General features: G+C 71.5%; 50 protein-coding genes and 1 pseudogene (1 of these 51 running past the window's edge). 31 read left to right on the forward strand and 20 right to left on the reverse strand.

Translation table 11 applies throughout. The features are described from left to right. A partial coding sequence (locus AB0M59_RS20515; RefSeq protein ID WP_364617146.1) for an aspartate/glutamate racemase family protein occupies positions 1 to 293 on the reverse strand: 293 nt, incomplete at its 3' end. Beyond that, entirely contained in the window at positions 290 to 1,711 is a 1,422-nt protein-coding gene (locus AB0M59_RS20520) for an NCS1 family nucleobase:cation symporter-1 (RefSeq protein ID WP_364617148.1), read from the reverse strand. The genes AB0M59_RS20520 and AB0M59_RS20515, both read right to left, overlap by 4 nt. Positions 1,712 to 1,860: 149 nt before the next feature. Between AB0M59_RS20520 and AB0M59_RS20525 the strand changes: the two genes are divergently transcribed. Further along, a complete protein-coding gene (locus AB0M59_RS20525) occupies positions 1,861 to 2,544 on the forward strand; it encodes a GntR family transcriptional regulator (protein WP_364617150.1) in 684 nt (227 codons plus the stop codon). Here AB0M59_RS20525 and AB0M59_RS20530 read toward each other — a convergent pair. After that, positions 2,514 to 3,134 carry a DJ-1/PfpI family protein gene (locus AB0M59_RS20530; RefSeq protein ID WP_364617152.1) on the reverse strand — a complete coding sequence of 207 codons (621 nt, stop codon included), beginning with the start codon at positions 3,132 to 3,134 and terminating at the stop codon, positions 2,514 to 2,516. The genes AB0M59_RS20525 and AB0M59_RS20530 overlap by 31 nt on opposite strands. Before the next feature lie 137 nt (positions 3,135 to 3,271). Between AB0M59_RS20530 and AB0M59_RS20535 the strand changes: the two are divergent. The 5 genes and pseudogenes from AB0M59_RS20535 to AB0M59_RS20555 all read left to right on the forward strand — a co-directional run. Next, positions 3,272 to 3,340 (forward strand): annotated as a pseudogene (locus AB0M59_RS20535) (hypothetical protein); the annotation flags it as partial. 352 nt (positions 3,341 to 3,692) lie between these two features. Then, positions 3,693 to 4,529, forward strand: a complete 837-nt coding sequence (locus AB0M59_RS20540) for a PLP-dependent aminotransferase family protein (protein WP_364617154.1) — start codon at positions 3,693 to 3,695, stop codon at positions 4,527 to 4,529. Between the two features lie 216 nt (positions 4,530 to 4,745). Further along, a complete protein-coding gene (locus tag AB0M59_RS20545) occupies positions 4,746 to 5,906 on the forward strand; it encodes an acyltransferase (protein ID WP_364617156.1) in 1,161 nt (386 codons plus the stop codon). Positions 5,907 to 5,995: 89 nt separating this feature from the next. Then, the gene (locus AB0M59_RS20550) at positions 5,996 to 7,696 is read left to right on the forward strand and encodes a CTP synthase (protein ID WP_364617158.1); all 1,701 of its coding nucleotides are present in this window, start codon (positions 5,996 to 5,998) and stop codon (positions 7,694 to 7,696) included. Next, positions 7,693 to 8,322 carry an NUDIX hydrolase gene (locus AB0M59_RS20555; RefSeq protein WP_364617159.1) on the forward strand — a complete coding sequence of 210 codons (630 nt, stop codon included), beginning with the start codon at positions 7,693 to 7,695 and terminating at the stop codon, positions 8,320 to 8,322. Before AB0M59_RS20550 ends, AB0M59_RS20555 begins: the two co-directional genes overlap by 4 nt. 95 nt (positions 8,323 to 8,417) lie before the next feature. Here the strand turns inward: AB0M59_RS20555 and AB0M59_RS20560 are convergent, their stop codons facing one another. Continuing rightward, positions 8,418 to 8,939, reverse strand: a complete 522-nt coding sequence (locus AB0M59_RS20560) for a DUF1707 domain-containing protein (RefSeq protein WP_364617161.1) — start codon at positions 8,937 to 8,939, stop codon at positions 8,418 to 8,420. 109 nt (positions 8,940 to 9,048) lie between these two features. Between AB0M59_RS20560 and xerD the strand changes: the two genes are divergently transcribed. The 6 genes from xerD to AB0M59_RS20590 all read left to right on the forward strand — a co-directional run bounded on the left by xerD (position 9,049) and on the right by AB0M59_RS20590 (position 14,022). Continuing rightward, positions 9,049 to 9,951, forward strand: a complete 903-nt coding sequence (gene xerD, locus AB0M59_RS20565; RefSeq protein ID WP_364617481.1) for a site-specific tyrosine recombinase XerD — start codon at positions 9,049 to 9,051, stop codon at positions 9,949 to 9,951. Between the two features lie 146 nt (positions 9,952 to 10,097). Then, a complete protein-coding gene (locus AB0M59_RS20570) occupies positions 10,098 to 11,069 on the forward strand; it encodes a ParA family protein (RefSeq protein ID WP_364525143.1) in 972 nt (323 codons plus the stop codon). Then, positions 11,066 to 11,476, forward strand: a complete 411-nt coding sequence (locus AB0M59_RS20575) for a cobyrinic acid a,c-diamide synthase (protein ID WP_364617163.1) — start codon at positions 11,066 to 11,068, stop codon at positions 11,474 to 11,476. Before AB0M59_RS20570 ends, AB0M59_RS20575 begins: the two co-directional genes overlap by 4 nt. Next, positions 11,476 to 12,390 (forward strand): segregation/condensation protein A, encoded by a 915-nt coding sequence (locus tag AB0M59_RS20580; protein ID WP_364617165.1) that lies wholly within the window; start codon positions 11,476 to 11,478, stop codon positions 12,388 to 12,390. The genes AB0M59_RS20575 and AB0M59_RS20580 overlap by 1 nt, the downstream gene beginning before the upstream one ends. Continuing rightward, on the forward strand, positions 12,387 to 13,283 hold the full coding sequence (gene scpB / locus AB0M59_RS20585; protein ID WP_364617167.1) for an SMC-Scp complex subunit ScpB: 897 nt from the start codon (positions 12,387 to 12,389) through the stop codon (positions 13,281 to 13,283). Before AB0M59_RS20580 ends, scpB begins: the two co-directional genes overlap by 4 nt. Beyond that, complete coding sequence (locus AB0M59_RS20590; RefSeq protein WP_364617169.1) at positions 13,270 to 14,022, forward strand: pseudouridine synthase; 753 nt, start codon at positions 13,270 to 13,272, stop codon at positions 14,020 to 14,022. The genes scpB and AB0M59_RS20590 overlap by 14 nt, the downstream gene beginning before the upstream one ends. Here the strand turns inward: AB0M59_RS20590 and AB0M59_RS20595 are convergent. Beyond that, complete coding sequence (locus tag AB0M59_RS20595) at positions 14,001 to 14,816, reverse strand: SAM-dependent methyltransferase (protein WP_364617171.1); 816 nt, start codon at positions 14,814 to 14,816, stop codon at positions 14,001 to 14,003. The two genes, AB0M59_RS20590 and AB0M59_RS20595, sit on opposite strands and share 22 nt — an antisense overlap. An 89-nt stretch (positions 14,817 to 14,905) precedes the next feature. Here AB0M59_RS20595 and AB0M59_RS20600 point away from each other — a divergent pair, with 89 nt between their 5' ends. Further along, entirely contained in the window at positions 14,906 to 16,747 is a 1,842-nt protein-coding gene (locus tag AB0M59_RS20600) for a Xaa-Pro dipeptidyl-peptidase (protein WP_364617173.1), read from the forward strand. A 101-nt stretch (positions 16,748 to 16,848) separates the two neighbouring features. Here the strand turns inward: AB0M59_RS20600 and AB0M59_RS20605 are convergent, their stop codons facing one another. The 3 genes from AB0M59_RS20605 to AB0M59_RS20615 are packed head-to-tail and all read right to left on the reverse strand — an operon-like array spanning position 16,849 to position 18,937. Beyond that, positions 16,849 to 18,042, reverse strand: coding sequence for a cation:proton antiporter (locus AB0M59_RS20605; RefSeq protein ID WP_364617175.1), 1,194 nt, complete (start codon positions 18,040 to 18,042; stop codon positions 16,849 to 16,851). A 7-nt stretch (positions 18,043 to 18,049) separates the two neighbouring features. Then, positions 18,050 to 18,532, reverse strand: coding sequence for a TrkA C-terminal domain-containing protein (locus AB0M59_RS20610; RefSeq protein WP_364525129.1), 483 nt, complete (start codon positions 18,530 to 18,532; stop codon positions 18,050 to 18,052). A gap of 36 nt (positions 18,533 to 18,568) precedes the next feature. Then, entirely contained in the window at positions 18,569 to 18,937 is a 369-nt protein-coding gene (locus tag AB0M59_RS20615) for a DUF4267 domain-containing protein (protein ID WP_364617177.1), read from the reverse strand. A gap of 114 nt (positions 18,938 to 19,051) precedes the next feature. Between AB0M59_RS20615 and AB0M59_RS20620 the strand changes: the two genes are divergently transcribed. The 6 genes from AB0M59_RS20620 to AB0M59_RS20645 all read left to right on the forward strand — a co-directional run bounded on the left by AB0M59_RS20620 (position 19,052) and on the right by AB0M59_RS20645 (position 28,351). Then, complete coding sequence (locus AB0M59_RS20620; protein WP_364617483.1) at positions 19,052 to 19,594, forward strand: TetR/AcrR family transcriptional regulator; 543 nt, start codon at positions 19,052 to 19,054, stop codon at positions 19,592 to 19,594. Positions 19,595 to 19,777: 183 nt separating this feature from the next. Beyond that, positions 19,778 to 20,482, forward strand: coding sequence for a (d)CMP kinase (cmk, locus tag AB0M59_RS20625; RefSeq protein ID WP_364617485.1), 705 nt, complete (start codon positions 19,778 to 19,780; stop codon positions 20,480 to 20,482). Next, positions 20,479 to 21,147, forward strand: coding sequence for a lysophospholipid acyltransferase family protein (locus tag AB0M59_RS20630; protein ID WP_364617178.1), 669 nt, complete (start codon positions 20,479 to 20,481; stop codon positions 21,145 to 21,147). The genes cmk and AB0M59_RS20630 overlap by 4 nt, the downstream gene beginning before the upstream one ends. Before the next feature lie 16 nt (positions 21,148 to 21,163). Further along, positions 21,164 to 22,633 (forward strand): ribosome biogenesis GTPase Der, encoded by a 1,470-nt coding sequence (der, locus tag AB0M59_RS20635; protein ID WP_364617180.1) that lies wholly within the window; start codon positions 21,164 to 21,166, stop codon positions 22,631 to 22,633. A 266-nt stretch (positions 22,634 to 22,899) separates the two neighbouring features. Next, on the forward strand, positions 22,900 to 26,841 hold the full coding sequence (locus AB0M59_RS20640; RefSeq protein WP_364617182.1) for a Pls/PosA family non-ribosomal peptide synthetase: 3,942 nt from the start codon (positions 22,900 to 22,902) through the stop codon (positions 26,839 to 26,841). 88 nt (positions 26,842 to 26,929) lie between these two features. Next, positions 26,930 to 28,351 carry a M1 family metallopeptidase gene (locus tag AB0M59_RS20645; RefSeq protein ID WP_364617184.1) on the forward strand — a complete coding sequence of 474 codons (1,422 nt, stop codon included), beginning with the start codon at positions 26,930 to 26,932 and terminating at the stop codon, positions 28,349 to 28,351. On the opposite strand, the gene AB0M59_RS20650 is transcribed toward AB0M59_RS20645, so the two are convergent. Then, positions 28,348 to 29,187, reverse strand: coding sequence for a class I SAM-dependent methyltransferase (locus AB0M59_RS20650; protein WP_364617186.1), 840 nt, complete (start codon positions 29,185 to 29,187; stop codon positions 28,348 to 28,350). The two genes, AB0M59_RS20645 and AB0M59_RS20650, sit on opposite strands and share 4 nt — an antisense overlap. A 46-nt stretch (positions 29,188 to 29,233) precedes the next feature. Between AB0M59_RS20650 and AB0M59_RS20655 the strand changes: the two genes are divergently transcribed. The 4 genes from AB0M59_RS20655 to AB0M59_RS20670 all read left to right on the forward strand — a co-directional run bounded on the left by AB0M59_RS20655 (position 29,234) and on the right by AB0M59_RS20670 (position 35,634). After that, entirely contained in the window at positions 29,234 to 29,860 is a 627-nt protein-coding gene (locus AB0M59_RS20655; protein ID WP_364617188.1) for a helix-turn-helix domain-containing protein, read from the forward strand. Between the two features lie 141 nt (positions 29,861 to 30,001). Next, positions 30,002 to 32,296: a glycoside hydrolase family 95-like protein gene (locus AB0M59_RS20660; protein ID WP_364617190.1), complete on the forward strand. Its 2,295-nt coding sequence runs from the start codon at positions 30,002 to 30,004 to the stop codon at positions 32,294 to 32,296. 25 nt (positions 32,297 to 32,321) lie between these two features. Further along, positions 32,322 to 34,598 (forward strand): Tat pathway signal sequence domain protein, encoded by a 2,277-nt coding sequence (locus tag AB0M59_RS20665; protein WP_364617192.1) that lies wholly within the window; start codon positions 32,322 to 32,324, stop codon positions 34,596 to 34,598. 85 nt (positions 34,599 to 34,683) lie between these two features. Further along, a complete protein-coding gene (locus AB0M59_RS20670; RefSeq protein ID WP_364617194.1) occupies positions 34,684 to 35,634 on the forward strand; it encodes a peptidylprolyl isomerase in 951 nt (316 codons plus the stop codon). Positions 35,635 to 35,734: 100 nt separating this feature from the next. Here the strand turns inward: AB0M59_RS20670 and AB0M59_RS20675 are convergent, their stop codons facing one another. The 6 genes from AB0M59_RS20675 to AB0M59_RS20700 all read right to left on the reverse strand — a co-directional run bounded on the left by AB0M59_RS20675 (position 35,735) and on the right by AB0M59_RS20700 (position 42,742). Beyond that, positions 35,735 to 37,477: an FAD-dependent monooxygenase gene (locus AB0M59_RS20675; RefSeq protein ID WP_364617196.1), complete on the reverse strand. Its 1,743-nt coding sequence runs from the start codon at positions 37,475 to 37,477 to the stop codon at positions 35,735 to 35,737. After that, positions 37,474 to 39,249: a maleylacetate reductase and hydroxyquinol 1,2-dioxygenase domain-containing protein gene (locus AB0M59_RS20680; protein ID WP_364617198.1), complete on the reverse strand. Its 1,776-nt coding sequence runs from the start codon at positions 39,247 to 39,249 to the stop codon at positions 37,474 to 37,476. Before AB0M59_RS20680 ends, AB0M59_RS20675 begins: the two co-directional genes overlap by 4 nt. A 217-nt stretch (positions 39,250 to 39,466) precedes the next feature. After that, positions 39,467 to 40,342: an AraC family transcriptional regulator gene (locus AB0M59_RS20685; protein ID WP_364617200.1), complete on the reverse strand. Its 876-nt coding sequence runs from the start codon at positions 40,340 to 40,342 to the stop codon at positions 39,467 to 39,469. Between the two features lie 80 nt (positions 40,343 to 40,422). Next, positions 40,423 to 41,217: a siderophore-interacting protein gene (locus tag AB0M59_RS20690; RefSeq protein WP_364617202.1), complete on the reverse strand. Its 795-nt coding sequence runs from the start codon at positions 41,215 to 41,217 to the stop codon at positions 40,423 to 40,425. After that, positions 41,217 to 42,101, reverse strand: a complete 885-nt coding sequence (locus AB0M59_RS20695) for a PDR/VanB family oxidoreductase (RefSeq protein ID WP_364617204.1) — start codon at positions 42,099 to 42,101, stop codon at positions 41,217 to 41,219. The genes AB0M59_RS20690 and AB0M59_RS20695 overlap by 1 nt, the downstream gene beginning before the upstream one ends. Positions 42,102 to 42,103: 2 nt before the next feature. Then, positions 42,104 to 42,742, reverse strand: a complete 639-nt coding sequence (locus AB0M59_RS20700; RefSeq protein WP_364617206.1) for a pyridoxamine 5'-phosphate oxidase family protein — start codon at positions 42,740 to 42,742, stop codon at positions 42,104 to 42,106. Positions 42,743 to 42,810: 68 nt separating this feature from the next. On the opposite strand from AB0M59_RS20700, the gene AB0M59_RS20705 reads away from it, so the two are divergent. After that, a complete protein-coding gene (locus AB0M59_RS20705; protein WP_364617207.1) occupies positions 42,811 to 43,428 on the forward strand; it encodes a TetR/AcrR family transcriptional regulator in 618 nt (205 codons plus the stop codon). A 7-nt stretch (positions 43,429 to 43,435) separates the two neighbouring features. On the opposite strand, the gene AB0M59_RS20710 is transcribed toward AB0M59_RS20705, so the two are convergent. Both AB0M59_RS20710 and AB0M59_RS20715 read right to left on the reverse strand, forming a co-directional pair. Further along, positions 43,436 to 44,335 carry a hypothetical protein gene (locus tag AB0M59_RS20710; RefSeq protein ID WP_364617209.1) on the reverse strand — a complete coding sequence of 300 codons (900 nt, stop codon included), beginning with the start codon at positions 44,333 to 44,335 and terminating at the stop codon, positions 43,436 to 43,438. Then, positions 44,332 to 44,910 (reverse strand): response regulator transcription factor, encoded by a 579-nt coding sequence (locus tag AB0M59_RS20715; RefSeq protein ID WP_364617211.1) that lies wholly within the window; start codon positions 44,908 to 44,910, stop codon positions 44,332 to 44,334. The genes AB0M59_RS20710 and AB0M59_RS20715 overlap by 4 nt, the downstream gene beginning before the upstream one ends. Positions 44,911 to 44,933: 23 nt before the next feature. On the opposite strand from AB0M59_RS20715, the gene AB0M59_RS20720 reads away from it, so the two are divergent. Then, on the forward strand, positions 44,934 to 45,923 hold the full coding sequence (locus AB0M59_RS20720) for a histidine kinase (RefSeq protein ID WP_364617213.1): 990 nt from the start codon (positions 44,934 to 44,936) through the stop codon (positions 45,921 to 45,923). Here the strand turns inward: AB0M59_RS20720 and AB0M59_RS20725 are convergent. The 3 genes from AB0M59_RS20725 to AB0M59_RS20735 all read right to left on the reverse strand — a co-directional run bounded on the left by AB0M59_RS20725 (position 45,865) and on the right by AB0M59_RS20735 (position 48,318). After that, on the reverse strand, positions 45,865 to 46,596 hold the full coding sequence (locus AB0M59_RS20725; protein WP_364617215.1) for a polysaccharide deacetylase family protein: 732 nt from the start codon (positions 46,594 to 46,596) through the stop codon (positions 45,865 to 45,867). The two genes, AB0M59_RS20720 and AB0M59_RS20725, sit on opposite strands and share 59 nt — an antisense overlap. 76 nt (positions 46,597 to 46,672) lie before the next feature. After that, complete coding sequence (locus AB0M59_RS20730; protein WP_364617217.1) at positions 46,673 to 47,479, reverse strand: NAD(P)-dependent oxidoreductase; 807 nt, start codon at positions 47,477 to 47,479, stop codon at positions 46,673 to 46,675. Between the two features lie 26 nt (positions 47,480 to 47,505). Further along, complete coding sequence (locus tag AB0M59_RS20735) at positions 47,506 to 48,318, reverse strand: IclR family transcriptional regulator (protein ID WP_364617219.1); 813 nt, start codon at positions 48,316 to 48,318, stop codon at positions 47,506 to 47,508. 159 nt (positions 48,319 to 48,477) lie between these two features. Between AB0M59_RS20735 and AB0M59_RS20740 the strand changes: the two genes are divergently transcribed. From AB0M59_RS20740 to AB0M59_RS20765, 6 genes are all read left to right on the forward strand, one after another. Beyond that, positions 48,478 to 49,983, forward strand: a complete 1,506-nt coding sequence (locus tag AB0M59_RS20740; RefSeq protein ID WP_364617221.1) for a sodium:solute symporter family protein — start codon at positions 48,478 to 48,480, stop codon at positions 49,981 to 49,983. A 50-nt stretch (positions 49,984 to 50,033) separates the two neighbouring features. Further along, positions 50,034 to 50,969, forward strand: coding sequence for a 5-dehydro-4-deoxyglucarate dehydratase (locus AB0M59_RS20745; protein ID WP_364617223.1), 936 nt, complete (start codon positions 50,034 to 50,036; stop codon positions 50,967 to 50,969). Continuing rightward, positions 50,969 to 52,225, forward strand: a complete 1,257-nt coding sequence (locus AB0M59_RS20750; protein ID WP_364617225.1) for a glucarate dehydratase family protein — start codon at positions 50,969 to 50,971, stop codon at positions 52,223 to 52,225. The genes AB0M59_RS20745 and AB0M59_RS20750 overlap by 1 nt, the downstream gene beginning before the upstream one ends. Positions 52,226 to 52,229: 4 nt before the next feature. Next, entirely contained in the window at positions 52,230 to 53,369 is a 1,140-nt protein-coding gene (locus AB0M59_RS20755; protein ID WP_364617227.1) for a hypothetical protein, read from the forward strand. Between the two features lie 14 nt (positions 53,370 to 53,383). After that, a complete protein-coding gene (locus tag AB0M59_RS20760) occupies positions 53,384 to 54,838 on the forward strand; it encodes an aldehyde dehydrogenase (NADP(+)) (protein WP_364617229.1) in 1,455 nt (484 codons plus the stop codon). 106 nt (positions 54,839 to 54,944) lie between these two features. After that, positions 54,945 to 57,128 carry the 5' portion of a polysaccharide lyase 8 family protein gene (locus AB0M59_RS20765; protein ID WP_364617231.1) on the forward strand. It continues 192 nt past the right edge of the window, so only the first 2,184 of its 2,376 coding nucleotides appear in the window; its start codon is at positions 54,945 to 54,947; its stop codon lies off the right edge, out of view.

The raw sequence follows: 57,128 nt of genomic DNA on the forward strand, positions 1-57,128 counted from the left end.
TCTTGGGTGTGTCCGCCCCCCGCTCCCCCCACCCGCGCGGGGCCCCCCCCCCGGCCCCCCCCCCCCCCCCCCCCCCCCACGACCGCGTCGAACGGTTCTTCCAGGCCCCGCAACAGGTCCAGCACGGCCGCGGCGGACAGGAAGCTGTCCAGCCAGCCCTCGGCCGACTCCGGTCCCCAGCGCGGCGTCCGGGCGAGGATCTCGGTGCCGGGGCTCGCGGCGGCGCGCGCCCCGGCTTCGATCTCCTTCGTCATCGCCTCGGTGGTGTTGCAGTTGGTGACGACGATCCTCATCGGTGCTTCCTCGAAACCACGAAGTACAGCAAGGCCGACGACGCCGTGCCGATGAACCACGAGTAGGGCGCGGCCGGCGCGAAGAACGGCACCAGCGCGATCACCGCGGCCAGCGCGGCGGTCGGGAAGAACGTCACGAGCGCGCGCGGGTTCACCCGGGGGTAGATCCCGCCGTCGACGAACAGCTGCGCGACGTCGACCTTGCCGCGCCGGATCAGGTAGTAGTCGACGATCATGATCCCGAACAACGGCCCGAGGAACGCGCCGAGCCCGCCGAGGAAGTAGTTGACCACCGTGGGCGAGGAGTACAGCTTCCACGGCAGCACGCACAGCGCGGCGACGGCGCTGATCAGTCCGCCGATGGTGAACGAGATCCGTTTCGGCCAGATGTTGGCCAGGTCGTAGGCGGGGGAGACGAAGTTCGCGACGATGTTGACGCCCATGGTGGCGACGGCGAACGTCAGCGCGCCGACGATCAGCACCGGCGTGTTGTGCACCTTCGCCAGCAGCTCGGCCGGGTCGGTGATCGCCTCGCCGAACACCTGCATGCTGCCCGCGGTCACGATCACCGACAGCAGCGCGAACGCCGTCGAGTTGATCGGCAGGCCCCAGAAGTTGCCGCGCCGCACCGTTTTCTGGTCCGGGGCGTTGCGGGAGAAGTCGCAGAAGTTCAGCATCAGCGTGCCGTAGGTGGCCAGGATCAGCCCGGCCGCGCCGAACCACTGGCGGATCTGCTCGCCGGTGGACAGCTGCTTCGGGCTGCTGGTCAGCGAAATGTGCCAGTGCCCGGCGGCGAGGATCCAGACGGCGAGGGCGATCATCACGACCCAGATCGCCGGGCCGCACCAGTCCTGGAACTTGCGGATCGACTCCATGCCGCGGGTGAGGATCAGCGCCTGGACCGCCCACAGCGCGACGAAGCAGATCCAGCCCAGCGCGTGCAGGCCGAGGAAACCGTGTTCGGTCAACGGTTTCAGGCCCGGGTCGATGGTGAGCACGAGCAGCGTGATGGCCACGCTCGCGAGGTAGGTCTGGATGCCGTACCAGAAGATCGCGATGACCGCGCGGATCAGCGCGGGCAGGTTGGCGCCGAACGTGCCGAAGCTGATCCGCGCCACGACCGGGAACGGGACGCCGGTGCGCTGCCCGATCCGGCCCATCAGGTTCATGCCCACGTAGATGATCACGAAGCCGAACAGCAGGGCGGTGAACACCTGCCAGGCCGAGAGTCCGAGCACGAACAGCCCGGCCGCGAAGGTGTAGTTGCCGAGGTTGTGCACGTCGGACATCCACAGCGCGAAGATGTCGTAGACCTTCCAGCGGCGGTCTTTCGCCGGGGCGAGGTCTTCGTTCCAGAGCCGGGGGTCCGGCGGCGGGCTCGTCTCTTGCTGGGTATCGGTGAGCGGGGCGGCGGTCATGCGGGCCTCCGATCGACGTGCAGCGACGGCGATTTGGGATACCAAAATTTGGCATCCCAAATATCACCCCGATGTCCGCCCCCGTCAACCCTCCGGCCGATAAACTCGCGTTACGTCCGGTTACGGGCGTGTTGAGCGAGAGGGGACCCGTGACGTCGGCGAACGAGCGGCAACCCCTCGCGGCCACCCGGCAGCGGGTGCGCGACGAGCTGCGCGAACGGATCTTGACCGGCCGCCTGCGCCCGGGCGACCGGCTGGTCGAGCGCGAGCTGGCCGAGGACCTCGGCGTGTCCAGGGTGCCCGTGCGCGAGGCCATCCGCAGCCTCGAAGCCGAGGGCTTCCTGGTCGAGCAGTCGGCGCGCCGGATCGTCGTCCGGCAGCTCGCGCGCGTCGACGTCGAGGAGCTGTTCGACGTCCGCGAGGCCCTGGAAGGACTCGCCGCGGGGCGCGCTGCCGAACGGGCGGGGGCGCCGGAGCTGAAGCGGCTCGAGCGGACGCTTGCCGACGCCGCCCGCGCGACGGCCCGTGACGACGCGGCCCGGATCACCGTGCTCAACTCGCGCTTCCACGACGAGATCGTGGCCATCGCGGGCAACACCCTGCTCACGACGATGCTGCAGCCCCTGCAGGGCAGGCTCCGGTGGCTCACGAGCCAGAACGAGCACTGGGCCGAGCTGCTCGACGAGCACCGCCGGCTCTACGAGGCGATCGCGTCGGGGGACACGGACCGTGCGCACGCTGAAGCCGTCGAGCACGTGCGGGTCAACCGCGAGGTGACCTTGAAGTCCCTCTTCGGCACCGATCAGGCGGAGATCGTCGCCGGTTCGAGGTAGGGCGTCACGTTCCGCAGCGCCCGCTCGACGTACTCGTCCTTCTCGCCGACCGGAGCGACGTAGTGCATGGCGTGCTCGGCGGCTTCGAGACCGTGCAGACGGGCGAGGACCCAGGTGGCGAGGTACGTCGAGGCCAGGCAGCCGCCGGCGGTGGCGAGTGAGCCACGGGCGAAGAACGGCTGGTTCAGCACCTCGACGCCGGCCGCGAGCACCCACGGCTTCGTCGTCAGGTCGGTGCAGGCGGGCACGTCGGCGAGCAGCCCGAGCTTCGCGAGCACGAGCGTGCCCGAGCACTGCGCGGCGAGCAGTTGCCGGGCGGGGTCGAGCCGGGCCAACGTGTTCATGATCGCCGGGTCCTCGACGACTTCGCGGGTCTTCGAACCGCTGCCGACGATCACGGCGTCGGCCGTGCACGCCTCCTCCAGGTCGATCGTCGCGTCGATCGTCACGCCGTTCATCGAGGTCACCCGCGGCGTCGGGCTCGCGATCGACACGCGCCAACCGGGCTCCCTCACCCGGTTGAGGACGCCGAGCGCGATGAGCGAGTCGAGTTCGTTGTAGCCGTCGAAGGTCAGGATCGCGGTGTGCATGACCGCACGGTAGGACCGCCGATCCAGGACAGTCCACAAATTGTCCTGCCTACAATCGCGGCGTGCGGGTGTCGAAGTACAAGGTCGTCGTGGACGCGTTCGCGGCGAAGATCCGGGCCGGGGAGTGGCCGGCCGGGATGCGGCTGCCCACCCATCGACGGCTCGCGGCCGACGAGGGCATCGCCGTCGTGACGGCGTCCCGGGTGTACGCCGAGCTCGAGGCGATGGGGCTGGTCAGCTCCGAACAAGGGCGCGGCACGTTCGTCCGTGACCTGGCCGTCGGTGACGGCGTCGACGAACGGGCGGTCGCGGCCGACGCCGTCGACCTCAGCTTCAACTCGCCGTCGGTCCCCGGCCAAGCCGACCTGCTGCGCCAGGCGCTGCGGGACCTCGCGACGGCCGGGGACCTCGACGCGCTGCTGCGCTACCAGCCGCACCGCGGACGCGCGGAGGACCGGGCGGCCGTCGCCCGGCACCTGCTGAGCCGGGGGCTGGAGGTCGGCCGCGAACGCGTGCTGATCGTCGACGGTGCGCAGCACGGCTTTGGCGGTGACGGCGATGGCGCTGCTGCGCCCCGGCGACGTCGTCGCGGTGGACGCCCTCACCTACCCGGGCTGCCGGGTGCTCGCGCGCACACTCGGGCTCGACCTCGCGCCGCTGCCGGTGACCGCCGACGGCCCCGACCTCGACGCGCTCGACCGGCTGTGCCGCCGGCGCCGGGTACGCGCGGTGTACGCGATGCCGACCCTGCACAACCCGCTGGGCTGGGTGCTCCCCGTCGAGCGGCGCAGGCGGCTCGTGGAGATCGCCCGGCAGCACGGGCTGACGATCATCGAAGACGCGTCGTACGCCTACCTCGCCGAGGACGCGCCGCCGCCGCTGGCGATGCTCGCTCCGGAGGCCACCGTCTACGTCTCGGGGCTGTCGAAAAGCGTCGCCACCGGGTTGCGCGTCGGGTTCGTCGCCGCGTCGCCTGCACTGGTGCCGGCGCTCGAGAGCGCGATCCGGTCCACGACGTGGAACACACCCGCCCTGACCGCGGCCATCGCGCGCCGGTGGCTCGACGACGGTACCGTCGAGAGCTTGGAAGTCCGGAAGCGCGAAGACGCGCGACAGCGCCAGGCACTCGCTTCGGAGGTGCTGGCCGGGCTTCCGTGGATCGGGCACCCGTCGTCGTACTTCCGGTGGCTGCCGCTCGCCCCCGACTCCCGGCCGGACCGCATCGTCGCGGCGCTGGCCCGGCGGCGCGTCGCAGTCGCCACGGCCGAGCCGTTCGCGACGACGCCGGCCGTGCCGCAGGCGCTCCGGCTGGCGCTGGGTTCGGTGGGACACGCCGAGCTCCGCGACGGGCTCACGGCGGTTCGGCAGGAGGTCGAGCGGGATGTTTTCCGCTGATCACGGCGGGATGACGAAGGTCACGCTCGGTACCGGAGAGCTTACGTATTAACATGATCGGCGGGTCCTCGCTCCGTGAGCGGACGTGGCATATCCAACAGCCCGGGGGACCTCCGCCAACAGGCGCTTCCCAGTGCCTTCATGGGAAATTCACAGAATGGGTGGCAAGTCTGACAACGTGAACCACGCCGACGACGGTGCCGGAACGGCGGCACGATGACGACTGCCCAGGCCACTCTCGAAGCTCCCTCCCGGATCGCGAGACCGGGTGGGAAAGCGCCGTACCTGCACCAGATCGACCTGTTCCGGTTGGTCACGTTCGCCTGCGTGATCCTCATCCACGTGGTCGGCGCGACGAACTTCGCGCAGGACGTCGGCGCCAACGCCGTCGAGACGCCGCTGCACTTCACGCGGGAGGCGTTCTTCGCGCTGACCGGGTTCGTGCTGGTGTTCCAGAACCGCGGCCGCGAGATCACGCCGTCCGACTTCTGGCGCCGGCGGCTTCCGCTGGTCGCGACCCCGTACCTGGCGTGGTCGATGTTCTTCTGGGCGTTTTCCCTGGTCACCGGCACGCAGCAACCCGGCTCGCTCGAGGCGTCGATGCGGCTGCTGCTCAAGGACCTCGTCACCGGCGGCGCCTGGTACCACCTGTACTTCCTGCTCGTGACGATGCAGGTGTACCTGCTGTTCCCGTGGATCATGAAGCTGCTGCGGGCGACCGAGGGCAAGCACAAGTGGCTGCTGCTGGGCAGTGGGGTGCTGCAGGTCGGCGTGACGCTGTTCATGACCTACCAGCCGTTCGGCGTGAGCTACGAGACCATCACCCACCTGTACGCCACGCTGCTGCCGTACCAGTTCTACACACTGTTCGGCGCCGTGGTGGCCATGCACTTCGAGACCGTGCACGCCTGGGTCGGCCGGCACCGGCTGCTGCTCGGCGGCGCCCTCGTGGCCGTGCTGGCCGGGACCGAGTGGGTCTACCTGCACACCGTCCACAGTGGAACGTTCCCGCAGGTGGCCAGCGACCCGTTCCAGCCCTACCTGATCCCGTGGTGCGTGACCGTCATCGCGGCGATCTACGCGTTCGCCACCTGGTGGTCGGGCCGCCGCGTCGACGGCGGCCGCGGGGCCCGGCTGGTCTCGTGGGCGGCGAACCGGTCGTTCAGCATCTTCCTGGTGCACCCGCTCGCGCTGGCGTTCCTCGGCCCGGTGATCCCGCACGTGGCCGAGCGCTTCGGGGCGCCCTGGCTGAGTGTGATCATCTACTTCGCCACGATCGCGCTGACGATCGTGATCGTCGAGGCGTTGCGCCGCCTGCCGGGGAGTCGCGCGCTCACCGGCCGCCCGCGCCTGCGGCTCGCCAAAGCCGCCGCCTGACTCACCCCGCCGGGTGGTCAAGAGCACAAAAGACACTTCGGGCATGTCCCGGCGAGCGCATCGGCGGACTTGGGATATGCTGGCGGCCCGTGGGACTTCAGTCGCGGGCTACCAAGTACGTATTTGTCACCGGAGGCGTCGCCTCCTCTCTGGGTAAGGGACTCACGGCTTCCAGCCTGGGACAACTCCTTACCGCGCGCGGGCTTCGCGTCACGATGCAGAAGCTCGATCCGTACCTCAACGTCGACCCCGGGACGATGAACCCGTTCCAGCACGGTGAGGTGTTCGTCACCGACGACGGCGCCGAGACCGACCTCGACATCGGGCACTACGAGCGCTTCCTCGACCGCGATCTCGACGGCAAGGCCAACGTCACGACCGGCCAGGTCTACTCCGAGGTGATCGCCAAGGAGCGCCGCGGCGAATACCTCGGCGACACCGTCCAGGTCATTCCGCACATCACCGACGAGATCAAGTCCCGGATCACCGCGGCCGCCGAGCCCGACGAGGCCGGCCAGACGCCGGACGTCGTCATCACCGAGGTCGGCGGCACGGTCGGCGACATCGAGTCGCTGCCGTTCCTGGAGGCCTGCCGCCAGGTCCGCCACGACGTCGGCCGCGACCACTGCTTCTTCCTGCACGTCTCGCTGGTGCCGTACCTGGCGCCGTCGGGCGAGCTCAAGACGAAGCCGACCCAGCACTCGGTCGCCGCGCTGCGCAACATCGGCATCCAGCCCGACGCGCTGGTCTGCCGGGCCGACCGCGAGATCCCCGAGGACCTCAAGCGCAAGATCGGCCTGATGTGCGACGTCGACAACGAGGCCGTCATCGCCTGCCCCGACGCGCGGTCGATCTACGACATCCCGAAGGTGCTGCACCGCGAGGCGCTCGACGCCTACGTGGTCCGCCGCCTCGGGCTGCCGTTCCGCGACGTCGACTGGACGGTGTGGGGCGACCTGCTCGACCGGGTGCACAACCCGAACGAGGTCGTGCGGATCGCCGTCGTCGGCAAGTACATCGACCTGCCGGACGCCTACCTGTCGGTCACCGAGGCCCTGCGTGCGGGCGGGTTCGCCCACCGCGCCAAGGTCGAGATCGTCTGGGTCGCCTCCGACGACGCGCAGACCGCGTCCGGCGCGGCGTCGGTGCTGTCCGATGTGGACGGTGTGCTGATCCCGGGCGGGTTCGGCATCCGCGGCATCGAGGGCAAGGTCGGCGCGATCGAGTACGCCCGCACCCGCGGCGTGCCGCTGCTCGGCCTGTGCCTCGGCCTGCAGTGCATGGTCATCGAGGGTGCCCGGCACCTGGCGGGCATCAAGGACGCCGGTTCGTCGGAGTTCGACGAGAACACCGAGCACCCGGTGATCTCGACGATGGCCGACCAGCGCGACGTCGTCGCGGGGGAGCGGGACATGGGCGGCACCATGCGCCTCGGCGCGTACCCGGCGAAGCTCAAGCCGGGTTCGCAGGTCGCGAAGGCGTACGGCACCACCGAGGTGTCCGAGCGCCACCGCCACCGCTACGAGGTGAACAACGCCTACCGCAAGCAGCTCTCGGACGCCGGCCTGGTGTTCTCCGGCACGTCGCCGGACGACCGCTTGGTCGAGTTCGTCGAGTTGCCGGCCGACCAGCACCCGTTCTTCGTCGGCACCCAGGCGCACCCCGAGCTCAAGAGCCGCCCGACCCGGCCGCACCCGCTGTTCAGCGCGTTCGTCAAGGCCGTCGTGGACCGCAAGGTCGCCGAGCGGCTGCCGGTCGAGCTGCCCGAAGCCCCCGTGGCCGCCCGATGACCGCGCCGGGCGAGCACGAGTTCAGCGTCGCCTCCAGCCGGGACGTCCACATCGGACGCGTCGTCGGCCTGCGGATCGACGACGTCGTGATGCCGGGCGGGGACACCGCGGTCCGCGAGGTGATCGAGCACCTCGGCGCGGTCGCGATCGTCGCGCTGGACGACGAGCAGCAGGTCACGCTGATCCACCAGTACCGGCACCCGATCGGGCACCGGCTGTGGGAGCTGCCGGCGGGGCTGATCGACCACCTCGGTGAGGACCCGGTCGGCACGGCGAAGCGTGAGCTCGTCGAAGAGGCCGGCCTGGCCGCCGCGGACTGGGTGACGCTGGTCGACGTCGCGGCGTCGCCCGGCTTCACCGACGAGGTCGTGCGGGTCTTCCTGGCCCGCGGGCTGTCCGATGTGGACCGTGACGTGCTCGGCGAGGAGGAGGCGGACCTCGTCATCGGCAAGTTCCCGCTCGCCGAGGCCGTGCGGATGGCCCTGGCGGGCGAGCTGATCAACGGCGCCACGGTGTCGGGCGTGCTCGCCGCGCACGCGGTGGTCACCGGCGGGGCCCCGGCCCGCCCCGCGGACGCCCCGTGGGAGGACCGCCCCACGGCGTTCGCCAAGCGCAAGCAAGCCTGACCCGAAGCGCCCCAATGTGGCCTTGGTTGCGTTGAACGCACCCAAGGGGCCCTTCGGTGCGTTGAACGCACCGAAGGCCACATTGGGGCGCTTGATCAGGGACGCAGCGGGCGGCCTTCGGCGTCCAGGCCGCCGTTGGCCAGCAGGAGGATGCCGTCGATGATCGGCCAGACCGCGCCGATCCCGGCGGTGACCAGGCAGACGAACAGCTGCAGCAGGCCCAGCCCGACCTGGCCGGTGTAGAACCGCCCCACCCCGAACGGCAGCACGATCTGGAGCACCCCGGCCACGGTCTTGGACCGATAGGAGTAGGGGACCGGCGTCCGCGGCGCGTACGGCACCGGGGCCGGCGGCGCGTACGGGTCCGGCTGCCCGTACATCGGCAGCTGCGCCGTGGGCTGCGAGTACATCGGGGGCGGTGCGAAGAAACCCGGGTGCGGCTGCGGCAGGTCGCCGAACAGGGGCCGCAGGTCACCCAGCGTCGCCGCCGCGTAGGCGGCCGTCACCCGTGTCTCGTACTCGTCCGGCGTGATGCGGCCCATGCCGAAGTGGTCGGCGAGCAGCCTCGCCGCTTCCTCCCGCTCGGCCGTGCCGATGCGGAGCGCCTCCGACTCCATGCACTCCAAGGTAACCGCGTGGAGCTGAGAACGGGGTTTCTGCCGGGTCACGGACCCCGGGCGGCCTAAGGTGTCCCGCGTGGCCTCCAGCCCGCACAGCACGGCCGACGTGATCGCCGCGTACCTCGACCACCTGGTCGTCGAACGCGGGACCGCGCGCAACACCCTGGACAGCTACGCCCGTGACCTGCGCCGGTACGCCGCGCACCTCGACAGCGTGGGCATCGCGAAGATCGCCGACGTCACCTCCGCGCACGTCACGTCCTTCGGCGCCGCCCTCCGCGAAGGCGACGGCGAGCACCAGCCGCTGGCCGCGTCGTCGGCCGCGCGGGCGCTGGTCGCCGCACGGGGCCTGCACAAGTTCGCCCACGCCGAGGGGCTCACCGAGCACAACCCGGCCCGCGAGGTCCGGCCGCCGACCCCGGCGAAGCGGCTGCCCAAGGCGTTGCCGGTCGACGACGTCCTGCGGTTGCTCGAGACCCCGCCGCCGGACGGCGAACGCCCGCTGCGAGACCGGGCGCTGCTGGAGGTGCTCTACTCCACCGGCGCCCGGATCTCCGAAGCCGTCGGGCTGGACATCGACGACGTCGACGACACCGAGCGCACCGTCCTGCTCGACGGCAAGGGCGGCAAGCAGCGGCTCGTCCCGATCGGGCGGCCCGCGCTCGCCGCGCTGCACGCCTACACCGTCCGCGCCCGGCCGGCGCTCGCCGCCCACGGCCGCGGCACCGCGGCGCTGTTCCTCAACGCCCGCGGCAGCAGGCTTTCGCGGCAGAGCGCGTGGCAGGTCCTCAAGGACACCGCCGGGCGGGCGGGAATCAGCGCCGCGGTCTCGCCGCACACGCTCCGCCACTCCTTCGCCACGCACCTGCTCGAGGGCGGCGCGGACGTCCGGGTCGTCCAGGAACTGCTCGGCCACGCCTCGGTGACGACGACGCAGGTCTACACGCTGGTCACGGTCAACACCCTGCGCGAGGTGTACGCCACGGCGCACCCGCGGGCACTGGGCTAGACGGCCGTACGGACCGCCGACAGCCTTCCCAACCTGGACCGACGGTCGAGTGACATTGCCCCCTCGGGTCCGGCGCGTTGCTTTGCCGGGGCTCCGGCAACGCGCATAGGCTGCGGCGGACTCGACGAACAAGGAGCTTTCCCGCCATGTCGACACCGAACCAGCCGGCCCACCCGGCCGAGTCCGCCGGGTCGGCGGCGGCGAACCTCAACGACGTCAAGATCGCGACCCCGGCGGTCCACGACGGCGACGAACCGCAGGAGCGCAACGGGAAGAAGGTCAAGCTCGAGGGCATCGGGCCGACCGGCCGCCCGATCCGCGAGCACGCCGATCCCGCGCCGCTGGACCACCACGGCCCGGCCAAGATCATGGCGATGTGCAACCAGAAGGGCGGCGTCGGCAAGACGACGTCGACCATCAACCTGGGCGCGGCCCTCGCCGAGTACGGCCGCAAGGTGCTGCTCGTCGACTTCGACCCGCAGGGCGCGCTCGCCGTCGGTCTGGGCATCCAGCCGCACGAACTGGACCAGACGGTCTACAACGCCATCATGGAGCGGTCGGTCAGCGCCACCGACGTGCTGATGAAAACCCGCGTCGACGGCGTTGACCTGCTGCCGAGCAACATCGACCTGTCCGCGGCGGAGGTCCAGCTCGTCGCTGAGGTAGGGCGCGAGCACACGTTGTTACGGGTCCTTCGTCCGGTCATGAACGACTACGACTATGTTCTTGTCGACTGCCAGCCCTCGCTCGGCTTGCTCACGGTGAACGCGCTGACCGCTGCGGACGGCGTGATCATCCCGCTCGAGTGCGAGTTCTTCAGTCTCCGAGGCGTCGCGCTCCTGATCGACACGATCGAGAAGGTGCAGGAACGGCTCAACCCCAAACTGGACATAGTCGGGATTCTCGCCACCATGTACGACCCGAGAACCCTGCACTCGAAGGAGGTCATGGCTCGCGTGGTGGAGGCATTCGGCGAGACCGTGTTCGACACGGTCATCAACCGCACGGTGCGGTTCCCCGAGACGACGGTCGCGGGTGAGCCGATCACGACCTGGGCGCCCAAGTCGGCCGGCGCCGCGGCGTACCGCCAGCTTGCTCGCGAGGTGATCGCTCGGTGAGCAGGCGCGCCTCCCTGCCCGGAGCGTCGGAGCTCTTCCGCCTCACCTCCAGCCCTGCCCTCGATCGCCCGCCCCAGGCGCCGCCCGCGCCCGTCGAGCCCGCGGAGCCGAAGCCCTCGGGCAACGGCCGGACGGAACAGCTCACCCGCAGCGCGGCCCCGCACGGGTCCGGCCGGACCAAGCACGACGCGAAGATCACCGTGTACGTCTCCGGCGACGAGCTCGTGGCCATGGAGCAGGCCCGGCTGACGCTGCGTGCCAAGCACGAGCTGGTCGTCGACCGCGGCCGGCTGGTCCGCGAGGCCGTCGCGGTGCTGCTGGCGGACTTCGACCAGAACGGCGAAGAGTCGGTGCTGGTGCAGCGGCTGCGGGTGGTCGGCTCAGACGGCGGCGAAACCGAGGGCTGATGGACGAGCCGGCACCGGTCCCGGCATCGGCTCCGGAGGACCAGGCCCCCGAACCGCACCAGACGGTGCACGGCGGGATGATTCCCGAGGGTGTCAACACCGAGGAACTGAGCACGTCGAAGTTCAAGGTGCGGCTGGCCAACTTCGAGGGACCGTTCGACCTGCTGCTGCAGCTGATCTCGCAGCACCAGCTCGACGTCACCGAGGTGGCGCTGCACCGGGTCACCGACGACTTCATCGCGTACACGCGGGCGCTGGGCACCGACTGGAACCTCGACGAGACGACCGAGTTCCTGGTCATCGCGGCGACCCTGCTCGACCTCAAGGCCGCGCGGCTGCTGCCGTCGGCCGAGGTCGAGAACGAGGACGACCTCGCCCTGCTCGAGGCTCGTGACCTGCTGTTCGCGCGGATCCTGCAGTACCGCGCGTACAAGCAGGTGGCGGCGCTGTTCGGCGAGCTGGAGCAGGGCGCGCTGCGGCGCTACCCGCGGTCGGTGGCGCTGGAGGAGCGGTTCGTCGGGCTGCTGCCCGAGGTGATGCTGGGCGTGACGCCGGAGAAGTTCGCCGACATCGCGGTGACGGTGTTCAAGCCGAAGCCGCCGCCGACGGTGTCGATCGCCCACATCCACATGGGCCGCGTGTCGGTGCGCGAGCACGCGGCGCTGCTGCGGGTGAAACTGGCCGCGGCCGGCCAGGCGACGTTCAGCGAGCTGGTGGACGACTGCGAGCACACGGTCGAGATCGTGGCGCGCTTCCTGGCGCTGCTGGAGCTCTACCGCGAGGCGACGGTCCAGTTCGAGCAGACGGAGGCGCTGGCGGAGCTGCACGTCCGCTGGACGGGCGGCTCCCAGGCCGACGCCTCCGTGGCGGCCGAGCTGGACCGGTCCGCCGGAGACGAAGAGGAGTACGGGTGAGCCCCGAAGACAACGAGCCGGTCGAGGCTCTCCCGCCGGAACCCCCGGTGGGTGAACCTGCCGAGGCGGCGGTGGAGCTGGCGCTGGACGAGGCGCTGTCCGGCGAGCCGGTCACCGAGGACGGTTCGCCGGTGGAGCCGCTGGTCGAAGAGAAGGCTGCCGAGGAACCTGCTGCCGAAGCCGCCGTTTCCGAGCCCGACCCGGCACTTTCACGTGAAAGTGCCGCGCTTGGGGAGCCCGAAGCTGCGGAGCCGGCCGAGCCTGAGCCCGATGTGGCCGCCGAGGGCGACCCGGCCGATCCCGAGTCCGACCTCGTCGCCGCCGGTGACGCCGACTCCCTGCCCGATGTCACCTCCGACGAGACCCTCGAAGCCGCGCTCGAAGCCCTTCTCCTCGTCGTGGACTCGCCCGCCAGCGAGGAATCGCTCGCCGACACCGTCGGTCAGCCGAAGGCCCGGATCGTCGTCGCGCTGCGGACGATGGCGCAGAAGTTCACCGATCGGGCCAGCGGGATCGACCTGCGGCGCGTCGGTGAAGGGTGGCGGTTCTACACTAGGGACATCTATGCCCCGTTCGTGGAGAAGCTCCTGCTGGACGGCCAGCGGTCGAAGCTGACCCGGGCCGCACTGGAGAGCCTCGCCGTGATCGCGTACCGGCAGCCGGTGACCCGTGCCAGGGTCGCCGCGGTGCGCGGCGTGAACGTGGACGGCGTGATCCGGACGCTCCTCGCGCGCGGCCTCATCGAAGAGATGGGGACCGACCCCGAGACGACCGGCACGCTGTACGTGACGACCGAGCTGTTCCTGGAGCGACTGGGGCTGTCGTCACTGAACGACCTGCCGGCCATCGCTCCGTTGCTACCCGAAGTGGACACCATCGATGACATCCAGTGAACACCCCGACGGCATCCGCCTGCAGAAGGTGCTGTCGCAAGCCGGGGTCGCCTCCCGGCGTGCGGCGGAAGACCTGATCGCGGCCGGCCGGGTCGAGGTGGACGGCGAGATCGTCACCGAGCTCGGCCGCCGGGTGCACCCGGATGCGGCCGTCATCCACGTCGACGGCACCCGCGTGAACCTGCGCGACGACCTGATCTACCTCGCCCTGAACAAGCCCAAGGGCGTGCACTCGACGATGTCGGACGACCGCGGCCGCCCGTGCGTCGGCGACTACCTCGCCGGGCGCTACGAGGAGACCCCCGGGGTCGTGCACGTCGGCCGGCTCGACGAGAACACCGAGGGCCTGCTGCTGCTCACCAACGACGGCGACCTCGGGCACCGGCTGATGCACCCGTCCTACCAGGTGCTCAAGACCTACCTCGCCGAGGTCGACGGCCTCGTGCCGCGCGGGCTCGGCAAGGAGCTGCGCAACGGCTGGGAGCTGCCGGACGGCATCGTCAAGGTCGACCAGTTCCGGGTCAAGGACATGCACTCCGGCAAGTCGCTCGTCGAGCTCGTCATCCACGAGGGCAAGAAGCACATCGTGCGGCGCCTGCTCAAGGACACCGGGCACCCGGTGCTCAAGCTGGTCCGCACCGCGGTCGGCGACGTGCAGCTCGGCAACCAGCGCGTCGGCTCGATCCGGCGGCTGACCAAGGGCGAGATCGGCGCGCTCTACCGGAACGTCGAGCTCTGACGCACGGCGGTGACGAACCCGTCGGCGGTCGCGTTGTCGTCCGAGGGGCGGCCGAACGCGGCGGCGGCCTCGGCGCGCGTGACCGTCGTCGGCCGCCAGCCGTGGGCGGCCAGCCAGTCCGGCGCGGTGGCACCCAGGCCGCCGCGCCAGAGGCCGGTGACGGGCTCGCCGCCTTCGGCCGCGCGGGCGCGCGCGACCAGGCCGTCCGGCGCGTCGCCCGTCCGTAGCTCGAACGACACCCGGCTGCCCGGCGCCGACAGCTCCCCGACGGTGGTCAGCAGCCGTTCGGCGTCCTCGTAGGACAGGTAGATCAGCAGCCCTTCGACCAGCCAGGCGGTCGGCACCGCCGGGTCGAACCCGGCGTCGCGCAACGCGGCCGCCCAGTCCTCGCGCAGGTCCGCGCGCACGACGACCCGTCGGCACGCCGGTTCGGCGCCCTGCGCGGCGAGGACATCGTCCTTGAACGCCAGGACTTCCGGCAGGTCCAGCTCGAACAGGCGGGTCCCGGCCGGCCAGGCCAGCCGGAACGCCCGCGCGTCGAGCCCGGCGGCGAGCAGCACCACCTGCGCGCAGGCCGCCTCGAGGAGGTAGTCGTCGAAGAACCGGGTGCGGATCACGATCTGCGGGTACATCAGCGCGCCCAGCCCGGACCGGACCGGGTCGCCCGCGGTGCCGGGCAGCACCGACCGGCCTGCCTCATGGAACGCGGCCGCGTACGGGTCGTGGAACAGGCGGTCCGGCCGGCTGCTCTCGCGGGCGCGCAGCGCGGCGACGCCGACGGCGGTCCGGCTCACGGCAGGCAATGATTCGGTCACGGTCGCTCACCGTACCCCCGACTTTCCGCCGTGGCGCGCGTGTTCCCGGGCTCGCTAGCGTGACCGTCATGCGACTCGGAGTGGTGTGCGGAGTCCTCGCGGCGCTCCTGGCCGGCACGGTGGCTCCGGCCGCCGCGGCGCCCCGGGCGAGCGAACCGGTCTACGACTACGCGACGGCGATCCGCGAAACCGTCTGGGTCGACATCGGCCACGACGGCGACGGCGACGGCAAGCCCGACCGCGTCGCCGCCGACATCGTGCGGCCGAGCGAGGCGACGTCGCGTGTGCCGGTGATCATGGACGCCAGCCCGTACTACTCGTGCTGTGGGCGCGGCAACGAAAGCGAGCTCAAGACCTACGACAGCGCCGGGAAGCCGGTGGAGTTCCCGCTGTTCTACGACAACTACTTCGTGCCGCGCGGGTACGCCGTGGTGCTCGTCGACCTGGCCGGGACGAACCGCTCGGCCGGCTGCGCGGACGTCGGCGGCGCTTCGGACGTCGACTCGGCGCGCAAGGTCGTCGACTGGCTGAACGGGCGCGCCACCGGCTACAGCGCGAAGACCGGCGGCAGCGCGGTGACGGCGGGCTGGAGCACCGGGAACGTCGGGATGATCGGGAAGTCCTACGACGGCACGATCGCCAACGGCGTCGCGGCGACCGGCGTCGCGGGCCTGAAGACCATCGTGCCGATCTCGGCGATCAGCTCCTGGTACGACTACTACCGGTCCGACGGTGCGACCTTCGGCTTCAACCCGGCGGGGCTCGCGCAGACCGTCGAGGCGCGCAACAGCGGCCAGAACTGCTCGGCGCAGAACCAGGTCCTGACCCAGGGCGCCACGGCCAACGGCGACTACGGGCCGCTGTGGGCGGACCGGGACTACGTCAAGAACGCGGGCAACGTGCGGGCCAGCGTGCTGCTTTCCCACGGCGTCAACGACCTGAACGTCAAGACGATCCACTTCGGACAGTGGTGGAGCGGGCTGAACGTCGAGAAGAAGATCTGGCTGTCGCAGACCGGGCACGTCGACCCGTTCGACTACCGGCGCGCGGACTGGGTGGACCTGCTGCACCGCTGGTTCGACCACTACCTGCTGGGCCTCGACAACGGTGTCCAGAACGGGCCGATGGCCAGCGTCGAGCGGCAGCCGGACCAGTGGGCGTCCCAGAGTGCCTATCCGGCTGCCGGCGCGGTGGCGACGACGTTGCGGCCGCACGCGTCCGGCTCGCTCGGCACTTCGGCGGCCTCGGGGACGGCGGCGTTCACCGACAACCCGAACCTCGGCGAGGACACCTGGGTGACGAACCCGGGCACCGCGGCGCTGACGTACTCGACCGGGACGCTCATATCGGATCTGCAGGTGTCGGGGACCACGTCGATCACCGTGACGGCGACACCGAGCACGGCCTCGGCCCGGCTTTCGGCGCTGCTGGTGGACCTCGGCCCAGCGACGATCCGCAACTTCGCCGGCAGCGGCGAGGGCATCAAGACGGGGACGACCGAGAACTGCTGGGGATCGTCGACGTCCGGGGACGACGCCTGCTACCGGATCGCATCGGCGGACGTGAAGAAGGTCAACTACACGATCCTCAGCCGCGGCTGGGCGGACCTCGCGAACTACGCGTCGCTTTCGCAGGAACGGCCGTTGACGCCGGGGACGGCGTACACGATGACGTTCCGGCTGGCGTCGACCGACCACATCGTGCCGAAGGGGCACGCGCTGGCGTTGATCATCGGCGGCACGGACGGGAGCTTCATCCGCGGGCCTGCCCAGCCGGGGCGGGTGACGCTGGACCTGGCGCGCACGTCGGCGTCGGTCCCGCTGGCCGGAGTCGTCCCGGCAGCGACCACGCACCCGGCCCTCGACGGCGGTGCGCACGTGCCGTCGGAGGGCCGGGCGAACCTGCGCTGACCCCAGCGCCCCAATGTGGCCTTGGTTGCGCTCAACGCACCGAAGGCCGCCTTGGGTGCGTTGAACGCACCGAAGGCCACATTGGGGCGCTCGGGACCGGGCTAACTCGCCTCGACCGGCGCGGTGCGCGTGGCCGACTTCCGTTGCAGTGCGCGGGCGATCGGCTCCACGACCCGCGCCGCCGTCGGGCCCAGGATCGCCATCAGCAACACGTACGCCGTCGCCAGCGCGGCCAGTTCGCCGTCCACCGCGCCCGCCGTCACCGCCAAGCCCGCGATGACGATCGAGAACTCGCCCCGGGCCACCAATGCCGCTCCGGCGCGGGCCCGGCCCATCTTCCCGATGCCCTGGCGGCGCGCGGCCCACCAGCCGGTGCCGACCTTCGTCAGCGTCGTCACCACCGCCAGCACGATCGCCCAGCCGAGCACCGGCGGGATCGACGCCGGGTTCGTGTTGAGCCCGAACACCACGAAGAACACCGCGGCGAACAGGTCCCGCAGCGGTTCCAGCAGGTGCGTCGCGTTCTCCGCCGTCGAACCGGAAATCGCGATGCCGAGAAGGAACGCGCCGACCGCGGCCGACACCTGCATCGCCGACGCGAGCCCGGCCACCAGCAGCGCCGCGCCGAGGACCTTGAGCAGGAACACCTCGCGGTCCGGGCTGTCGACGGCGGCCGAGACGTACCGGCCGAACTTCAGCGCGATCACCAGCACCACGGTGATCACCAGCAGCGAGATCCCGACGGCCTCCATGCCGCCGAGGAAGCTGACGCCGCCCAACACCGCGGTGAGGATCGGCAGGTAGAGCGCCATCACGAGGTCCTCGAACACGAGGATCGACAGCACCACCGGCGTCTCGCGGTTGCCGAGCCGGCCGAGGTCGCCGAGGACCTTCGCGACGATCCCGGACGACGAGATGTACGTGACGCCCGCCATCACCATCGCGCCGACCGGGCCCCAGCCCAGCAGCAGCGCGACGGCCGCGCCGGGGGCGGCGTTGAGGACGATGTCGAGCAGGCCCGCCGTCCACGAGCGGCGCAGCCCGGTGAACAGCTCGGCCGCGGAGTACTCGAGCCCCAGCAGCAGGAGCAGCAGCACGACGCCGATCTCGCTGGCCAGGTGCGTGAAGCCGCCGATGTCGGTCAGCGGGATCAGCCCGCCGGAGCCGAAGCAGAGGCCGCCGAGCAGGTAGAGCGGGATGGGGGAAAGGCCGATCTTGCCGGCCAGGCGCCCGAGTGCGCCCAGCACGAAGAAGACCGCCCCCAGTTCGATCAGGGACAGCGCGGTGTGGTCCATCAGCCGCTCAGCCGTACTTCAAGATCTTGGCGGCGGCTTCGAGGCCCTCGCTCGTGCCGACCGCGACCAGCAGATCGCCCCCGGTAAGGGTGAAGTCGGGCGTGGGCGAGGGGTGCACCTGGCCCGCCCGCGCCACCGCGACCACCGAGACGCCGGTGCGGGTGCGCATCGCCGTGTCGCCGAGCGTCCGGCCGTCGAACGGGCCGGACGGCTTGATCGGCAGCTGCCGCGTGCTGATCCCCGGCAGGTCCCGGTGTTCCTCGGTGAGCTGGGCGACCAGCTGCGGCGCGCCGAGCAGGTTGGCCAGCGTGCCCGCCTCGTCCGCGGTCAGCGGGATGGACGCCGCGCAGGCGTCGGCGTCGTCCGTTTTCGACACGATGAGCTCGGTGTGGCCGTCTCGCTGGGTGACGACGCCGATGCGGCGGCCGGTACGGGTGCTGAAGTCCTTGCGGACCCCGATGCCGGGCAGGGGAGTTACTTCGACGTTCACCCAACCACCGTAACCCACGTGTCCGATTCGCGACGTTCAGCCGAGCAGGAGCAGGCCCGCCGCGACGACCATGACGAGGGCGGTGAGGCCGTGGACGCTGTACGCGATGACTTTCTTCCCACGGTGACGCAGGACGATCAGCATGTCGAAGACGGGCCAGGCGGCTGCGGCGAGGATGACCCAGCCCAGCGCGTGCGGGTCGCCGTAGATCATCAGGGTCAGCGGGACGAGACCGGCCCCGATGTCGCGGCCGCCCTTGACGTTCAAGAAGCTCTCGGCGTTTTCGGGGACGTCGGTGAAGCCGAAGCCCGCGGCGATCTTCGCCGGCGCGAAGAGGTAGTTGAGCCCGACGTAGATGATCCCGAGCGAGACGATCGCGACGAGGATGTAGCCGGCGACAAGCATGGTGTGTTCCCTCCAGTGTTTCTAGCATCGCTAGGATTGCTAGCAACGCTAACTTAGCGGCGCTAGTTTGTCTAGCGGTGCTAGCATCGCCGCATGACCCAGCGACAACGGCGTGTGCGCGACCGGACCGAGCGCGGGCAGCGGATCGTGTCCGCGGCCAGGGAGCTCGCCGAAGCGGAGGGCTGGGACGCGGTCACGACCCGCCGGCTGGCGGCGCTGATCGAGTACAGCCAGCCGGTGCTGTACAGCCACTTCCCGGGCGGCAAGGACGCGATCATGGCGGCGGCCGCGCTGGAGGGCTTCGCCGAGCTGGCCGCGGCGCTCACGGCTGCCCGGGACGGCGGTGTCGCGGGGGTCGCGGGGGCGTACGTCGAGTTCGCCGGCGCCAAGCCCGCTCTGTACGACGCGATGTTCACGCTCGCCTCGGAGCTGCCGTTCGCCCAGGACGACACGCCGGAGGTGATGCAGGAGGCCTACGGCGGGCTCGTGGCCGTGATCGAGCCGGTGGCGGGCACCCAGGACGCGGGCGTATTGACCGAAGTCTTCTGGAGCGCGCTGCACGGCCTCATCACCCTCGACCGCGGGCATCGCCTGTCGCCAGCGCACCGTGCCGAGCGCCTCGACTTGGTGGTCGCCCGCTTCGGGGCGCGCACCTGACCTCCGCTTGTCCATGAGGGGCCCCTCACGGACTCGAGCGCCGTGAAGGTGCCCCTCATGGCGTTGCCCGGGGGCGACGAAAGCGTCCCGACTGATCTCGTCCGGGGCCCGACCGGCAGAATGGACCCAAAGCCGAACGACGAGAACGCGAGGAGAGTGCCGGTGACGGGAGCCCTACGAGGTGTGGTCGCGCTGGACGGCCCGTCGGGGACCGGGAAGACCACCGTCGCGCGCAAGCTCGCCCAGCGTCTCGGCGCCGGCTACCTCGACACCGGCGCCATGTACCGGATGGTCACCCTCGCCGTGCTGCGCGCGGGCGTCGACCCGGCCGACGCGGCCGCCGTCGCCGCCCTGGCCGACAAGACCGACTTCGGCATCGGCACCAGCCCCGACCGGCTCGAGATCCGGCTGGCCGGCGAGGACGTCGCCGCCGACATCCGCGGTCCCGAGGTCACGAAGGCCGTTTCGCCCGTCTCCGCCGTGCCGCACGTGCGTGAGCTGCTCGTCGCCCGGCAGCGCCAGATCATCGACGGGGTGCTCGAGCACCGGGGCGGGGTCGTCGTCGAGGGCCGCGACATCGGCACCGTCGTCGCGCCGGACTCGCCGCTCAAGGTCTACCTGACCGCCTCGGCCGACGTCCGCGCCTCGCGCCGCAGCACCCAGGACAGCGCCGCCGGGCGGAAGTCGTCGGTCGCCGACGCCCTCGCCTCCGTCGAGCGCCGCGACCACCTCGACTCCACCCGCACCGCCTCGCCGCTGCGCGCGGCCGACGACGCCGTGCACGTCGACACCTCGGAACTGTCGATCGACCAGGTCATCGTCGCCCTCAGCGAGCTCGCCAGCCACCGCGGACTGCTGGCGGGGTGCAACGCCGAGGTAGCTCGATGAAAGCTGACGGGTTGCCGGAAGGCTCCGTCGGCTGGCTCCACGAGGCCGGCCGGATCTTCGGCCGGTATCATCTGCGTTCGGCCTTCCGCATCCGCGTGCACGGCCGTGAGCGCATGCCCGCCACCGGGCCGGTGGTGGTAGTCGCCAACCACAGTTCCATGATCGAGCCGCAGCTGATCTTCGGAATGCTGCCGCGGCGTTCGGCGTTCCTGGTCAAGGCCGAGATGTTCGACCTGCTGGGCGGGCTCGCCGGGAAGTTCCTGGTGGCCATCGGGCAGATCCCGGTCAAACGCGGCGAGATCGACCGCAAACCGCTGATGACGGCGGTCGGCGTGCTCAAGGACGGCGGCGTTGTCGGGATCTTTCCCGAAGGCACCCGCGGTGCCGGGGACGTCGGTGCGGCCGAGCGCGGCGCGGCCTGGCTGGTCCGGGCCTCCGGCGCGACCGTGCTCCCGGTCGCGACGCGGGGCACGCTCAAGCCGGCGAACGGCCGACGGCGGTTCCGCCCGCGAGTGGACATCCTCGTGGGGGAGCCGTTCACGCCGAAGGTAGGGCCCGGTAAGACCGGGCTCGACCAGGGCACCGAGGAGCTCCGCGGCGAGCTCGCGGCGCTCGTCAAGACTTTGGACGATTGGCGTACCGAAAACGGATTCGTTACGCCATAAGGGAAATTGGGTAGTAATGGAAGAGCTGGACAGCGTCGGCGAGATCGACGGCACCTGGTCCGACGAGACCGAGTTCGCCAGGCTCGACGCGCAGATCGACGCGGCGGAAGCGGCCGAGGAGGCCGCGCTCGCGCAGCCGGTGCTCGCCGTGGTCGGCCGGCCGAACGTGGGCAAGTCCACGCTGGTCAACCGCATCATCGGCCGCCGCGAAGCCGTGGTCCAGGACGTGCCGGGCGTCACCCGCGACCGCGTCGCCTACGACGCCTACTGGGGCGGGCGCAAGTTCACCCTGGTCGACACGGGCGGCTGGGAGCCGGACGCGACCGGCCTGCAGGCGTCCGTCGCCGCCCAGGCCGAGCTGGCCATGCAGACCGCGGACGCCGTGCTGCTGGTGATCGACGCCTCGGTCGGCGCCACCGCCACCGACGAAGCCGCCTCCAAGGTGCTGCGCCGCTCGAAGAAGCCGGTGCTGCTCGTGGCGAACAAGGTCGACGACGACCGGCTGCTCGCGGACACCGCGTCGCTGTGGTCGCTCGGCCTCGGCGAGCCGCACCCGGTCAGCGCGCTGCACGGCCGCAGCTCCGGCGACCTGCTCGACGCGATCCTGAAGACCCTGCCCGAGGCGCCGCGCGAGGGCGTCGCCGCGACGTCGGGCCCTCGGCGCGTCGCGCTGGTCGGCAAGCCCAACGTCGGCAAGTCGAGCCTGCTGAACAAGCTGTCCGGCGAGGAGCGCTCGGTCGTCGACTCGGTCGCGGGCACCACCGTCGACCCGGTCGACTCGCTGGTCGAGCTGGACGGCGAGACCTGGCGGTTCGTCGACACGGCGGGCCTGCGCAAGCGCGTCAACTTCGCCGCCGGCGCCGAGTACTACGCGTCGCTGCGCACCAAGACCGCGATCGACGCGGCCGAGGTCGCGGTCGTGCTGCTGGACGCCGGTGAGCCCATCTCGGAGCAGGACCTGCGGGTGCTGACCATGGTCGTCGAGGCCGGCCGCGCCTGCGTGCTGGTGTTCAACAAGTGGGACCTGGTCGACGAGGACCGCCGGCACGCGATGGTCCGCGAGCTGGAACGCGGCCTGGTCCGCGTGCCGTGGGCGGAGAAGGTCAACGTCTCGGCGCTGACCGGCCGTTCGGTGCGCAAGATCGCCCCGGCGCTGCGGACGGCGCTGGCGTCGTGGGACAAGCGGGTGCCGACCGGCCAGCTCAACTCGTGGCTGTCCGACCTGATCGCGGCCACCCCGCCGCCGGTCCGCGGCGGCAAGCAGCCGAAGGTGCTGTTCGCGACGCAGGCGGGCATCCGGCCGCCGACGCTCGTGCTGTTCACCACCGGCTTCCTCGAGGCGGGCTACCGCCGGTTCATCGAACGCAAGTTCCGCGAGCGGTTCGGCTTCGAAGGCAGCCCCGTCCGGGTGAATGTGCGCGTCCGCGAAAAGAACGCGAAACCGAAGGTCGGCGGAAAAGCGGCCAGGCCCGCCAAATCCCGGTGACTTTTTGACGTCCCAGCCTGACGCCTCGGCCGGCGTGATCCGCGAGTGCGACCTGGATCACGCTGGTCAGGGCGGTCTGGGTGAGGTCCGACACTCCGTCGTGATCTCGCAGATATGTTTCCTTCACCTGCGAGTATGGTGAAGGGTCGTTGCGGGCGCCTCATTCAGGAGTGCAAGCCCGGTGAGGCTCGCGGAAGGTGAGTGATGGGCTTGCGCGCCCATAGTCTGTTCCTGCACGTCTTCGTTCCGGTCGAGGTGCACGCCCGATGACCGTCACGATCGAACCCGCCGGATCGGTCCCCGAGGTCGACGCGGAGATCACCGCCCCGCTCGCCTGTGTCGCCGAGGTGACGCACGCTCCCTCGCCCGCTCCGGTCGCCGACCGGGCCCTGTTCTGGTCCGGCCTGGGCGCCAGCGAGCGCACCCTGCTCGACATCGTCGCCACCACCGCCGAGCGGCACCCCAACGCCGCCGCGATCGACGACGGCACCACCACGCTGACCTACCGCCGGCTCCTCGAGGAGATCGACGGCTACGGCCGCCGGCTGCGCGGTTACGGCGTCGGCCTCGGCGACCGCGTCGGCATCCGGATCTCTTCCGGGACCGCCGAGCTGTACGTCGCGATCCTCGCCACCCTGTCCGTCGGCGCCGCCTACGTGCCGGTCGACGCGGACGACCCGGACGAGCGCGCCGAGCTGGTCTTCGAAGAGGCCCAGGTCGCCGCGGTCGCCACCGACGGCAAGATCAACGTCCACAGCACCCCCGGCGGGCGCGACGGCGTCCCCGGCCCCGCCGACGACGCGTGGATCATCTTCACCTCCGGCTCCACCGGCAAGCCCAAGGGCGTCGCGGTCACGCACGCCTCGGCCGCCGCGTTCGTCGACGCCGAGGCCGAGCTGTTCCTCACCGAGGAGCCGATCGGCCCGGGCGATCGCGTGCTGGCCGGCCTGAGCGTCGCCTTCGACGCCTCCTGCGAAGAGATGTGGCTGGCGTGGCGCCACGGCGCCTGCCTGGTCCCGGCGCCGCGCGCGCTGGTCCGCACCGGCGTCGACCTCGGCCCGTGGCTGGTCGCGCAGCAGATCACCGTCGTCTCCACCGTGCCGACGCTGGCCGCGCTGTGGCCCGCCGACGCCCTCGAAGACGTCCGCCTGCTCATCTTCGGCGGCGAAGCGTGCCCGCCGGAGCTGGCCGAGCGCGTCGCCGTCGAAGGCCGCGAAGTCTGGAACACCTACGGCCCGACCGAGGCCACCGTCGTCGCCTGCGCCGCGCAGCTGACCGGCGAGGGCCCGGTGCGGATCGGCCTGCCGCTGGCCGGCTGGCAGCTCGCGGTCGTCGACGACGAGGGCCGGCCGGTCGCCATGGGCGACACCGGCGAGCTCGTCATCGGCGGGGTCGGCCTGGCCCGCTACCTGGACGCGGCGAAGGACGCCGAGAAGTTCGCGCCGCTGCCGTCGCTGGGCTGGCAGCGCGCCTACCGCTCGGGCGACATGGTCCGCGCCGAAGCCGAGGGCCTGCTGTTCCTCGGCCGGCTCGACGAGCAGGTCAAGCTCGGCGGCCGCCGCATCGAGCTGGGCGAGGTCGACGCCGCGCTGCAGGCCCTGCCGGGCGTGCAGGGCGCGGCCGCCGCGATCCGCCGCACCAAGGCCGGCAACCAGGTCCTCGTCGGCTACGTCGTCCCCGCCGCAGGAGTGGCTTTCGACCACGAGCAGTCCGCGAACCGGCTGCGCGAGCACCTGCCCGCCGCGCTGGTGCCGCTGCTCGCCGTCGTCGAGGACCTGCCGACCCGCACCTCCGGCAAGGTCGACCGCGCCGCCCTCCCGTGGCCGCTGTCCACTGTGGACGCCGCCGGGCTGTCGCCGACCGAGACGTGGCTCGCCGAAGGCTGGGCCGAGATCCTCGGCGTGTCGGTCGACGACCCGAAGGCCGACTTCTTCACCCACGGCGGTGGCAGTCTCACGGCCGCGCAGGTCGTCGCGCGCATCCGCACCCGGCACCCGCAGGTGTCGGTCGCCGACGTCTACCAGCACCCCCGGCTGGGCGCGCTGGCCGCGATGCTGGACGCGCTGAGCGGCCAGGCGACCGAACGCCGGGACATCGTGCCGACCCCGCGGCGCGCCGGTGTCATCCAGTCGCTGCTGACGGTTCCGCTCATGGGCCTGGTCGGGCTGCGCTGGGCGACGCTCGCCGCCGCGCTGTCGAACATCCTGTCGCTGCTCGGGTTCGCCTGGGCGCCGACGCTGAGCTGGGCGTGGATCGGCCTGGCCTGGGTCGTGCTGTTCAGCCCGGCGGGCCGGATCGCGATCGCCGCCGGTGGTGCCCGCGTGCTGCTCTCCGGCGTGCGCCCCGGCACTTACCCGCGCGGCGGGAGTGTCCACTTGCGACTGTGGACGGCCGAGAAGCTCGCGGAGTTCAGCGGCGCGGACAGCGTCGCCGGCGCGTCCTGGATGACCACCTACGCCAAGGCGCTCGGCGCGCGGATCGGCAAGGACGTCGACCTGCACTCGCCGCCGCCGGTCACCGGGTTCCTCAAGCTGGGCCGCGGTGCCGCGATCGAGCCCGAGGTCGACCTGACCGGCCACTGGGTCGACGGCGACCGCGTGCACATCGGCAAGGTCCGCATCGGCGCGGAAGCCCGGATCGGCGCGCGCAGCACCCTGTTCCCCGGCGTCCGCGTCGGCAAGGGCGCGGAGATCGCGGCCGGCTCGACCGTCCGCGGCGCCGTCCCGGCCGGGCAGCGCTGGGCCGGTTCGCCCGCCGCTCGCGTGGCCAAGGACGAACGCGACGCGCTGAAGTGGCCGTCGAGCCGTCCGCCGCGGTCGCACTTCTGGGCCACCGTCTACGGCGTGACCTCGCTGCTGCTCGGGTTCCTGCCCGGCATCGCCGCGCTGGCCGGGGTCGCCGTGCTCGGCTACGCGATCGCCGGGGCGCCGACGCTCCTGGCCGCGTTCACCCAGGCGCTGGTCTTCGTCCCGGTCGCGACCGTGGCGTACTTCGGCGCGTACATGCTGCTCGTGCTCGCCGGTGTCCGGGCGTTGAGCATCGGCATGGTCGAGGGCTACCACCCGGTGCACGGCCGCGTCGCCTGGCAGGTCTGGGCCACCGAACGCCTGATGAGCATGGCCCGCGAAGGCCTGTTCCCGCTGTACGCCAGCCTGTTCACGCCGGTCTGGCTGCGGCTGCTCGGCGTGAAGGTGGGCCGCAACGTCGAGGCGTCGACCGTCCTGGCGCTGCCGAAGATGACCCAGGTCGACAGCGGCGCGTTCCTGGCCGACGACACCATGGTCGCCACCTACGAGCTCGGCCACGGCTGGCTGCACGTCGCCCCGGCCCGGATCGGCAAGCAGGCCTTCCTCGGCAACTCGGGGATGACCGCGCCCGGCCGTTCGGTGCCGAAGCGCGGACTCGTAGGTGTTTTGTCCTCGACGCCGCTGAAGGCGAAGAAGGGCTCGTCGTACCTCGGGATGCCGCCGCTGCCGGTCCGCCGCGCGATCGGCGACGCCGACACGAGCCGCACCTACACCCCGGCGCTGCACCTCAAGGCGGCGCGGGCGCTGGTCGAGCTGTGCCGGATCATCCCGGTGATGTGCGGGGTCGCGCTGACCGTCTCGGTCGCGTTCGGGCTGCTGTGGGCGGCGACGGCGTTCGGCTTCGGCGTCGCCCTGCTGCTGGCCGGGCCCGCCCTGCTGGCTGCCGGGATCGTCGCGGCGCTCACCGCCACCGTGATGAAGTGGCTGCTGGTCGGCAAGTTCCGCGAGATCGACCACCCGTTGTGGAGCTCCTTCGTCTGGCGCAACGAGCTGGCCGACACCTTCGTCGAGGCCCTCGCGGTGCCGTGGCTGATCGGCTCGATCGGCGGCACGCCGCTGCTGTCGGCCTGGCTGCGCACGATGGGCGTCAAGATCGGCCGCGGTGTGTGGCTCGAGACGTACTGGCTGCCCGAGGCCGACCTCGTGTCGTTGGGTGACGGCGCGACGATCAACCGCGGCTGCGTCGTGCAGACGCACCTGTTCCACGACCGGATCATGAGCATGTCGCGGGTGGCGCTCGGCGAGGGCGCGACGCTCGGCCCGCACGGCATCGTGCTGCCGGGCGCCGGCATCGGCGCGCGCACCACGGTCGGCCCGGGGTCGCTGGTGACCCGCGGCGACGAGGTGCCGGCCGACACGCGCTGGCTCGGCAACCCGATCTCCGCGTGGACGGGTAAGTAGAAGGTCACGAAGTACCTGCCGGGCTCGCCGGACACACCCGTCCGTGCGAGCCTGGTTTCAGCACGGCACGAGGAAAGGTTCGGCACGGGTGATTTCGAAGGCTCCGGCACCGGCACCCGGCGCGGATACTTCCGGTGACCCCTACCTCCCCGCCCACGGCAACGGCGGCTACCGGGTCCGGCACTACGACCTGAACCTCGACTACAAGGTCGCCCCGAACCGGCTTTCGGCCTCGGCGGTGATCACCGCCGAGGCGACGCAGGCGCTTTCCCGCGTCAGCCTGGACTTCGGCGAGTTCCGGATCAACCGCGTGCTGGTCGACGGGAAGCCCGCGAAGTACCTGAAGCGCGGCGCGAAGCTGCACGTGCGGCCGGCGAGGTCGATCGCGGCGGGTGCCGCGTTCCTCGTCGAGGTGCACTACGTCGGCAACCCCCGCCCGGTGCGCAGCCGCTGGGGCGACGTCGGCTGGGACGAGCTGACCGACGGCGCGCTGGTGGCGAGCCAGCCGGTCGGCGCGCCGTCGTGGTTCCCGTGCAACGACCACCCGGCGGACAAGGCGGCCTACCGCGTGACCGTGACGACGGCGTCGCCGTACCTGGTCGCGGTCACCGGCACCCTCGTCGAGCGGTCCACGTCGGCTAGCACGACGAAGTGGGTGTTCGACCGGCCCGAACCGACGGCGACCTACCTGATGAGCGTGCAGATCGGCCGCTACGACGACGTCGAGCTGTCCGGCCGCGGCTGGTTCCCGCACACCGGGGTGGGGTTGCGCCGGCTGAGCCTCGGGATCGGGCGCGCCAGCGGGCAGGTGGAGTCGATCTTCGAGACCGTGACGCAGCGGGCGGCCGTGCCGTCGCGGCTGCGCCGGGCGTTCGACCGCGACTTCGGCCGGCAGGGCCGGATGATGGAGTTCCTGCAGCGGCTGTTCGGCCCGTACCCGTTCGCCGAGTACGTCATCGTCGTCACCGACGACGACCTCGACGACCCGATCGAGGCGCAGGGCATGGCGATCTTCGGCGCCAACCACGTCGACGGCCGCCGCACGTACGAGCGGCTCGTGGTGCACGAGCTGGCCCACCAGTGGTTCGGCAACAGCCTGACGGTGGCCGACTGGCGCCACATCTGGCTGAACGAGGGCTTCGCGACCTACGCCGAGTGGCTGTGGTCGGAGGAGTCGGGCGGGCAGTCCGCGCAGGCGCTGGCCCGCGGCTGGCACACGCGCGTCAAGGCCAAGCCGGCGGACGTCCGGATCGCCGACCCGGGCGTGGCCCGCATGTTCGACGAGCGCGTCTACAAGCGCGGCGCGCTGACGTTGCACGCGCTGCGCGCGGAGATCGGCGACCCGGCGTTCTTCGCGCTGCTGAAGGCGTGGACCGGCGACCACCGCCACGGCCTGGTGACGACCGAGGGGTTCGTGGCCATGGCGGAGGCGTACGCGGCCCGGTCGTTGGACGCGTTCTTCACCCGCTGGCTGGAGACCCCGGCGTTGCCGCCGCTGCCCGGGGCCTAGGCCGCCCGGGTCGCGTCGACCAGCCAGACCGCGCCGGAGATCCGGACGCCTTCGGGCGTTTCGTACGCCTCGAGTCCCTCCGTCAGCTGCTCCCGCGTCCGTTCGACGACGCCCGGGTCGAGTCCGGCCAGGTTGGTGCGGACCGGTCCCTGGCCGAGGATGAACTCCGCCGCGTCGGCGGCGTCGCGGCCGTAGTCCATCGGCGCGATGACCGGCTCGATGCGGATGCCGGCGAACCCGGCCGCGTCGAGCACCTCGCGGATGCGGGCCGGGTCGACCAGGGATCCCATGCCCCGCGACGCAGGTGACGGTGCGCGCATCAGGGGCTTGAGCGCCGCGGTCGCGCGGGCGTAGTCGCTGTCGGGACCGCCTCCCTGCGGGCCGAGGAACGCCAGCCGCCCGCCGGGCCGCAGCCCGCGCCGGATGTTGGCGAACGCGGCCACCGCGTCCTCGAAGAACATCACCCCGCCCCGGCTGATCGCGACGTCGAAACCGGCGTCGGGGAACGGGTGGACCTGGGCGTCGCCCTGCTCGAACCGGACATGGGTGAGGTCCTGCGCCGCGGCGTCGGCGCGGGCGCGCTCCAGCATCGGGGCCGAGAGGTCGACTCCGACGACGTGTCCGCGACCGGCCCGCCGCGCGGCCAGCAGCGTGACGTGGCCGGTGCCGCAGCCGACGTCGAGGACGTGGTCGTCCGGGGTGATCGCGGCGACACGGAAGAGGTCGTCGTTGAACGCGCCGACGATCGCGTTGTAGCGGGCGCGGTTGCGCGCCCAGTGGACGCCCTCCCAGCCGTTCCAGGCTTCGGCTTGCCGGGCGTTGACGATGGCCTGCATGGGTTCCTCCGTTACTAGAGTCCTACTCTAGATGTACACTCCAGTAATGGAACAGCGCAAGAAACGCGTCCGTGACGCCCCGCGGACGCGCAGGCGCATGCTGGAGGCGGCGCGCGAGCTGTTCGTCCTCAACGGGTACGGCGCGACGACCCTCAAGGAGATCGCCGACCGGGCGGAAGTGGCCGTGCAGACGATCTACTTCACCTTCGGCAACAAGCGCGTGCTGCTCAAGGAACTGGTCGACGTGGCGATCGCGGGTGACCTCGAGCCGGTCGCGACGATGGACCGGACGTGGTTCCAGGAGGTTCTCGCGGCCACCACGGCCGAGTCCCACCTGCGGCTGCACGTCCGGGGCACCCGCGGGATCCTGGAGCGCGTCGCCCCGATCGTCGAGATGCTGCGCGCGGCCGTCTCGGCCGACCCGGCGATCGCCGGCCAGTGGAGCGACGACGTCGACCCGCGGTTCGCCGTGCACCTCGAAGCCGCCCGGTCGCTGGTGACCAAGCCGGGGGCGCGCGCCGGCGTGACAGTCGAGCACGCCGCCGACGTGCTGTTCGGGCTGCTCGGTCCGGAGCTCTACCAGGTGTTCGTCCGCGACCGCGGCTGGTCGCCCGAGCGGTGGGAGGACTGGGCGGCCGACACCCTCGTGGCCCAGCTCTGCGACGGCGACTGATCTCCCTGCATCGTCGATACATCGGATGTATCTCCGCTTTTTGGGTGAACAACTCTGGCTTTCTGAGGCTCTGTCTGCAAACATGGCCGCACGCCGCCTGTAAGTCGCATGAAACATAGTATGAATCCGAAAGGACGCTTCATGGACGCAGTGTCGCGGCGTACCGTGCTCCGCTCTGCCTCGGTCGCGGTGGGGGCCGCCGCGTTCGGGGGACTTTGGGCTCGAGCCGCTCCGCCCGCGCTCGGCGCCGCCGGGAACCCGTACCGGGACGTCGCCACCGACGCGCGGATGGTCTGGAAGCGGCTCCCCAAGAACTGGCAAGAGGGTCCGTTCCTCGCCAACGGCTACCTCGGCGCCCAGGTCTACGCCGGGCAGACGCCGCAGGTCCTCAAGGTGATGCTGAGCCACAGCCAGGTGCAGGACCAGCGCGTCCAGTGGGAGGCCGGGATCGGGCTGTCCCGGCTGCCGATCGGCTACCTCACGCTCACGCTCGCCGGTGCGATCACCGCCGTCGACTGGACGCTCGACCTCTACAACGCCGAGCTCGGCGGCACGATCACCACCACCCGGGGCTCGGTCGCGTTCTCCGCCGTCGTGCACAACGACCTGGGCGTGCTGCTCGTCTCGCTGACGCCGAGCGCGGGGGAGGCCGGCGCCGCCTGGGCGTTCCAGCCGCTGGAGTCGGCGACCACCCGGACCGTCCGCAAGCCGCCCGAGTACGTCGCGAACCCCGCGCCCGAGCTCGGCGACGGCTACTGCGCGCAGCCGATGCTCGCCGGCGGCGGTTACACGACGGCCTGGCGCGAACGCACGATCGGCGCGCGACGGCTGTTCGCCGCGACCGTCGCCTACAGCTTCCCGGGCACGACGCACACCGCCGACGCCCTCACAGCCGTCCGGAAAGCGCTTGCCGCGAACCCGGACGCGCTGCTCGCCCGGCACCGCCGCTGGTGGAACGACTACCACGCCCGCAGCTTCGTTTCGGTGCCGGACAAGCAGGTCCAGCGGTTCTACTGGATCCAGCTCTACAAGATCGCGGCCGCCACGCGGGCGAACGGGCCGGTCGTGTCCGAGTGGGGACCGTGGTTCCCCGAGGTCGGCAACAGCTGGACCGCGGTCTGGTGGAACCTCAACGTCCAGGTCACCTACCCGATCGTCAACAGCAGCAACCACCCCGAGCTCGACGCCGTCACCGAGACCTTCCGCCGCGACCACGCGAACCTCGAGACATCCGTGCCGCCCGCCTACCGCGACGGCGACACCTACGCGCTCTCGCACCCGGGTGACTGGCGGCTGCGGCCCGGAGGCACACGCTCGGTCGGCGTCCCCGGGACGACGTCCAAGACCGACCAGACCGGGAACCTGTTGTGGGGCCTGCACAACGTCTGGCTCGCCTACCGCCACCACCTGGACCGGCGCGTGCTGCGCGACGTCCTGTACCCGACGCTGGCCAAGGCGCTGAACTTCTACCGCCACTTCCTCTTCACCGGCCCCGACGGCTACCTGCACCTGCCGCTGACTCGCTCGCCGGAGTACGCCGACGCGCCCGACTGCACCTACGACCTGTCGCTGATCCGGTGGGCCGCCCGCACGCTCGTCGACACCGCGCGGATCCTGCACCTGAACGAACCGCGCGTCCCGATCTGGCAGGAGATCGGCGCGAAGCTGGTGCCGTACCACGAGACCGCCGCCGACGGCGTGCTGATCGGCGACGGCGTCCCCCTGGCCGCGTCGCACCGGCACTTCTCGCACCTGCTGTGGCTCTACCCCCTGCGCGAGAAGGTCTGGGACCGCGCGGGCGACCGCGACGTCATGACGCGGACGTTCCGGCACTGGATCGCCGACCAGACCGCCTGGCACGGCTACAGCTACGCGGCCGCATCGTCGATGAGCTCGGTGATGGACGCGCCCGAGGAAGCGTTGCGCTACCTGAAGTTCTTCCTCGACCGGAACATCGTCGCCGACACCGAGCTGACCGCGAACACGATGTACCGCGAGGGCTCCAACTTCGCGATCGAAAGCCCGATCACCGCCGCGCAGTCCCTGGTGGACATGCTGATGCAGGGATCCGGCGGCGTGCTCAAGGTCTTCCCGTCGGTGTCGGCGACCTGGCGCGACGCCTCGATCGCGGGCCTGCGCGCGGAGGGCGCGTTCCTCGTGGACGCCTCCCGTCGCGCCGGGACGACGGAGTTCGTGCGTGTGCACAGCGAAGCCGGCGAGCCCCTGGTGCTGCAGCACGGCGTCGCCGGGGACGTCGACGTCCGCGACGAGCACGGCCGGCGGCTGCCGTGGCGCCCGGCCGGGCCCGGGCGGATCGCGATCGGGCTGCGGCGCGGCGGCACCGCCGTCGTCACCCCGCGGGGCGGGCGGGCGGACCGCGCGCCCCGGGACGTCCCCGCTCTCGGTCCGGCGCCGGCGTGGGGCCTGCCGAGCTGAATCCGCTTTCGACAAGGAGGTCGGGATGGACATCACGCGAAGGACCGTGCTCGGTGGGGCGCTCGCCGGGATCGCGGCGGGCGCGGCGGGCGTCACCCCCGCCTTCGCCGACGCACCGGGCAGCGACGACTTCGGCTGGGCCGGTTTCCTCGGCACGGCGGACCTGTATTGGCGGCGGCTGCCGAAGACCTGGTACGAAGGCCCGTTCCTGGGCAACGGCTTCCTCGGCTCGGGCATCTACGCCGAACCCGGCCAGAACGCGATCCGGTTCAACGTCCAGCACAGCCAGGTCCAGGACCACCGCCCGGAGTTCGGCTCGCTGTTCGGCCTGGCGCGCCTGCCGATCGGGTACTTCACCCTCGAACCGGTCGGCGCGATCACCGCGATCGACTGGCGGATGGACCTGTGGAACGCGGAGCTGACCGGCACGATCACGACCGCGGCCGGCAGCCTGAGCCTGCGGGCGATCGTCCACACCGGACAGTCGCTGCTGGCCGTCGAAATCCGGCCGTCCGAAGGAGAACGCGCGTTCAAGTGGGTGTTCCACCCGGCGGTCGCGGTCAGCCCGCGCGCCGACCCGGTGTGGAACAAGCCGCCGCCCGCCGGCTACACCGCGAACCCGCCGGTGCAGCTGTCGGGCAGCGGTGACGCACGGCTGGCCGTCCAGCCGCTGCTAGCCGGCGGCGAGCACGTGACGGCGTGGCGGGAGGTCACCCGCGGTGGTGCGCGCACGCTGTACACGTCGGTGGCGTGGTCGCACCCGGCGAAGACGTCGGTGGCGCGGGCGCTCTCGACGGTCCGCCGGGCGGAGCCGTTCGGCGCGCTGACCCAGGACCACCGGCGCTGGTGGCACGACTACTACCGGCACAGTTTCCTGTCCATCCCGGACACCCGGCTGCAGAGCTTCTACTGGATCCAGCTGTACAAGATCGCGTCGGCAGCCCGGCGGGAGGCGCCGGTGATGGCGACGTCCGGGCCGTGGCTGGAGAACACGCCGTGGCCGGCGACGTGGTGGAACCTCAACGTCCAGCTCGAATACTGGCTGATCCACGGCTCCAACCACCTCGAGCTGGACGCCGTCAGCTACGCCCTCGACAAGTACCGGAGCAACCTGACCAGCCAGGTCGCGTCGCCGTACCAGGCCGACTCCGCGGGCATCCCGCGCACGACCGACATGACGCTGCTCAACGGCGTCTCCAACGCCACGAGCGGGTTCCCCGTCGGCGTCCCGGGGCAGGACCCGCCGACCCCGGAGGTCGGCAACCTGACGTGGGCGCTGCACAACGTGTGGCTGTCCTACCGCCACACGATGGACCGGAAGCTGCTGTCGGGAACGCTGTTCCCATTGCTGCGCAAGGCGATCAACTACTACCTGCACTTCCTCGCGCCGGGCCCGGACGGCAAGCTGCACCTGCCGCCGACGTTCTCGCCCGAGTACGGCGTCGACGCCCCGGACTGCAACTACGACCTCTCGCTCATCCGGTGGGGCTGCAAGACGCTGCTGCAGACGGCGCCCGGCGATCCGCTGGCGCCGAAGTGGCGGAACGTCCTGGCTTCGCTGGTGGACTACCCGGCCGACGTGAACGGGTACATGATCGGCGCGGGTGTGCCGTTCGCGAAGTCGCACCGGCACTACTCGCACATGCTGCAGATCTACCCGCTCTACGACGTCACGTGGGAACAGCCGGAGCACCGGCAGATCATCGAGACGTCGCTGAACCACTGGGTCGGCTTCGAGGGCGCGCTGCAGGGGTACACGTTCACCGGCGCGGCGTCGATCTCGGCGCAGATGCTGCGCGGCGAGCAGGCGGCGTTCTACCTGGGCGAGCTGCAGCGGCGCTACATCCAGCCGAACACGATGTACAAGGAGTCCGGGCCGGTCATCGAGACGCCGTTGTCGGCGGCGAAGTCCATGCAGGACATGCTGGTCCAGAGCTGGGGCGGCGTGGTCCGGTTGTTCCCGGCGGTGCCCGCGGCCTGGGGTGACATCGCGCTGCGGGACTTCCGCACCGAAGGCGCGTTCCTGCTCAGCGCGTCCCGGGCGACCGGGAAGACGCGCTGGCTGAAGGTGCACAGCGAGGCGGGAGCGCCCTGCGTGCTGCGGCCGGGCATCGACGGCGAGCTGACGGTGACGGACGCGCGGGGCCGGTCGCGGCGCTGGCGGCGGCTGGGCAACGGTGACGTGCAGGTGGAGCTGGGGCGCGGTGAGGACGCCTTCGTGTACCGGAAGGGGGATCGGCCGGACTTCGGGGTGCGGCCGGTGCCGCCGGGCGGGGCGAGTGCACCGTGGGGGTTGCCGTGACGGGCTGATCGGGCCGGCTTTCCGCGTTCGTACCCGGCAAGCCGGCCCGCACGGCAGAATGGGCTCCCTGACGAGGGGAGCGGGGATGAGCGAGCCGGGGCCACCGGGGGATCGGCCGGACGGGAGCGAACCGCGGTATCCGTATCCGCACCAGCCCCACCAGCAGTTCTCCCAGTATCCGCAGTGGCAGCCGCCGGTGCCGCCGAAGAAGACCTCACCCGCCGCCATCGTGCTGATCGCCGGGTCGGTCATCGTCGTCATCCTGATGGCGCTGGCCTTCCTGGCCTGGGGCTACCCCGGCTTCCTGCGCGAACCGGACGCCAAGGGGGCCGTCGGGACCTTGCCCACGTCGTCACCGACGGCCAGCTCGGCGGCATCGACGACCAGCGCCCCGTTTTCCCTGCCTCCCGGCGGCCGGGCACCGATGCCGAAGCGCACCAAGCCCCTGGCCGACCCGGTGACCTGCGCCTTCACCCCGGACCCCACGTCACCGGCGCCGAAGAAGGTCGCACCGCCGTCCGACGGCCCGGCGTCGTCCTCCGGCACCGTCCCCGTGCGGCTCGCCACGAGCGTCGGCGCCATCGGCCTCACGCTCGACCGCGCGCTCGCCCCCTGCACCGTGGTCAACTTCGTCAGCCTGGTGAAGCAGGGGTTCTACGACGGCACGTCGTGCCACCGGCTGTCCGTGACGGCCGGGCTGCAGATGCTCCAGTGCGGCGACCCGGTGGGCGACGGCACCGGCGGTCCCGGCTACTCGATCCGCGACGAGCTGTTCCCCGAGCTGACGTACGGCCGCGGCGTCCTCGCCATGGCGAAGACGGCCCAGCCCGACTCGGGTGGGTCCCAGTTCTTCCTCGTCTTCGGCGACGTCGAGATCTCGCCGGAGTACACGGTCTTCGGCAGCATCGACGACGCGGGCCTCGGCGTCCTGGACAACGTCGCCCGCGGCGGCATCGACCCGTCCCGTCCCGGCATCGGCGACGGCAGCGGACCCCCGAAGATCCCGGTCACCTTCACCCAGGTCACCACCCCGTAACTCGCGTGATCAGAGCCGTAACTCGCGTGATTGAAGCCGTAACTCGCGAGTTCCGGCTCCAATCACGCGGGTCACGTGCTCAATCACGCGAGTTCCGGCTTCAATCACGGTCGAGGAGCGACTTCAGGGCCGTCAGGAGGGACTTCGCCGCTTCGGCGTCGGCTGTGCGGTGGCGCCAGGCGACGTAGCCGTCCGGGCGGACCAGCAGGCAGCCGTCCTCGTCGATGCCGCTGAGCCGGGACCAGTCGCCGTACGCGTCGCGACCTTCGGGGTCGCCGACGCGCAGCGCGCGCAGGTCGAGGCCCAGCTCGGCGCCCACCTTGGCCGCGGCGTCGCGCCAAGCGGTGCCGGTGAGGCCGGTCAGCACCGTCCAGCGGCCGCCGCCCACGAGGTCCAAAGTGGACACCCGACGCCCGTGCGGCCCGACCAGCCACGCGTGCGGCAGCTTCGCCCCCGGCTCGGTGCTCGGCCGGTGGAACAGCTCGGCGTCACGTTCCGAATGCGCCACGACCCCGTCCGGCAGCACCGCGCCCGAGGCGTACCGCTGGTCCATCTCGACGCCGTGGGCGTTGAACTCGTAGTGCTTCAGCTCGATCGCCTTCTCCAGCTCACGCCGTTTCCGCGCGCCCTCGGCCGTCGGCGCGAGGCAGGTCTCGAGCCCGGCTGTGATGCCGTCGGCGTCGGTGTCGCCGGTGATGCCCAGCGCGGCGAAGATCGGCCCGAACTGGTCGCGGCTCAGGTTCGCCCGGTCGACGATCTGCTTGCCGACCGGCGCTCGCTCGGCGCTGTAGCTGTCCAGCAGCCCTTCGCCCGCTTCGCCGCGAAGCACCATCGCGAGCTTCCACGCGAGGTTGTAGGAGTCCTGGATCGAGGTGTTCGAGCCGAGCCCGTTGGACGGCGGGTGCCGGTGCACGGCGTCCCCGGCGCAGAACACCCGGCCGCTGCGGTACTCGGTCGCGTAGTTGTGGTTGACCGTCCACAGCGACGTCGACGTGATCTCGACGTCGAGGTCCGGGTCGCCGACCAGGTCGCGCACCAGCCGCGCCGCCTCTTCGACGTCGACCTCCGGCGGGGCCTGCTCGATGTCGTAACCCCAGGTCAGCAGCCACTCGTTCCACGGCCGCACCATCCGGACCAAGCCCATCCCGATCCCGCCGAGGTGCGCGCCGGGCCGCATCACCCAGTACAGGACGCTCGGGCGGTGCGCCACGTACGGCCCGAGGTCGGCGGTGAACGTGATGTTCATGCTGCCCGCCTTGCCGGTCTGCCCGGCGATCGGCAGGCCGGCCTGCTCGGCGACGCGGCTGCGCGCGCCGTCGGCGCCGATCAGGTACTTGGCGCGCAGGGTGAACTCGTCGCCGCGCACGCGGTCGCGGAACCGGGCGGTGACGCCGTCCTCGTCCTGCGTGAAGTCCAGGAATTCCGTGTCCAGACGCAGTTTCGCGCCACGCGCGGCGGCTTCGCTCGCCAGGATCGGCTCGAGGTAGGTCTGCGGCAGGTCGATCATGTGGCACGGGCTGGCCGCGCCGTACTCGGCCGCCGAGGCGGCGCCGGTGCCCCAGCTGCGGATGCGGCCGATCTCCGGCCCGGTCAGGGACGTGCAGAGCACGGTGTCGCCCATCAGCTCCGGCGGCGTGCCGACGGCCAGGGCCTTGTCTTCGACGCCGAGGTCGCGCAGCACTTCCATGGTGCGCTGGTTGGTGATGTGCGCGCGGGGCGTGTTGGCCGTCCAGCCGTACTTGGTGGCGAGCACGGTCGGCACGCCGTACGTGGCGAGCAGCAGGGCCGCGGAGCCGCCGGCCGGGCCGCTGCCGACCACGATGACGTCGGTGTCGTAGCTCATGCGCTGCTCCCTGAGATGCGGAAGGTGAAGTCGAGACGGCGTCCGGTTCCGTCGGGCTGCTCGGCGAAGTCGACGATCAGGCCGTCCTTGACGCCGAACACGGTGTCGGAGCCGAGGTACTCGCCGCCGGCGACGAACAGCTGGGTGATCAGCGTCCGGTAGCCGGGCTTGGCGATCATGAAGTGCACGTGCGGCGCCCGGTAGGGGTGGCGCCCGACGGCGTCGAGCATCTGCCCGACGGGACCGTCCGCCGGAATGGGGTAGGCGCTCGGCACGATCGTCCGGAAGCGCAGCCGGCCCTCGGCGTCGGTGCGGAAGCGGGCGCGCAGCACCGGGCCGTCGACCTCGGGCAGCTGGACGTCGTAGAAGCCGTCCTCATTGGACTGCCAGACGTCGACGATCGCTTCCGGGACCGGCCGGTCATCGGTGTCGGTGACGCGGATATCGGTCCACAGTGGAGTCCCCGGCAGCCCTTCGGCCAGGTCGGCGCCCTGCGGGGTCTCCGGGGGACCGTCCACGTAGAACGGTCCGAGCACGGCCGACGGGGTGGTGTCCGGCGTCCGCGAGTTCGTCAGGACGTCGACGACGCTCGACACGCCGAGGGTGTCCGACAGCAGGATGAACTCCTGCCGGGTGTCGGTGGTGATGTGGCCGGCGCGGGTCAGGAAGCCGATCGCGTACTCCCACTCGTCCTGCGTGAGGTCGGTGCGGATCGCGTAGCCGTGCAGCGTCTCGACGAGGTCGGTGAGGAGGGTGCGGACGCGGTCCGGTGCCGCTGCGAAGCTGTCGACGACCTGTTTCGTGAGCGCTTTGAGGCTCGGCGGTGCGGCCGGACGGGTGCCGGCTATCGCTTGGCGGAGCAGGTCCGCTTCCGGCTCGTCGGCGATGTCCGCTTCGGTGAGGCCGAGTTCGGCCAGCGAGTGCGGGATCGGGAGGCTGTTGGCGAGGTCGAAGACGTCGCCCGCGTCGTCGAGGCCCTTGTGGGCCATGACGTACGGGAGCAGGACGGCGTGCGTTTCCGCGTGCGGCAGCCCGAACTTGCCGCCGAGGAGGTGGCACAGCTTGTGGTGCAGGCCCATTTCGACGGCGTCGAGACAGGTGCCGGCCAGCCAGGCGCCGCGCAGGGCGTCGGTGCGTGCGTCCACATCGGACGGATCATTTGCTATGCGCGGTAAGGCGTCCGTGAGGAGTTTTGTCGCTTCTTGCGCGAGCAGGTCGGTCATCGGGTTGGCGTCGGGGGCGTAGCGGGCCTCGACGGCGTGGGCGAGCGCGTTGAGCCCGCTGGCGGCGGAGAAGGGCACGGGCAGGCCGAGCGTGAGGTCGACGTCGTAGATGACCGTCTCGGGCCGGACCTTCGGGGTCTTCTGGGTGGTCTTGCGGCCGTCGGCGGTCTGCCCGAGGACTTCGGTGAGCTCGGAGCCCGCGTACGTCGTCGGGACGATCAGCTGCGGCAGGTCGGTGTGCAGGGCGATCGCCTTGGCCAAGCCGGTGGCCGAGCCACCGCCGATGGCGACGACCCCGTCGACGTCGTGCTCGGCGACGACCTTGAGCGCGCGCTCGGTGACGTCGACGGGAGTGTGCATGGCGGCGTCTTCGAAGCGTGCGGCCAGCAGCGGCCCGAGGACGTCGGCGGCTTTGTCGGCGTGGCGCGGGGTTCCGACGAGCAGGACGCGGCTCAGCCCGAGGCGGCGGGCCTCGTCACCGAGGGTGCCGAGCGTGCCGCGGCCGAAGACCACCCGGACGGGGTTCGCGGCGTAGGTGAACGAGGTCATGCGAGGGAGTATCCGGCCGGCGGGGACCGTGGTCCTGCACGTTCGTGCTGCGGGACGGCACGAAACGCGCGTTGCCGCGCCGTGATCGGAGCCGGAACTCGCGTGATCCGGGACGTAACTCGCGTGATTGAGGCCGGAACTCGCGTGATTGGGGCCGGAACTCGCGAGTTACGGCCTCAATCACGCCGGTTACGGCTCTGATCACGCGAGTTACGGGTCAGCCTGCCCGGCGCAGTGCCGCCGGGGTCGTGCCGAGCTGGGCGCGCAGCACCCGCGTCAAGTGTTCCTGGTGGGAGAAGCCGCAGCGGGCCGCGATCTCGGCGATCGGGTCGTTGCCCGTGCGCAGCAGCAGCCCTGCCTGCTCGACCCGCAGCCGGAGCAGGAACCGGTGCGGGGGCAGGCCGGTGCGGGCCTTGAACTGCCGCGAAAACTGGCTGACGCTGAGCCCGGCGAGCGCGGCCAGCTCCGCCAGCGGCACCGGCTCGGCCAGGCGTTCCGCCATCAGGTCGCGGACCCGCGTGAACTGCCGGTCGGAGAGACCTCGGGCCGGGGCGGGCACGCGGGCGGGGCCGGCGTGGTGGCGGCGGACCAGCTGCGCCGCGACGAGCGCGCCCAGCTGGTCGGCGTACGTGCGGGCGCCCGGCTCCCAGTCGCGGACGACGCCGTCGAGGCTGAGCACCAGCTGTTCGAGCAGGGGGTCGGAGCTGCCGAGCTCCTCGGCGAGCCGGACGGGCGCGTGGTCGCCGGCAGCCTCCTGCACGGCGTCGTCGGCGATGTAGACGTGCACGGTTTCGAGGTCTCCGCCGAGCTCTACGGACAGATCGGCGTGCGAAGGCTGCAGGAACAGCCCGCCGGCGGGCATCCGCCGGCTGCGCTCGCGCGGGGTCCCGACGCCGCGCCGGACCGTCACGGGCCCGTCGAGGTGCAGGATCAGCTGGTGGCTGCGGGCGGGCGCGAACTCGGCGCGGTAGGGACGTTCCCGCTGCTTGGAGACGTAGATCCGGTCCCAGCCGAGCCCCGCGCTGGTGCGTTCGGGCCGGACCCAGGGCAGCGCGAGGATGCCGTTGGTGTCGGTCAGCCCGAGTTCGCCCACGCCTGCCTCCTCGACGTCGAGGCTGCTCGCGATGGTACGCGTACCCAGACAGTCGGCTCGCGAGCCGACCCTCCGGATACTCAGCCGGGCGCCGCCCGGCCGTGCCGCCAGTAGCCCAGGAACGCGATGTCGGACTTCGCCCAGCCGCGGTCTCGCACCAGGTGGCGGCGCACCCCGGTGGCCAGCGCCGACTCCCCGGCGACCCACGCATAAGCCCGCTCACCGGGCAGGTCGGCGGCAAGGATCGTCGAAAGAGCCAGGGCACCGGGACGACCCGGCCGAGCACGCGGCAGCCAGTGCACCCGCACCCCGGGCGGCGCCTCGACCTCCCGGACGTCCGCGGCCGACGGCACCTCCAGGAACACCTCGGCCCGGAGGTCGGCAGGAGCGTGCTCGAGGATCGCCAGGATCGCCGGCACCGCGCTCTCGTCCCCGGCCAGCAGCTGCCACGACACCCCGGGCGGCGGCATGTAGCTCACGCCCAGGTCGAAGATGCCGGCCGGATCGCCGGGACGCGCCCGCCGGGCCCACTCGGCCGCCGGAGCGTCGCCGTCGTGCAGCGCGAACTCGATGTCGATCTCACCCGGACGGGCTCGCCGGATCGTGTAGTTGCGCACCCACGGACGGCGGCTCTTCGGCAGCATCAGGACCTCCGCCATCCAGCCCTCGTTGTCCAAGGTCGGCATCCGCAGCCCGTTCTGGCCGGCACGCGGGAAGAACAGGCGCACGGCCTGGTCGGCGCCGGCCACCTCCAGGTCACCGAGCGACGACCCGCCGAGCGTGACGGTCCGGAACGCCGGGCTCGGCGCGGTGTTCGCCAGGACTTCGAGGGTGATCATCCGTCGCGAAGCGGGGCGACGCACCTTCGGGATCATCAGACGTCCAGTACGAGCCGCGGTGACGACGCCCGCGACACGCACGCGAACATCCGCCCCGGCGGCGCCCCGATGTCGTCGCGGTGCTCGGGTTCGCCGTCGAGCACCGACAGCTCGCAGCTCCCGCAAACGCCTTCGCGGCACCCGGCGGGCACCGGCCGCCCGGCGTGGTTCAACGCGTCGAGCAGGGACTCGTCGGCCGGCACCCGAATCGTCGTCCCGGACCGCGCGCACACGACCTCGAACGGTTCGTCCGGCCCGAAGACGCGCTGTGTCGGCTGGAAGCGTTCGGCGTGCACCCCCGGGAACACCGCCTCCGCCGCGGCCAGCATCGACGCCGGTCCGCAGCAGTAGACCGCACCCGAGAAATCCCCGAAGTCAGCGAGATCCGGCCGCCTGTGAACGAAGAGGGAAACTCGTTCGCCATACGTGGCAAGGAGTTCCGACGCGAACGGCATGGTCGAAGCCGACCGTCCCACGTAGACCAGCGAAGCGTCGGCCCCGGAAGCGACGGCCGCCCGCAGCATCGGCACGATCGGCGTGATCCCGATCCCGCCCGCCAGGAACAGGTACTCCGGCGCGGGGACGAGCGGGAAGTGGTTGCGCGGCGAGGAAACTTCGAGCGTCCGGCCCGCGCGGAGATACCGGTGGACGTACTCCGAGCCGCCCCGGCTCAGCGGATCGAGCCGGACCGCGATCCGGTACGCCGAGAGGTCGCCGGGGTCACCGCACAGCGAGTACTGCCGCGTCAGCCAGTTCGGCAGTGCCAGGTCGACGTGCGCGCCCGGCTCCCACGCTTCCAGCGGCCCTTCGTCACCGCGAAGCACCAGCGAGACGACATCGTCGGCGACGCGCTCGACGCGCTCCAGCATCGTTTTCTGCATGCTCAGTACAACTTCCGGTAGCTGTCTTCGAGGACCTGCTCGAACACGGCCGGGTCGACGGCCACGCCCAGCTGATCGGTGACGATCTCGCCGGCCGACGGCATCTCCGCCGCCAGCGCCTGGCTGGCGGGGTCCCACAGCCTCGACCGCAGCAGCGCCCGGCCGCAGTGGAAGTACGCCTCGGCGACCTCGACGATGATGGCCAGCATCGGCGCCTTGGCTTCGGTGCGCATCCGGGCGAGGACGTCCGGGTCGTCGGTGACGTACGCGCTTCCGTTGACGCGCAGGGTTTCCCGCATGCCCGGGATGAGGAACAGCAGGCCGACGCCGTCGTTCTCGGCGATGTTGCGGAACGAGTCGGCGATCTTGTTGCCGGGCCGGTCGGGCAGCGCGAGCGTGTGCTCGTCGAGGACCTTCACGAAGCCCGGGTAGTCGCCGCGGGGCGAGCAGTCCGTGCGGCCCGCGGCGTCGGTGGTCGCCAGCGCGAGGAACGGCGCATGGGCGATGAAGCGGCGGGCGTGCTTGTCGACGTGGTCGAGCTTCTTGCCCTCGATCATCTCCTCGGGCGCGCCCAGCCGGCTCCGCACCTCGGCCATGGAGACCCGCCGGTACCGCGTGGTCAGCGTATTTGTGCTGGTCATGGCATAATTATGAGCAAATATTCAGGTCTTGCGCTACTCGCTTTTCGAGGCGCGCCGAAGGGAGCGACGTGTCGTCGGACCAGCGCCGCATCCAGCCACGTAAACAGCCCCGGCAGGTCCGCGCCGAGCTGACCCGGCAGCGGATCCTGACGGCGGCTGCTCACGTTTTCGGTGAGCACGGGTACGCCGCGGGCACCACCAACCGCATCGCCGAGCGGGCCGGGATCTCCATCGGCTCGCTGTACCAGTACTTCCCGAACAAGGACGCGATCCTCGGCGAGCTGCTGGTCCGCCACCTCGACGACGGCATGGCCATCGCCGAGCGGGTCCAGCGGGAGCAGCTGCCCGGTCCGATCGACCAGGTCTTCCGCGTCTTCATCCGCGGTGCGATCGAATCCCACCTCGGTGAGCCCCGCTTGCTGCGGATGCTGCGGGAACAGGCACCGCAGACGAACGAGCTGCTGGAGAAGGTCGAACGGATGAAGCGGTCCCTGGACGCCTACATGCGGGAGCTCCTGGACGGCCACCCCGAGGTCCGGGTCGCCGACACGGAGACGGCGGCCCGGCTGATCGTCACGACGGTCGAGCTGGTGATCCACCAGCTCGTCGCCGACCACGAGCCGGTGGACGTGGGCAGGCTCGAGGACGAGCTGGTCGCGATGCTGACCCGGTACGTCAAGGGGTGAACCCGGTTCACGCGTTCGCGCGGCGGAGGCGTTCGGCCGCCTGCGCGCGGACCGCGTCGCCGGACACCGGGGGATCGCCGTGCAGCGCCTCCCAGCGCGCGTTGTGCGCCGCCACCCACAGGCTCGCCGCCCACGCGATCTCCTGCTCCTCCGCGGTGAACCGGCGGCCGCGCAGGTCCTGGTAGGCCGTCAGGAACGCGGCGGAACTCCCGATCGGGGCGAGCGTCGGCGGGGAGTCACTGGCGAACGCGCCGGACGCCGCGCCGGCCAGCGCCGCCTCCGGCTGCCACGCCAGGCTGTCCCAGTCGTGCACGGCCCAGACGTCGTCGTGCCAGCGGAGGTTCTGCGCTTCGAAGTCGGCGTGGCCCAGCACGCACGGCAGGTCCGTGGCGAGCAACCGTGCCCGGGCCCGCCCGGCCGCCTCGACGACGTGGGCCGGCACCACGCTCTGGTCCCGCTCGTCGAGGAACCCGATGGCGGGCCACAGCCCGGGATCCCGGTGGTCCCACCGCGCCCAGCGCGGGTTCGGCAACGGTGGCGCGACGTCGACGCCGGCCAGTTCGGCCATCAGCCAGGCGAACACCGCAGCGCAGCGCTCGGCGACGGCCGGCGAGTCGCCGCGCAGCACCACACCGCCGGGGCGCGACTCCTCGGCGTGCACCGCCAGCGTGCCGACGGCGACGACCGCGGTGAGCGGCCGGGCGCACGGGAACCCGCGCTGCGCCAACCGGGCCTGGGCGGCGACGCAGGACGCGGCCCGGCCGTCGTCCGCACGGGCCTTCACCACGACCTCCCGGCCGTCGGCCAGCCGCAGCCCGACGACCGCCGAGAGCGAGGTGCGCTCGAACTGCACCTCGCCCGGGACGCTGCCCAGGTGCTCCGCGCACCAGGCCGGGAGCCAGTTCACCGGTCCCGCGCCACGAGCGCCGCCTGGGTGCGGCTCGTGACGCCCAGCTTGGCCAGCACGTTCCCGACGTGGACCTTGACCGTCCGCTCGGCCAGCCGCAGCCGCGCCGCGATGTCCCGATTGGACAGTCCTTCGCCGAGCAGTTCCAGGACGTCCCGTTCGCGCGGGGTCAGCGTGCCGCCGCCGGTCAGCGCCGAAGCCACCGCCGGGCTCAACGCGGTCACGCCCTGGTGCGCGGCGCGGACGGCGGCCGCGAGCTCGTCGCCGGACGAGTCCTTCAGCACGAACCCGGCCGCGCCCGCGGTGAGCGCGTCGCGGATCTCGCGGGGCCGGCCGACCGTGGTCAACATCAGGACGCGCGGTGCCGGGGGGCGCAAGCGGCGCAGGACTTCGAGGCCGTCCATGCCCGGCAGGTAGAGGTCGAGCAGGACGACGTCGGCCTCGACGGACGAACCGAGCAGCTCCGGGCCGCTCGCGTACTGCGCGACGACGTCGAGGTCCGGCCGCGCCCCGAGGATCAGGGCGATGCCCTCGCGCACGAGCGCGTGGTCGTCGACGACCTGAACCCGGATCATGCCCGCACTCTAGTGTCGGGCGCATGCGCCAGTCTCTCGTCACGACGGCCGCGGCCGCGGCGGTGTTCTTCGCCAGCGGCGCCTGGACCCCGCACCAGGGCTGGGTCGCCGCGCTGCTCAGCGCGGTGCAGCTGATCCCGCTGCTGTGGACCCGCCGCGCCCCGGCGCTCGTGCTGGTCGTGGTCACCCTCGCGACGGCCGGGCACCTGCTGCTCGACCAGCCGCGCAACACGATGTACGTGCCGGTGCTGCTCGCCCTGTACAGCACGCCCCAGCGGTGGCTCGCGGCCGCGGCGGCGCTCATCGTCGGCGGGGCCGTGTTCCCGGCGAAGGGCCCGTTCGACGGCACGGTCCTGGCCCTCACGATCTGCGCGGTCGCCTGGCTGCTCGGCGCCGAACGCCGGCGCGCGCTGGCCGACCGGGCCGAGCGCGCGGCCCGGCGGCTGCACGACACCCTCGCGCAGACCACGGCCGTGATGCTCGTGCAGGCCGAGACCCTGCGCGCGGTCGGCGACCTGACCGACGCCGACCGCGAACGCCTCGACACCCTCTTGGCCGCCGGGCGCGGCGCGCTGACGCTCGTCAGGCGCACGCTCGACGACCTCCGGGAGGACTCCGAGCGGGCGCCGGACCTCGCCGAGGTGCTGGCCCGGCTGCGCACCGCGGGTCTCGTCCTCGACCGCGACCCGGTGCTGCCCGCGCTGCCGCGCCCGGTGCGGGAGCTGGCCGAGCGGTTCGTCGCCGAGGCGGCGGTGAACGCGTTGCGGCACAACGGTCCCGGCGTCCGGCTGCGGCTGGACGTCGAAGTGGGAGACCGGCTGACGATCACCGCACGCAACCCGCTCAAAGGGACTCCGCGCGCGGGCGGGGGTTACGGCCTGGCCGGGCTCGCGGAGCAGGCCGCGGCGGCCGGGGGAGTGCTGACGCACGGGCCGCGCGACGGCGAGTGGGTCGTCAGTGTCGAGCTGCCAGCAGCTGCGACACGGTCACGAACCGGTAGCCGCGCTGCTTGAGCTGGTCGACGACCGGCCCGACCGCCTGCCGGGTCTGCTCGCGAGAGGCGTACATGGCGTGCAGCAGCACGATCGAGCCCGGCCGGACCCGGTCGAGCGTGGTGCGCTCGACGGTGGCGGCGTCCGGGGTTCCGTCGGAGTCGGGTTCGACGTCCCAGGTGATCGTCGTCCGGTTGTGCTCGGCGAGGTAGTGCGGCAGCGCGAAGAGCTTCTTGCCGTTCGGCGGCCGGAAAAGGATCTCGCCGGGGTAGCCGGCGGTGCGGATGAGGGCGTCAGTGGCTTCGACCTCGTCGGCGACCCAGGCCGGTGTCACGCCGATCATCCGCTCGTGGCTGAAGCTGTGGTTGCCGAGTTCGTGCCCCGCCGCGGCGATGTCGCGCGCGAGATCGGGGTGCGCGGCGATGTCCCGGCCGATGAGGAAGAAGGTCGCCGGCACTTCGCGCTCGCGAAGCGTGTCGAGGATGGCGTGCGTACCCGCGGGGTGGGGACCGTCGTCGAAGGTGAGTGCGACGATCTTCTCGGTGGTCTCGACGCGGTTCACGAGCGTGCCGAAGAACTGGAAGGTCCGCGACTTCGACACCTCGAACAGCGTGAACGCGGCGCCGACGACGACCACGAGCACGCACGCCACGACGATGGTCCACTTCCGCGCACGGCGTGACTTCAAGATCATGGCGCCACCCTGGCTTGACCCGATGAGACGAGGAAGCCGCGAAGGTACTAGTACCTTCGCGGCTTCCTTAAGACCGTCAGAGCGGGTTGAAGACGCCCAGGGGAGCGGTGCAGAACGGGCCGCCGACGTACTCGGCCGCGGCCCCGGTCGGCGCGGGGCGGGAAGCCAGCTGCTCGGCGTACACCTCGGCGTCGTCCAGGGACTTGTAGCCCAGCGCCTCCGCCTCGGCCAGGGAGTAGATCCGGCGCGTGTTGTCCGAGACGCCCCAGATCAGCCGGTACCCCGGCGACGGCGCCGACAGGCAGGCCTCGAAGAGCCGCGCGCCGTCGTCCGGCGAGAGCCACGTCGTCAGGCCGCGCGGGCCGAGCGGCAACGGCGTCTCGAAGCACGAACCGATGCGGATCACGATCACGTCCATGCCGAAGCGCGAGTGGTACAGGCTGCCGAGCGCCTCGATCGCCGCCTTGCTGACGCCGTAGTACGTGTCCGGCCGCGGTGACGAGTCCGCCGGCAGATCGGAGTCGTTCCGCCGGAAGCCCACCGCGTGGTTGCTCGAGGCCAGGATCACGCGCGAAATCCCCGCCGACCGCGCCGCCTCCAGGACCGTCTGCGTCCCGTTGATGTTGACGTCGAGCGTCGCTTCCCACGTGTTCTCGCGGCTGTGCCCGCCGAGGTGGATCAGCGCGTCGACCCCCGAGCACGCCGCAGCCATCGCGTCGGCGTCGGTGACCGACGCCGTCACGATCTCCTCGGAGGCGTCCGACGCCGTCTGCGGGGCGAGGTCGAGCAGGCGCAGCACCCGGCCGTCGCGCTTCAGGCGAGGGCGCATCAGGGTGCCGACGACACCCGCCGACCCGGTGATGAGCACACGCTGGTCCGTCATGGGATTCCTCTCGGTAAAGGCGGCGGTCAGCGAATTCCGGCCCGGCGCAGTTGCTGCCCGAGCTCGGCGGTGGTTTCGGCGAGCAGCTCGCCAACGCGCTGGGCGTCGGCGTCGGTCACCTGGGAGATCGGCATCGAGCAGCTGATCGCGTCCGTGCCCGGGATCCGATAGGGGATCACCGCGGCGACGCAGCGGACGCCCAGGGTGCCTTCCTCGACCTCGGCGGCGTACCCGCGCTCGCGCGTCGCGGCGCACTCGGCGTGCAGGGCTTCGAGCGTGGTGATGGTGTTCGGCGTCAGCGGCGGCAGCGTCGCCGGCATCAGCGCCTCGATCTCGTCGTGCGTCAGCTCGGCCAGCAGCGCCTTGCCCAGCGCGGTCGCGTGCGTGGGCAGCGTGCGCCCGACGCGGGAGACGAGGTGCGTGGACCGCTGCGACTCGCGAGTCTCCAGGTAGACGACCTCGGTGCCGTTGCGCCGCGCGAAGTGCGCGGTGAAGCCGGTCTTCTCCCGGATGCGCTCCAGGGCCTCGGTGGCGAACGGGACGACGGCGTCGCGGTCCAGGTACGCCGTGCCGCAGATCAGCGCGCGGACGCCGAGGCGGTAGCGAGCGGTGTTGGCGTCCGCCTCCAGCCAGCCGGCCTCCAGCAGCGTCCGCAGCAGGCCGTGCAGCGACGAGCGCGGGAAGCCCGTGCGCGCGTGCAGGTCCGAGAGAGACAGCCAGACGTCGTTCGCCGCGAAGGTCTCGATGAGGTCGACGGCCCGGCGAGCGGACTTCACTCCCGAGGATTCGGCGGGGGCACCGTCCGCTCGGGCGTCCAGGTTGTCCACCTTCTGCGGCATTTGTGTGCCTCCGTCCGGCCGTTGACTTGTGACTCCGGCCATATTAGCGTCCCGAACAACGTTCTTATGGATGAACATAATCACTATAACAGACTCCGTTCATGGATGTGAACATCTCGTTCGAGACCGCATCGCCGTGGACGCGGAAAGGAGCCTGCGGTGCACGCACTCGACTGGACGATGGTCTGCGCGTACTTCGCGCTGATGATCGTGATCGGCTGGTGGTCGCACAAACGGGTCAGTGACGTGAAGGACTTCTTCACGGCCGGCGGCAAGATGCCGTGGTGGCTGGCCGGCATCTCGCACCACATGTCGGGCTACAGCGCCGTGCTCTTCGTCGCGTACGCGGGCGTCGCGTACACCAGCGGCGTCACCGTGTACTTCTGGGGCTTCGCCAGCATCGGCATCGGCGTGGGCATCGGCAGCTGGCTGTTCGCCGCCCGGTGGAACCGGCTGCGCTCGAAGCTCGGCGTCGCCTCGCCGCTGGAGTACCTGGCCAAGCGGTACAACGTGCCGACGCAGCAGGCGCTCGCCTGGAGCGGCAGCCTGCTGAAGATCTTCGACATCGCGGCCAAGTGGTTCGCCGTCGCGACGCTGCTGCACGTCTTCGCCGGGCTGGACTACAACCTCGGCATCCTCATCACCGGCGCCGTCACGCTGGTCTACTGCACCATCGGCGGGCTGTGGGCCGACGCCCTCACCGACTTCGGCCAGTTCGTCATCCAGGGCATCGCGGCGATCGTGATGATCGTGGTCGTGCTGGGCAAGCTGGGCGGGATCTCCGCGCTCTGGACGATGTGGGACAAGCTGCCCGAAAACCACCTCGATCCGGTGACGTCCAAGTACACCACCATCTTCTTGCTCGTTTACGTGCTCGTGAAGACGCTGGAGTACAACGGAGGCATGTGGAACCTGGCGCAGCGCTACATGGCGGCGCCGAACACCCACGAAGCCCGGCGCGGCGCACGGCTTTCGTCCGCGCTGTACCTCGTGTGGCCGCTGGTGCTGATGTTCCCGATGTTCGCGGCGCCGCTGCTCATCCCGGGCGTCAAGGACCCCACGCAGTCGTACGCGATCATGACGACGACGTTCCTGCCGCCGGGCCTGATCGGCCTGGTGCTGGCCGGGATCTTCTCGCACACCATGGCGATGGTCTCCTCCGACGCCAACGCGATCTCCGCGGTGATCACCCGCGACATGATCCCGGCGATGTTCCGCCGCACCCGGCAGTGGACCGACGTCCAGGGCCTCAAGGCGGCGCGGATCACCACGGTGATCTTCGTGGCGCTGACGATGCTCGTGGCCACGCAGGCGCAGAACCTCGGCGGTGTGCTGCAGATCGTCGTCAACTGGGTCGCCGCGCTGATGGGCCCGATCTCGATCCCGCTGCTGCTCGGCATGCTGCCGTGGTTCCGCAAGTGCGGCCCGCGCGCGGCGCTGATCTCCTGGGCGGGCGGCCTGCTCGACTACGCTCTCTGTTACTACGTCTTCAACGCGAACCAGACGGTGCTCGTCGCCACGCCCATCCTGGTCTCGCTCGCCCTTTACGTCGGCCTCGGCCTGATCGCGCCCGAGCGGAGCGCGGCGGCCGATGAGATCGTCGACACCGTGAACACCGACGACGACGTCGACCGCACGAAGGAAGGCACGACCGTGCCCGCCTGACGCTGGCCACACCCGGCCGAAACCGATAAAGGACGAGAGAGCGGAAACTGATGGCACAGAACGAGATCGAGCTGGACGGCCTGCTGGCGTTCCCCCTCACCCCGTTCACCGAGGACCTCGAGGTCAACCTCGACGCGCTCGCGGAGAACGTGGAGAGCCACATCGCGGCCGGCGCCGGTGCGCTGTTCGTCGCGTGCGGCACCGGCGAGTTCAGCTCGCTCTCGCCCGCCGAGCACGCCTCGGTGCTCATCCGGTCCCGTGAGGTGGCCGCCGGCCGCGTCCCGGTCTGGGTGGGCGCCGGGGGCGGCGCGGCGGCCGCGCGGGCCGGGATCGCGGCGGCCCAGGCCGGGGGCGCCGACGGCGTTCTGCTGCTGCCGCCGTACCTCGTTTCCGGGCCGCAGGCGGGGCTGGTCGACTTCGTCCGCTACGCCGTCGGCGACTCTTCGGTGCCGGTGATCGTCTACCACCGCGGCACCGGCGTGTTCAGCGCGCCGGCCGCGGCGTCGCTGCTCGACATCCCCTCGATCGTGGGGCTCAAGGACGGCTACGGCGACGTCGAGGTGATGACCCGGATCGTCACCACCATCCGCGCGCTGGACACCGAGCGGGCGCGGAACTTCCTGTTCTTCAACGGCTTGCCGACCGCGGAGGTCTCGGCCAAGGCGTACGCCTCGATCGGCGTCGCCCGCTACTCCTCCGCCGTGCACTGCTTCGCGCCGGAGATCGCGCACCGCTTCCACCGCGCGCTCGGCGAGGGCGACACCCGCGTGATGGACGCGCTGCTGACCGGCTTCTACCTGCCGCTGGTGGCGCTGCGGGACGAGACGCCCGGCTTCGCCGTCTCCCTGGTCAAGGCCGCCGCCCGGTTGCGCGGCGACAAGGTCGGCCCGGTCCGGCCGCCGCTGGTCGAGCCGACGCCGGAGCAGATCCACCGGCTCGAGAAGGTCGTGGAGGACGGCTTCGTCACGCTGAAGGCGCTGGGCTGATGAAGATCCTCGATGTGGTGCTGACGCCGGTCGCGTTCGCCGACCCGCCGCTGCTCAACGTCATGGGTGTGCACGAGCCGTTCGCGCTGCGCAGCGTCGTGCAGGTCGAGTGCGAAGACGGCATCGTCGGGCTCGGCGAGTCCTACGGCGACGACGCGTTCCTCGGCGAGGTGCGCAAGGTGCTGCCGCAGCTGCGCGGCCACGACGTCTTCGACCTGCCCGGCCTGCAGCGGCTGGTCGCGCGGGCGCTGTCGGACACGGTCCTGACCGACGCCCACGGGCTGATCGGCGGGTTCTCGATCCGCAAGACCATCGCGAGCGTCTACTCGCTGTTCGAGGTCGCGTGCCTGGACGCGCAGGGGCAGTACCTCGGCCGGCCGATCACCGACCTGCTCGGCGGCAAGGCCCGCGACGCCGTCGAGTTCTCGGCTTACCTGTTCTACAAGTACGGCGAGCACGTCGACGGCCGCGAGGACTCCTGGGGCGAGATCACCACGCCGGAGACGCTGGTCGGGTCCGCGAAGCGGATGATCGACGAGTACGGCTTCCGCTCGATCAAGCTCAAGGGCGGCGTCTTCGAGCCCGGCCAGGAGGTCGACGGGATCCGCGCGCTGGCCGAGGCGTTCCCCGGGCACCCGCTGCGGATCGACCCGAACGGCGCGTGGACCGTCGAAACCGGGATCCGGGTGGCGGCCGAGCTGGACGGTGTCCTGGAGTACCTCGAAGACCCGACGCCGGGCATCGAAGGCATGGCCCGGGTCGCTTCGGAAGCGTCGATGCCCTTGGCCACCAACATGTGCGTGGTGAACTTCGGCGACATCGACCCGGGCTTCCGGGCGCGCGCGATCGGCGTGCTGCTGTCGGACCACCACTTCTGGGGCGGCCTGCGGGCGACGCAGTCGCTGTCGACGACGTGCGAGAGCTTCGGCGTCGGCCTGTCGATGCACTCCAACAGCCACCTCGGGATCAGCCTGGCCGCGATGGTGCAGGTCGCCGCGGCGACCCCGCACCTGACCTACGCCTGCGACACGCACTGGCCGTGGAAGGTCGAGGACGTCATCGAGCCGGGTGTGCTGGAGTTCCGCGACGGCGCCGTGGCGGTGCCGTCGACGCCGGGACTGGGCGTCAAGCTGGACGAGGACGCGCTGGCCCGGCTGCACGAGAACTACGTCCGATGTGGACTGACCAAGCGGGACGACGTGACCTACATGCGCAAGTACGTTGCCGGGTTCGAGCCGAACACGACGAGGTGGTGACCCGGTGAAGGTGACGGGATACGCCTACCCCTGGGACGTCCTGGAGTCCGGCTTCGCCGCGCGCGCCCGGGATCTGGGCGTCGACGAGGTGGCCGTGGCGCTGTCGTACCACAGCGCCCGCGCCGCGACGCCGTGGTCGGCTTCGCGGACGGCCGTGGTCGCGCGGCACGCGGCCTTCTACCGGCCCGTGCGTGCGGAAGCCTGGGAAGGCAAACGTTTGCGTCCGTCCACTCCGGACTGGGTCGCTGCTCGGGACAGCGGTGGTGACGCCGTCCGGCTGCTCAACGAGGCCGGCATCCCGGCCGCCGCGTGGATCGTGCTGACCCACAACTCGCAGCTCGGCTACGAGCACCCGGACGTCGCGGTCCGCAACTGCTTCGGCGAGACCTACCCCTGGGCGCTGTGCCCGTCGCAACCCGCGGTGCGCGAGTACGCCGCGACGCTGACCGCCGAAGCCGTCGCCGGGCTGGAGCTGTCGTCGGTGATCCTCGAAGCCTGCGGCCCGCTCGGCGCGGTGCACCAGCACCAGCACGAGAAGACCGACGGCGTCTGGGCGCCCGCGGTGGCCCGGCTGCTGTCGATCTGCTGCTGCGATGCCTGCGCTTCTTCGTGGGACCTCGATGCCGACACGGTCCGGGCCCAACTCGTCGAGGAGGTCCGGCGGCTGGTCGCGACCGGCGACCTGGGCGTCACGGCGGACGACCTGCCGCCGTCGCTGAGCCAGGCGCTGCTGCGGACCCGGCAGCGGGCCACCGACGCGCTGCGGGCCGACGTGCTGGCCCAGCTGCCGGCGGGGACGCGCGTCGTGCTGCACGGCGCGCTCGACCCGTGGGTCACCGGCGCGCTGCCCGGGCTGACGCCGTCCGCTGCGGACGACGCCGACGCGGTCGTATTGTTCGGGTGGACGCCCACCACCGGGGCCGACGCCGTCGCGGCGGCCCGGGAGGCCCTGCCCGGCCGGGTCGCGATCGGCAGCTACATCACCGCGGTCGCCGCCGCACCGGTGCCGGACATCGCCGCGTACGTCGGCGAGCTGGCCAAGGCGGGCGCCGCGGAGCTGCACCTGTACCACCTCGGCTTGGCCGGACCTGGTCGCTGGGGCGACCTCGGCACGGCCACCGCCGCCGCCCACGAGATCCACTGAGGAGCTGTACCCCGATGAGCCAGGCAACCGACGCCGCCACGCTCGAGAAGATCCTGACGGGAGCCGCCGCGGCCGCCCGTCCCGCCGCCGAGGCGACCCCGGCCGAGCGCGCCCGCTGGCTCGTAGCGGCCGCCGACGCCCTCGACGCCGCCGCGGACGACCTCGTCCCGCTCGCCCACCGCGAGACCCACCTGCCCGCCACCCCGCGGCTGTCCGGCGAGCTGAAGCGCACGACGTTCCAGCTCCGCCTGTTCGGCGAGGTCCTCACCGACGGCGAGTACCTCGGCGCCACCGTCGACCACGCCGACGCGGACTGGCCGATGGGACCGCGCCCGGACATCCGCCGCGTCAAGACCGCGATCGGGCCGGTGCTGGTGTTCGCGGCCAGCAACTTCCCGTTCGCGTTCAGCGTCGCCGGCGGCGACACGGCGTCCGCGCTCGCCGCGGGCTGCCCGGTGATCCTCAAGGCCCACCCGGGCCACCCGGAGCTGTCCGCGCTGACCGGCCGGATCGTGCGCGAAGCCCTGGTCGGCGCGGGTGCGCCCGACGGCATCTTCGATGTCATCTTCGGGCAGGAGGAAGGCGTCACCGCGCTGAAGGACCCGCGGATCGCGGCGGCGTCGTTCACCGGCTCGATCCCCGGCGGGCGGGCACTGTTCGACATCGCGAACGCGCGGCCGCGGCCGATCCCGTTCTACGGCGAGCTCGGCAGCGTCAACCCGGTCGTGGTCACCGAGGCCGCCATCGCCGCGCGCGGGGAAGCCGTCGCGAAGGGCTACGCCGGGTCGTTCAGCCTCGGCGCCGGCCAGTTCTGCACCAAGCCGGGCCTGGTGTTCCTGCCCGAGGACCACGGCCTGACCGACACGCTGCGCTCGGCGCTGGAGGGCGCCGCGGCCCAGCCGATGCTCAACGACCGCATCGCCGCCGGGTACGCCGACAAGCTGGCGCAGCTGCGGGAGGTGCCGGGCGTCGACGTCGTGTCGGAGTCGGCTTCGGAGTCGCCGGCCTTCACGCCGACGCTGCTGGCCACCACGGGCAAGCAGTTCCTCGAAGGCGGCGACGCGGTGCACGAAGAGTGCTTCGGCCCGGCGTCGCTGATCGTCACCTACGCCGACCAGGCCGAGCTGCTGCGCCTGCTCGACGTCATCGAACCGGGACTCACCGCCACGATCCACGGCGAAGAGTCCGATGTGGACTGGATCCGGCCGGTGCTGCCGGCGCTGGGCCGCATCGCCGGCCGGCTGCTGTGGAACGACTGGCCCACCGGCGTCACGGTGAGCTGGGCCCAGCAGCACGGCGGCCCGTACCCGGCCACGACCGCCCCGACCACGACGTCCGTCGGTACCGCCGCGATCGAGCGGTTCCTGCGCCCGATCGCCTGGCAGGGCTTCCCCGACGCACTGCTGCCCGAACCCCTGCAGGAGGCCAACCCCTGGCAGCTGCCCCGCCGCACCGACGGCTCCCGCTGACCCCCGTCGTGAGTGAGAAACAGGGTTAGAACACTGTTTCTCACTCACGACAGCTTTTCCGCCGCCGCGACCGAAGTTCCGTTCCCCGCCCCTGGGAGGCATTGTCATGCCCGTGAACCGGAGAAACGCCCTGCGCGGCGGCGCCCTGGCGGCCGCTTCCACTGTGTTCCTCACCCGTCCCGCGTTCGCCTCGGCCGCCACTCCGGTGGCCGCCGCGACGCCCGCGTCGAGCGCGGTCCCGGCCGCGACCGCGCCGATCGTCGCGGCCTACCGGCAGCTGCAGTCCGGCATCAACCGGCCGTCGCCGGAACGCACCGAGGCGCTGGCCAACCTCGGCCGCGTCGCCAAGGCCTACAACGCGAGCCTGTCCGTCGCCGGCGGTGGCGCTCCACTGTGGACGGACCTGCCGCTCGGCCCCGGCAGCGACTACACGACGTCGATGTACGCCCGGCTGCGCGCGATCGCCGTCGACTGGGGCACGCCGGGTGGCGCGCTGTCCGGCGACCCGGTGGTGCTCGACCGGATCAAGGCGGCGCTCGAGCTGATCTACGCGAGCCAGTACAACCCGGACGTCGGCGAGATCGGCAACTGGTACACCTACGAAATCGGCGTCCCGTACTACGTGCTGCACACGCTTTCGGTGGTCGCCGACCAGCTGACCGCCGACGAGCTGGCCCGGTACGTCAGCCCGATCAAGCGGTTCGTCGGGAACCCGAACCTCCGCGCGAACAACACCGCGGTCGTCGAGACCGGCGCGAACAGAGCCGACAAGGGCCTGATCTCGATCGTCGCCGGCGCGCTGATCGGCGACACGGCGTGGATCAAGACGGGCATCGACGCGCTCACCGACGTCGCGGGCGGGGGCGCGGCGAGCGTCGTCGCCAAGCTGGACCGCGCGGCGGGCGACGGCTTCCACGTCGACGGCTCGTTCATCCAGCACGACACCATCCCGTACCCCGGGCACTACGGCATCGTCCTGCTCACCGCGCTCGCCGGCGCCATCCACGTCACGGCGGGCACCGAGTACGCGCTGCCGCAGGCGCTCAAGGACAAGATCTACGCGCTGGTCGCGGACAGCTTCGCGCCGTTCGTCTACGCGGGCGCGCTGATGGAGCCGGTCCGCGGCCGCATGCTTTCGCGCCAGGGCGAGACCGGGCACGACATCGGCCACCAGTTGACGGTCGCGACGCTGGTCCTGGCCCGCACGGCTTCGGGGAAGACGAAGACCGACCTCAACGCCCTCGCCGCGAAGTGGATCAAGGAAGGCACGTACGCGCCGTTCCTGAAGATCCCCGACCCGGAGCGGTTCGCACCCGGCCCGGACCTGGTGGCGACGCCGGGCATCGAGTTCGCGCAGGACATGCTGGCCTCGGGCGCGCGCCCGGCGCGGGTCGTCGCCACGCACCGGGACTTCGGCCAGCAGGACCGGATGGTGCACGTCACCGACGACTGGTCGGCGTCCCTGGGCGTCAGCTCGACGCGGATCTCGCGCTACGAGTCCATCAACGGCCAGAACCTCAAGGGCTACCACGTCGGCGACGGCGTGCTCTACACGTTCCTGCCGAATGCCAAGGGCCACTACACCGACGCCTACTGGCCGACGGTCGACCCGCTGCTGCTGCCCGGCACGACCGAGAACGACGGCCCGGTCGACCCGAAGTTCGGCGGGGTGCCGGTCGGCCCGAACCCGCACACCGGCGGCGTCCGCTGGGACGACAAGCACGGCGCCTTCGCGATGGACTTCAAGTCCTGGGACGGCTCGCTGGTCGCGAAGAAGTCGTGGTTCTTCACGCCGTCCGGGATCGTCTGCCTGGGCGCGGGAATCACCAGCACGTCGGCGTCGAACGTGCGCACGACGATCGAGAACCGCAACCTCGGCGAAGGCGGTCGCGGTGCCTTGACCGCGGACTTCCGGCGCGTCCCGACCGACCTCGGCAAGGCATCCGCGCTGCGGCGGCCGCACTGGGCGCACCTGGAGAACGTCGGCGGGTACGTGCTCCTGGACGACGCGCCGGTGACGGCGCTGCGCGAGGACCGCACCGGTGCGTGGCGCGACATCGACACGGGCGCCAACACCAAGGGCACGACGACGCCGAACACGCGCCGGTACCAGAAGCTGGTGCTGGAGCACGGCGCGAAGCCGGTCGACGCGACCTATGCGTACGCGGTGCTTCCGGGTGCGTCGGTGGTCGGGACGCTCACGGCGTCGTGGGCGTGGCGCGTTCTTTCGAACACCTCGGTGGTGCAGGCGGTCCGGACGGGCGACACGCTGCTGGCGAACTTCTTCGCG

This window comes from Amycolatopsis sp. NPDC051371, from assembly GCF_040682155.1.
GTDB lineage: Bacteria > Actinomycetota > Actinomycetes > Mycobacteriales > Pseudonocardiaceae > Amycolatopsis.

Coding starts and splice junctions, on each gene's coding strand:
- AB0M59_RS20520 (WP_364617148.1), bottom strand. CDS start 1,711: ATGACCGCCGCCCCGCTCACCGATACCCAGCAAGAGACGAGCCCGCCG.
- AB0M59_RS20530 (WP_364617152.1), bottom strand. CDS start 3,134: ATGCACACCGCGATCCTGACCTTCGACGGCTACAACGAACTCGACTCG.
- AB0M59_RS20540 (WP_364617154.1), top strand. CDS start 3,693: ATGGCGCTGCTGCGCCCCGGCGACGTCGTCGCGGTGGACGCCCTCACC.
- AB0M59_RS20545 (WP_364617156.1), top strand. CDS start 4,746: ATGACGACTGCCCAGGCCACTCTCGAAGCTCCCTCCCGGATCGCGAGA.
- AB0M59_RS20555 (WP_364617159.1), top strand. CDS start 7,693: ATGACCGCGCCGGGCGAGCACGAGTTCAGCGTCGCCTCCAGCCGGGAC.
- AB0M59_RS20560 (WP_364617161.1), bottom strand. CDS start 8,939: ATGGAGTCGGAGGCGCTCCGCATCGGCACGGCCGAGCGGGAGGAAGCG.
- AB0M59_RS20570 (WP_364525143.1), top strand. CDS start 10,098: ATGTCGACACCGAACCAGCCGGCCCACCCGGCCGAGTCCGCCGGGTCG.
- AB0M59_RS20580 (WP_364617165.1), top strand. CDS start 11,476: ATGGACGAGCCGGCACCGGTCCCGGCATCGGCTCCGGAGGACCAGGCC.
- AB0M59_RS20590 (WP_364617169.1), top strand. CDS start 13,270: ATGACATCCAGTGAACACCCCGACGGCATCCGCCTGCAGAAGGTGCTG.
- AB0M59_RS20600 (WP_364617173.1), top strand. CDS start 14,906: ATGCGACTCGGAGTGGTGTGCGGAGTCCTCGCGGCGCTCCTGGCCGGC.
- AB0M59_RS20605 (WP_364617175.1), bottom strand. CDS start 18,042: ATGGACCACACCGCGCTGTCCCTGATCGAACTGGGGGCGGTCTTCTTC.
- AB0M59_RS20615 (WP_364617177.1), bottom strand. CDS start 18,937: ATGCTTGTCGCCGGCTACATCCTCGTCGCGATCGTCTCGCTCGGGATC.
- AB0M59_RS20630 (WP_364617178.1), top strand. CDS start 20,479: ATGAAAGCTGACGGGTTGCCGGAAGGCTCCGTCGGCTGGCTCCACGAG.
- der (WP_364617180.1), top strand. CDS start 21,164: ATGGAAGAGCTGGACAGCGTCGGCGAGATCGACGGCACCTGGTCCGAC.
- AB0M59_RS20640 (WP_364617182.1), top strand. CDS start 22,900: ATGACCGTCACGATCGAACCCGCCGGATCGGTCCCCGAGGTCGACGCG.
- AB0M59_RS20650 (WP_364617186.1), bottom strand. CDS start 29,187: ATGCAGGCCATCGTCAACGCCCGGCAAGCCGAAGCCTGGAACGGCTGG.
- AB0M59_RS20655 (WP_364617188.1), top strand. CDS start 29,234: ATGGAACAGCGCAAGAAACGCGTCCGTGACGCCCCGCGGACGCGCAGG.
- AB0M59_RS20660 (WP_364617190.1), top strand. CDS start 30,002: ATGGACGCAGTGTCGCGGCGTACCGTGCTCCGCTCTGCCTCGGTCGCG.
- AB0M59_RS20665 (WP_364617192.1), top strand. CDS start 32,322: ATGGACATCACGCGAAGGACCGTGCTCGGTGGGGCGCTCGCCGGGATC.
- AB0M59_RS20670 (WP_364617194.1), top strand. CDS start 34,684: ATGAGCGAGCCGGGGCCACCGGGGGATCGGCCGGACGGGAGCGAACCG.
- AB0M59_RS20675 (WP_364617196.1), bottom strand. CDS start 37,477: ATGAGCTACGACACCGACGTCATCGTGGTCGGCAGCGGCCCGGCCGGC.
- AB0M59_RS20680 (WP_364617198.1), bottom strand. CDS start 39,249: ATGACCTCGTTCACCTACGCCGCGAACCCCGTCCGGGTGGTCTTCGGC.
- AB0M59_RS20690 (WP_364617202.1), bottom strand. CDS start 41,217: ATGATCCCGAAGGTGCGTCGCCCCGCTTCGCGACGGATGATCACCCTC.
- AB0M59_RS20695 (WP_364617204.1), bottom strand. CDS start 42,101: ATGCAGAAAACGATGCTGGAGCGCGTCGAGCGCGTCGCCGACGATGTC.
- AB0M59_RS20700 (WP_364617206.1), bottom strand. CDS start 42,742: ATGACCAGCACAAATACGCTGACCACGCGGTACCGGCGGGTCTCCATG.
- AB0M59_RS20715 (WP_364617211.1), bottom strand. CDS start 44,910: ATGATCCGGGTTCAGGTCGTCGACGACCACGCGCTCGTGCGCGAGGGC.
- AB0M59_RS20720 (WP_364617213.1), top strand. CDS start 44,934: ATGCGCCAGTCTCTCGTCACGACGGCCGCGGCCGCGGCGGTGTTCTTC.
- AB0M59_RS20725 (WP_364617215.1), bottom strand. CDS start 46,596: ATGATCTTGAAGTCACGCCGTGCGCGGAAGTGGACCATCGTCGTGGCG.
- AB0M59_RS20730 (WP_364617217.1), bottom strand. CDS start 47,479: ATGACGGACCAGCGTGTGCTCATCACCGGGTCGGCGGGTGTCGTCGGC.
- AB0M59_RS20735 (WP_364617219.1), bottom strand. CDS start 48,318: ATGCCGCAGAAGGTGGACAACCTGGACGCCCGAGCGGACGGTGCCCCC.
- AB0M59_RS20745 (WP_364617223.1), top strand. CDS start 50,034: ATGGCACAGAACGAGATCGAGCTGGACGGCCTGCTGGCGTTCCCCCTC.
- AB0M59_RS20750 (WP_364617225.1), top strand. CDS start 50,969: ATGAAGATCCTCGATGTGGTGCTGACGCCGGTCGCGTTCGCCGACCCG.
- AB0M59_RS20760 (WP_364617229.1), top strand. CDS start 53,384: ATGAGCCAGGCAACCGACGCCGCCACGCTCGAGAAGATCCTGACGGGA.